The sequence below is a fragment of the Halomonas shengliensis genome, assembly GCF_900104135.1.
Taxonomy (GTDB): domain Bacteria; phylum Pseudomonadota; class Gammaproteobacteria; order Pseudomonadales; family Halomonadaceae; genus Halomonas; species Halomonas shengliensis.
This window is the reverse complement of the sequence record NZ_FNIV01000005.1, coordinates 99,286-154,629: the sequence shown is the minus strand read 5'-3', so window position 1 is coordinate 154,629 and position 55,344 is coordinate 99,286. Positions and strand designations below refer to the sequence as shown.

Below are 55,344 nucleotides of genomic sequence, written 5' to 3'. Positions count from 1 at the left end.
GGCAGCGCCGGGACCACCACGCGCAGCGCCGGCTCCCCCTCCTCACGCCCCTCGCGACCGATACTGTCCTCGGCGTCGAGCAGCAGGGCCTGGAGGTAGGGTAAGGTGCCCAGCACCGGCTTGCCGGTGTACGCCTCCAGCCAATCCAGTCCCGGCTGCAGCAGCGCCATATCGCCGCGGAAACGGTTGATGATAAAGCCCCGGGTCCGGGCCCGTTCGGAGGCGGTGAGCAGTTCCAGGGTGCCGACCAACTGGGCGAAGACCCCACCGCGGTCGATGTCACCCACCAGCAGCACCGGGCAGTCGATCATCTCGGCGAAGCCCATGTTGGCGATATCGTTAGCCCGCAGGTTGATCTCCGCCGGGCTGCCCGCCCCCTCGGCGATGATCACGTCGAAGCGCGCCGACAGTGCCTGCCAGGCGGCCAGCACGGAATCGCGCGCCTCGCGCTTGTAGGCGTGGTAGTCCAGCGCGTCCATATGGCCATGCACCTGCCCGCGCAGGATCACCTGGGCACCGCGGTCGCTCTCCGGTTTGAGCAGCACCGGGTTCATGTCGCTGTGAGGTTCGAGGCCACAGGCCAGCGCCTGCAGCGCCGTGGAGCGGCCGATCTCACCGCCGTCCACGGTCACCGCGCTGTTGAGCGCCATGTTCTGCGGCTTGAACGGGGCGACCGACACCCCACGACGATGGAGCGCGCGGCACAACGCCGCCACCACCGTGCTCTTGCCGGCATCCGAGGTGGTGCCCTGGATCATCAGCGTGGGCATGGGCCCTCCAGTGCCCTGCAGAGTTCACCGTCGGCGAGGCGCTCGTGGATGGCGCGATAGACACCGGCCCGCTGTGCCTCGGAGAAGGTGTGTTCGGCGCTCATAGTTCGACGCCCTTCTGGGCCCTCACGCCCTGATCCTTGAAGGCGTGCTTGACCACTTTCATCTCGGTGACGGTGTCGGCCAGTTCGATCAGCGCGTCGGGGGCGTGGCGCCCGGTCACGATGGCGTGCTGCAAGGCCGGCCGCGCCTGAAGGTCGTCCAGCACGCGATCCAGGTCGAGGTAGCCGTTCTTCAGGGCGATATTGAGCTCGTCGAGCAACACCATGTCGAAGCTCGGGTCGGCGAGCATGCGCCGAGCCACCTCCCAGGCCGCCTCGGCGGTCTGGATGTCGCGCTCGCGGTCCTGGGTGTCCCAGGTGTAGCCCTCGCCCATCACGTGGTACTCCACGCCCGGCAGCTGGCGGAAGAAGGCCTCCTCACCGGTGCTGAAGGCCCCCTTGATAAACTGCACCACGCCCACCTGCATGCCGTGGCCGAGGGCGCGTGCCAGCATGCCGAAGCCGGAGCTGCTCTTGCCCTTGCCGGGACCGGTGAGCACCAGCAGCACACCCTGCTCCTTGTCGGCCTTGGCGATGCGCTCGTGCATGATCTTCTGCTTGTGGGCCATGCGCTCGGCATGGCGCTGGGGATCGACTGTTTTCATTTGCTTACCTCACAGGGACAAAAACCGGGGCACCGTTGACCCGGGCGGTGGCCAGACGCTGGCCGTAGAGGCGCTCCAGGGCCTCGGGCACCAGCATCGCTTCCGCCGGGCCCCAGCACGCCTCGCCATCCGGGTAGAGCAGCAGCAGGTGGTCGCACCAGCGCGCGGCCAGGTTGAGGTCGTGCAGGCACATCACTACCGCCCGTTCTTCGGCGGTCTGCTCGGCGAGCAACGCCATCGTCGCCGTCTGGTGATGCAGGTCAAGGTGGTTGGTGGGCTCATCGGCCAGCCAGATCGCCGGTGCCTGGGTCAGCACGGTGGCGATGGCCAGACGCTGGCGCTCGCCCCCGGAGAGGGTGCTTACCAGGCGCTCGGCGAGATGGGCGATATCGAGGCGCTCCAGCGCGGCCTCGGCCAGGCGCAGCTCCTCGGCACCCTCCATCTGCCAGGGCGACAGATACGGGTGGCGGCCGATCAGCGCGGTCTCGCGCACCGTGGCGGGGAAGCCATCGTGGCGCTCCTGGAATATCAGCCCCAGTTGGCGCGCCACCTGACGCCGCTTGAGCGCAGCGAGCGGGTGGCCGTCGAGGTACACCTCGCCAAGGCGCGGTGCGCGTAGCCCTGCCAGGGTATGCAGCAGGGTGGTCTTGCCGGCGCCGTTGGGGCCCAGCACGCCCCACACCTGGCCCGGCTCCACGCAGATGTCCAGGGCCCGCCCGGCAGGGCGTCCCGGCACATCGATCACCAGCTCCCGGGCCTCGAGTCGACGCATCACTGACTCCGATAGAGCAGATAGAGGAAGGTAGGCACCCCAAGTAGCGCGGTGATCACCCCGACCGGCAACTGCTCCGGGGCGATCATGATCCGGGCCAGGGTATCCGCCAGCAGCAGCAGGGTGCCGCCGGCCAGGGCGCAGGCGGGCAGGATCAGACGCTGATCGTTGCCCAGCAGCAGGCGCAGCATATGCGGCACCACGAGCCCCACGAAGCCGATGCTGCCGGCGGTGGTCACCGCCATGGCGGTGAGGGCGCTGGCGGCCAGATAGAGGCCCCACTCCAGGCGCCGCACCGAGACCCCCAGGGCAGCGGCCTGCATAGCTCCCCGGGCCAGCACGTTGAGGCTGCGCCCCAGCGGCACCGCCAGCAGACAGACTATCGCTAGGAGTACCAGCGGCGGCCAGGGGCTGCCGGCGTAGGAGAGATCGCCCATCAGCCAGTAGAGCATGCCGGGCAGGCGGTCGGCGGGGCTCACCGCCAGCATCAGGGTGATCACCGCCCCCCAGCCGGCGGCCACCACCACCCCGGTGAGCAGCAAGCGCGCCGGGGTCCAACCGCCGCGTCCGTGGGCCAGGCCGAACACCAGCAGGGTCGAGACCAGCGCCCCGACGAAGGCCGAGCCCGAGACCAGCACACTGCCTAGCCCCGCCAGCATGGCCAGCAGGGCCCCCACCGAGGCACCACCGGAGAGCCCCAGCACATAGGGGTCGGCCAAGGGGTTGCGCAGCAGCACCTGCATCAGGGCGCCGGCCACGGCGAGCAGCCCGCCTACCGCGAAGGCGGCAAGCGAGCGCGGCAGGCGCAGCTCGAGGATCAGGGTGCGGGAGAGCGCCTCGCCCTGCCCTCCCAGGGCCGCCAGGATCTCCGCCGGCGCCAGGGTCACGCTACCCAGCGCCACCGACAGCACCAGGGCCGTCAGCGCGGCCAGGGCCAGGGCGCCGAGGGGGCGGATGAACGCCGTCACGAGCCCTGAGCTCCCCGCCGCTCGCGGGCCCGTTCCAGTTTCTCGCAGAACAGTCGGCTACCCTCAAGCAGCCGCGGCGTGGGCCGCTGTATCAGAGACGGCGGCACGAAGAAGAGGTTGTCCCGGGCCACCGCGGTGAGCTGCGGATAGCGTGCCCAGTGGTCCAACCAGTCGCGGTTCTCCTCGCCCATGCCGCCGGCCAGGATCGCCTCGGGATCGGCTGCCAGCACCGCCTCCTCGCCGGGACGCGGCACCAGCCGCGGAAGCGCCCCGAAGACGTTGACGCCACCGCACAGGCGCAGCACCTGTCCGATCAGGTGGTCGTCATTGATCGTCATCAAGGGCTCGTCCCACACCTGATAGAAGACCCGTACCGGCGCGACCTCGGCGTAGCGGGCGGCGAGTGCCGCCATGCCGTTGCGAAACCGCTCCGCCTCGACCCGCGCCGCCTCACGGGTGCCGGCCAGCTCGCCAAGCCGTTCGACGGCGCTGGCCACCTCCTCGAAGGTGCGCGGCTCAAGGTAGAACACCCGCACGCCCAGCGACTCGAGGGTCTCGAGCTGCTCCGGCGGGTTGCCGGTGACCCAGCCAATCACCAGATCCGGCCGCAGGGCGACGAGCCGCTCCAGGTCGAGGCGGGTATGGCTGCCCACCGAGGCGACCTCGCGTGCCTCGGGCGGATAGTCGCTGTAGGCCACCACGGCGACGACCTTCTCGCCGGCGCCGGCGGCGTAGACCAGTTCGGTGGCCCCCGGCGAGAGCGTGGCGATGCGCTGCGCCGGGGCCGCCAGGCACACTTCCCTGTCGGTATCGTCGACGGCGCAGACCTCGGCGCTGGCCGGTGCTGCCACACTCAGCAGCAGCGCCAGGCCGGTCAGGAGTAAACGAGAAATCCGTATCGTCATCACTGCCCGAAGTGCACACTAAGGAAGGCGCTACGACCGGCGTTGATGTAGTCATCGCCGTCGAAGAACCTGGCTGTGACGTACTCCTTATCCAGGGCGTTCTCGACCGTCAGACGAGCCGACCATAGCGGCGCGAACTGCCAACCAGCACGCAGATTAAGCAAGCCAAAGCCACCGAGACGCTCTTCATTGGCAGCATCCTCGTAGCGATGGTTCTGGGCAACCCAGGAGCCGCCCAGAGACCACTCGCCAAGCTCGCGGTCGACATCGAAACGTAGGCTCTGAGTGGCACGGCGCGGCAGTCGATTACCTGTTGAACGATCTTCGGGGTCGGTATAGGTCAGCGCCGTTGCCAGGGTCCAATCCTCGATCTCGGTCCCTATGGAGAGCTCGGCACCACGGATACGCGCTTCCTTGACATTAATCGGTCGACTATCGCCATTGATAGTCTCTGTAGTGATCATGTCCTCGATGTCGGTTTGATAGACGGATACATCCCAAAACCAATCTTGGTACTGGCCTCGAACGCCCAACTCTAAAGCCTGAGCAGTTTCCGCCTTGAGATCAGGGTTTCCTTGATAGGACCCAAAGTCACCATAATCTTCAAAAGGCCAGTAAAGATCATTAAAGGTCGGTGCTTTAAAGGCCGTGCCATAGCTGGTACGCAGGGTGTGGTGGGCATCCAGGTCATAGCCTAGTGCCAAGCTGCCTGTGACCTCTTCACCAAAAGCTTCGTTGTCGTCGTAGCGCAGACTGGCCTGCATCGTCAAGGGGGAAAAATCGAGCAACGCCTGGCTGAAAACGGCCTTGTTATCTCGATCCTCTATGTCATAAGGACCACCAAAAGGCTCACTCCCGGTGATACTACCGGCCACACTGTCATTCATATACTCCGCGCCGATGATAAATTCATGTGCTCCAGCGCTAAGCGTGTTTTCCCAGCGGGCCGTGCGCGTCTGCGTATCGAGGATGGAATCATAGGCATGGTTAGCACTTTCATCACGCGCTTCGCTAAGCGTCAAGCGGCTGCGCCAACTGTCGGTAATCGGCAACTCACCATAGATACCCGCCACCTGCTGCACATAGTCCGTCGTGGCCAGTGAGCCACTCTCGTCATACTCGGTGGTACCACGTGCCCTAAGCGCCAATACCCCCAGTTCTGCGCCGCTATCCAACGTATGCGACATGCGCGCCAGTGCCGAGGTGTTGTCGTAGCCCATATCGTCTCCGCCACGGCGAACCGGCTGTCCATCGGTATCGAAGCGGCTGGCGGCGAAATGGTATCGCGTGCTGCCCTCGGCACCGGAAAGGCTGGCGCTATAGCGCTGGGTATCGAAGGAGCCACCGCCAAGGGAAATGCGCGGTGCGGGCTCACCGTCGCCTTCCGGCGTAAACAGCTGCACCACCCCGCCCATCGCATCGGCTCCATACAGGCTGCCACGCGGACCGCGCACGATCTCGGCGCGCTGGAACATACGCGGATCGAGGAACTGCCACGCCGGGCCACCAAGAGTAGCGGAGCGTAGGCGAATGCCATCGATCATCAGCAGGCTCTGGTTATTCGAAGTACCGCGAATATAGACGCTGCTGCTCTTGCCGAAGCTGCCGCTGGAGGTGACGTCCACCCCCGGCTGGCCGCGAAAGAGATCGGTAAGGCTGGTGGGGTCCTGGCGACGCAGCATGGCTTCATCTAATACCGTCACCGACGACAAACTTTCATCGGCGGTGCGCGGCGCCAGCGCGGCGGTGACCACCATGGGGTTGAGCCTCTGAGGGGTGTCGTCGCCGGCGGTCAAGGCGTTCTGGGCCTGGGCGGCATGGGAGAGGACGGCCAGCGGCAACGCGGCCAGGGCGAAGGCAGCCAGGCCACGTGAGGGTTGAGCAGTGTTCATGATTGTCCCTTGCTTGTCGTACCAACCCGTACGATGCGGGTCTGTTCTGGGCCGATGCGAGGGAGTTCAGGCGAGAGTGCGGCCAGGCGAGTGGCAACTGCCCTGCCCGAGACCGCCCTCCGCGGTTCGGCATGCGCTCTCCGGCCGGTCTCCGGGCTGACGAGCGAAGGCCTCTCACTGGCCTTCAAGGCGACCGCCTTCCCGTGCCTTGGCACAGTGGCTGTGTGGCCGCTTCTATCTCGATCACCGTTGCGGGGGCAGCGTCGGAATGGCGGACTCTCGGCAAGAGCACCGCGCACCGACTTCCCGTTTCACCCCGGCGCTGTGATACGCCTGGGGCACCTGAGAGTGCGCGTAAGCTAGCAAGGCGCGGCAGCGCGGTCAACGCCGGAGGTCAGCAAGCACACTCAAAATTCTTTTATTTCAGCTGCTTGAAGAGGCCATGACGCAGATACCAGGCCACCCGGCTACGCTCGACCGCGGCCTGGACCAGCCAGCCGTTATGGTCCCGCAGGCGTCGTGCCGCCGAGTCCATGGGCACGATGCCACGCCCCATCTCGTCGAGGATCAGCACCGCTTCGCAGGGCGCCGCGACGAAACCATCCAGTAGCCTCAACCAGGTCTCACGCAGGGCATCGTCGTCCGGGATCTCGGCAAGGGCGGCCGAGAGCCAGGCGGCGATGCCATCGACCACCAGCACCTCCCGCCCCGCGTGTCCGGCCAGGCACTCCTCGGCGCCCTCCCCCTTCACCAGCCGGTGCCAACCGGCACAGGGGAAGCGCTGCGCCGCTAGCTGGCGTCGACCCGAACAGGCACCACCGATGACGCTTTGCATCGCCACTCCCCCTCCTGGTTATCGAACTCGAAACGGCGCCCCTGGGCCTGACCCACCACACCTTCCCAGAAGTCGCTGCCTTCCAGGCGCCTCCGAAGTTCACGAATCACCCCGCCGTGGGTCACCGCGAGCACCCGGCGGTGCCCCCGCTCGGCAGCCTGAAGAAGCACCTCCCCAAGCCAGGCTTCCAGGCGTGTCCAGAGCGCCTCGGCGGACTCGCCACCGGGGGGCGCCTGCTCACCGGCGCTGTCGATCCAGGCCCGATAGCGGGTGTCCTCCTTGAGCGCTTCCCAGGTACGCCCCTCGTACTCACCGAAGTCCAGCTCCCGCAGCCGCGCATCGAAGCAAGCCGCCGCCTCCCGCGCCGGCAGCACATGGGCCAGGGTCTGTCGGCAGCGAGTCAGATCGCTACAGTGCACGGCATCGAAGGCCTCGTTCGCCAGGTGGTCGCGAAGCCGATCCATCTCCGCCAGTGCATCGGGCAGCAGCAGCGGGATATCGCGCTGGCCCTGGTAGCGTCGCTCGAGATTCCAGGCGGTCACGCCATGCCGAACCACCACCAGCTCCAGGCGCTGAGCAGCACCCATAGTTCTCCTCCTTCGATGGCGGCACCCACGATATCGCCGTTGATGCCGGTAAAGGCCCGCACCATGGCCAGGCCATAAACAAACAGAAAGACGCAAAGGGCACCGAGCAGCCAGACGCCGCCGGGCACGAAGCCGAAGAAGGGCAGCAACGGCAGCAGCGCCAGCCCCAGATCCCGCCGCGCCAGGTGTTGTCGCCATGTCCAGGCAAGCCCCTCGCGCCGCGCCAAGGGGGCCAGGCGCAACAACAACAATGCCCCGAAGCGGGCCAGGGACGGGATAATCACCCACAGCCAGGGGCTCACCCCGGCCTCCAGTAGCGCCCAGAGCAGCATGCCCTTCCAGGCCAGCAGGAAGACCAGGGCAAGGATGGCGAAGCTGCCCACCTGGCTATCCTTCATGATCGCCCAGCGCCGCTCCAGGGGGGCATTGCTGCCCAGCGCATCGGCGATATCCATGACCCCGTCCAGGTGCAGCCCCCCGGAGAGCGCCACCCAGAGGCTGAGCAGCGAAATCACCAGCAGCGGGATGGGCACTCCCTGGCCCAGACTGGCCAGGGCCGCCAGCGCCGCCCCGATCACCAGTCCCACCAGCGGATAGCAGCGCAGCGCCCAGCGACAAGTGGCGGCATTCCAGGGGCAGGCGATGGGCAGCGGAATTCGGGTCAGGAACTGCAGGGCCAGCACCAGTCCAAAGAGGGCCTCTCTCATCCGGTCGTCTCCGCGTCGTTCTCTACGATGGGCTTCCATTCAATGGGCAGGCCCGCCACCACCTCCACCACCCGGTCGGCCTCGTGGGCCAGGCGGCGGTGCAGCCGCTGCAGGAAGGCGATATAGCGCCGGGTCTCGGCGTCGCCCGGGGGGAGGTCCTCGTTGAGGTCGTTGGAGACCACCACCAGGGCGATCCCGCGCACCCGGGCCGCGGCCAGGCACTCGGCCAGCAGCGCCTCGCCCTCATCATCGCTACCGCCACCGCCGTAGCGCCACTGGCTGGCCCAGAGGGTCAGGCAGTCGAGCAGCACGCTATCGCCATCGCCTACCCGAGCCAGGGCCACATCTAAGGCCAGCGGTGCCTCCAGGGTATGCCACCCCGGCCCACGCTCACGGCGATGGCGGGCAATGCGCGCGGCCATCTCGGTGTCGGCAGCCCGGGCCGTGGCCAGGTACCAACGCCGGCCACCGCGTTGGACGTGCCAGCGACAAAGCAGCGCCTCGGCGAAGCGGCTCTTGCCGCAGCGGGCGCCACCACTGACGAAGGCGATCAACGCGGCACCTCCGGCCGGCCCACCTCGACCAAGGCCTCGTCCAGGGCCGCCAGCAGGGACTCATTGTCCTCGGCATCGCGCAGCGCCAGGCGCAGCCAGCCGCCGTCGAGGCCCGCAAAGGATTCAGTGTGACGCGCCAGCACGCCGCGGCGAAGCAGCGCCGGCAACAGGCAGCGGGTGGCTTCGCGACCCGCCGGATGGCGCACCAGGAAGAAGTTGGCCCGGCTCGGCACCACCTCGAGACCCAGGGCCTCGAGCCCCGCCTGCAGCCGCGGCCGCTCGGCGGCAAGCCAGCCCTCGGTGCGCCGGGCGAAGTCGAGGTCGGCCAGCAGGGGCGCCACCAGGGCCGCGGCCAGGGCGTTGACGCTCCAGGCAGGCTGGCAGGCACGGGCCGTCGCCACCGCCTCGGGTGCGCCCAGCAGGTAGCCCAGGCGCAGCCCCGGTAGGGTGAAGCACTTGGTCATCGAACGCAGCAGCAAGAGGTGCGGATGGTCGGCGAGCAGCGACGTCAGCGACTCCCCGGGGGGCCCGATGAAGTCCACGAAGGCCTCGTCCACCACCAACCGACAGCCTCGCGCCGCGGTCAGTGTCAGCAGGCGCTCCAGGTCGGCCCGGGGCACCAGGGTGGCGGTGGGATTGTTGGGACGGCAGAGCCACAGCAGCCGCGCCTCGCCAAGCCCCGCGACGATGGCCTCGACGTCGAGGCGAAAGTCCGGGGGTGCCAGAGGAAGCCTCTGCACCGGCAGCCCGTGGGCCGCGCAGGCCCGCGCGTACTCGGCGAAGGTGGGCTCGATGATGGCCGCCGCCGCCCCGGGCCACTCGCGAGCCTGCAGGGCGGCGGCCAGGAAGATCGCCTCGGCGCCGCCGTTGGTCAGCAGCACCTGCTCCGTGGCCACCCCTTCGTGGGCGGCGATGGCCGCGTGTGCCTCGGCATATCCGGGGTCGGGGTAGCGAGCAAGGGCCTCGGGCTCGCCGAGCCGGGCCATCAACCACCCGTGAAGCCAGGCCGGCGGCCCCAATGGATTGAGGTTGGCGCTGACATCCAGCACCGGGGTCTCCTCGGCCAGGCCAAAGCGCGCCAACAGGGGGCCGGGCTGGCCGCCGTGCAGGGGCCAGCCAGGGGAGGTGGATCTCGAATCTCGTGCCCTCACGACATTGTCTCTCCAAACAGCACCGTCGCCGACAGCAAGATGAGGAAGACCAGCCAGCCACCATGCATCAGGCGAATCGCCGCACCGATATGAGCCTGGCGCAGCGGCTCCCGAGGCGTCCCCAGGCGGGCGCGCTCGGAGACCTCGCCGCGGTAGCGGTTGGTGCCGCCGAGCTGGACCCCCAGCAGGTTGGCCACCATGGCCTCGGGCCAGCCGCTGTTAGGGCTCGGGTGTCGGGGCGCCTCACGGCGAGTGGCGGCCAGCGCACCCTGGGTACGCAGGCCGCGCTCCCAGCGCGCCAGACAGAGCGCGCCCAGCCAGAGGGTCAGCGCGGTGAGCCGTGCCGGCAGCCAATTGGCGGCATCGTCCAGCCGCGCCGAGGCCCGGCCGAAGTCGCGGTATCGCTCGCTGCGATAGCCCACCATGGAATCCAGGGTGTTGACCGCCTTGTAGGCCACCGCCAGCGGGGCACCCCCCAGCAGGGCGAAGAGGAGCGGCGCGGTGATGCCATCCACCGTGTTCTCGGCCACGGTCTCCACCGCCCCGCGGGTCACCTCCCCCTCGTCCAGCCCCTCGGTGTCGCGGCCGACGATCAGGGAGAGCGCTTGCCGCGCCGCGGGCAGGTCGCCCCGGGCCAGGGGAGCCGCCACCGAGAGGGCGGCGTCGCGCAGGCCGCGAATGGCCAGGCAGCTGGCCAGCAGCCACCCCTCCGCCAGCCAGCCCAGCCAGGGGTGCAGGTTCGCCAGCAGGACGATGGTGCCCCAGGCCAGCAGGGCGCTGCCCGCCACCACCAGGGCGGTCATCAGTGCTCCTCGCCGGCGGCGCGCCAGGGGGGAGCCGTGGTTCCAGGCGCGCTCCATCCGAACGATCACCGCTCCCATACCCACCACCGGATGGGGCAGCCGGCGCGGGTCGCCGATGGTCAGGTCGAGGACCACGGCGGCCAGCACCAGGGCCAGCAGTGCAGGCGACAGCGGCTCAGCCATGGGCCCCCTCCTCCTGCTGGAGTTGCCGCCACTCCCGGGAGGCCAGCAGCGAGGCGCGGGTGGCCCGATAGACCGCCTGTCCCAACGCGCGACCGAGCCGTGTTCCCGAGCCGGCATAGGGGGTCAGCTCGCCCACTTGCGTCGCGGCCACCGCCAGGCAATCGGTGGAGGTGCCGCTGGCCGGCGTGCCGCTATGGGGGTCCAGCACCCCGAGGGAGTGCAGGGCGCGCACCTTGGCCTCGCTTGCCGACAGGCAGGCGTTGACCAGGGCGCCGTCGGTGAGGTGACCATCGATCAGGAGCAGGGTATTGATGGTGCCCACCGGCCGGGGGTCCCCGGCCAGAGGGGCGGCGATATCCACGGCATTGCCAGCCCCGGCGGTCACCGCGGCCAGCACCCCCGGCCCCGCCTCCACGCGCAGATGCTCAAGGCGCACCGCGGTCATCATCGCCAGGCTCTCGCCCTCCGGCAGCCGCCGCGCCGCCAGCCAGTCGGCGAGATCCGCCGCCGGTGCGCCCCCGGCGTACCCCTTGTCCACGTGGAAATTGCAGAAGTGCCGCCGCCAGCCGAAGCCACCGCCCACCAGGGCGCTGCTCAGGGTCCACAGCGGGCGCGAGGCGGCCAGGTGCACGCAGTCGGCGGTGACCTCGAGGGCAAGCCCCGGGCCGAAGGCGAGACGCTTGTCCGACATCATGGGGCGACGTGGATGCCGATAGCGTCGAAGGTGGCCATCTCGGCCGGCACACGACAGGCTGCCTCCAATAACGGATAGGCCAGGGCCGCACCGGTGCCCTCCCCCAGGCACAGCTCCAGGTCGAGCAGCGGCTGCGCGTCGAGGGCCGCCAGGGCATGGGCGTGGCCCGGCTCGCGGGAGCGGTGTCCGAAGATTAGGTAGTCGCGGGTGTCGGCTCCCAGTCGACAGGCCACCAGCGCGGCCACCGTGGCGATGAAGCCGTCCACCAGCAGCGGCACCCGACGTGCCGCTCCGCCCAGGTAGGCGCCGGTCATGGCGGCGATCTCCAGTCCGCCGAGCTTGGCGAGCACGTCCAAGGGGTCAGCACGATCCGGCGCACGAGCGGCCAGGGCGCGCTCGATGATCGCCTGCTTGTGGGCAAGACGCTCGGCCGGCAGCCCGGTACCGCTGCCGATCAGGCCTGCCACCGGCGCCTCGCTGAGCGCGGCGAGCAGGGCGCTGCTCGCCGTGGTATTGGCGATACCCATCTCGCCGACGATCAGGCAGCGGCAGCCGGCATCGATGGCCCGCTCGGCGGCACGAATGCCCGCCTCGATGGCCGACACCGCCTCGTCACGGCGCATGGCGTCCCCTTCGACCATGTTGGCGGTGCCGTGGCGCACCTTCTCGTCCACCACGCCCCGACCGGGCAGCGTGGCGGCCACGCCGACGTCGATTACCTCTAGGCGTGCCCCGACCTGGCGGGCGAAGACGTTGATCGCCGCCCCTCCGCTCACGAAGTTGGCCACCATCTGGGCGGTGACCTCCTGGGGAAAGGCCGAGACCCCCTCGGCGGCCACCCCATGGTCGGCGGCGAAGACCAGCATCCCCGGAGGCGAGACCCGGGGAGAGGCCTCGCCGGAGATCGCCGCCAGCGTCACGGCCAGCGTTTCCAGGCGTCCCAGGCTGCCGGGGGGCTTGGTGAGGTTATCCAGGTGCAACGCCATACGGCGGCCGGCGGCGTGATCGGCGGGGGTCAGGGCGGCAAGGGTGTCGGCGAGCATAGCGGGAGATCCAGCGGGATGGTGGCGAACGAAGTGGCGCCATCATAGCAGCTAACGGACGGGACATTATGCCGGTCATGCTGAGCAAGGCCCTGATATCTTTGGCAGATAAACCATTCGGATCATTCAGCGCGAGAGCGAGGTCGGCTGCCCTGCTCTCTCCCAGGTGCGCCGCCTAGGAAACCGCGGCGCGACTCGACAAGGCGGCTCCCTAAACGCCGCTGAAGCGGTAGCCCAGCAGCCGCATGGCGTTCAGGGTCACCAGCACGGTGGCGCCGGTATCCGCCATCACCGCGATCCACATGCCGGTGATACCCAGCGCCGTGGTCACCAGGAAGACGCCCTTCAGGCCCAGCGCCAGGGCGACGTTGGTCTTGACGTTGCGCAGCGTGGCCCGGGACAGGTCGATCAGCTCGGCGATGCCGCCGACGCGGTTCCTGAGCAGCGCCGCATCCGCGGTTTCCAGCGCCACGTCGGTGCCGCCGCCCATGGCGATGCCCACATCGGCCGCCGCCAGTGCCGGGGCATCGTTGATGCCGTCGCCCACCTTGCCGATGGGGCCTCGGCCATCGGCCTGCCAGTCACGCACCCGCCGGGCCTTGTCCTCGGGCATCAGCTCGCCGTGCGCCTCGATGCCCAGGCTCTCGCCGATGGCGGCGGCGGTACGTGCGTTGTCTCCGCTGAGCATCACCGCCTGCACACCCAGGCGCGACAAGGCCGCCAGCCCCTCACGGGCATCGTCACGCGGCTCATCGCGCACGGCGATCAGGCCCAGCGGCCGTTCACCCTCGAGCAACACGGCGAGACTCTTGCCGGCGTGCTCCAGCTCGGCGATGCGCGCGCCCTGGCCGTCATCGAGCGCGACCTGCCCCGCCAGCTGCCTGGGAGAGACCAGGCTCAGCGCACGCCCTTCCACCTGCCCGGCGACGCCACGACCCGACAGGGCATGCCCGGCGCTCGCCTGGGGGATGGCAAGGCCCTGCTGCCGGGCCTGGGCGAGGATGGCCGTGGCGATGGGGTGGCTGGCGTCGCGCTCCAGCGCCGCCGCCAGGCGCAGCACCTCGCTGGCGTCCTGGTCGCGGGTCCAGCCCTCCACGTCGGTGACCCTGGGGGCGCCGGCGGTCAGGGTACCGGTCTTGTCCAGCGCCACTGTGCGCAGCTTGCCCAGCTGCTCGAGCACCGCGCCGCCCTTGATCAGCAGCCCCCGGCGGGCCCCCGCCGAGAGGCCGGCGGCGATCGCCGCGGGGGTCGAGATCACCAGGGCACAGGGGCAGGCGATCAGCAGCAGGGCCAGGGCCCGATAGACCGCTTCCGACCAGGCCATGGCGGAAACCAGCGGCGGCACCAACGCCATCAGCAGGGCGAGCCCCACCACGACCGGCATGTAGTAGCGAGCGAAGCGGTCGATGAAGCGGGCCACCGGCGCCTTGGCGGCCTGGGCCTCCTCCACCAGGCGGATGACCCGGGCGATGGTGTTGTCCTCGGCGCCACGGGTGACCTCCACCTCGAGCACGGCATCGAGGTTGACCGAGCCGGCGAAGATGTCGTCTCCGGGGGCGCGCGAGCGGGGGATCGACTCGCCGTTGATGGGTGACTCATCCAGGTCGGACGCGCCGGCCAGGATGCGTCCATCGCAGGGCACCCGGTCGCCCGGCCGCACCTGCACCCGCTGACCGGGCCTGAGCGTGGCGGCAGGGACCTCCCGGGTCTCGCCCTCCTCCACCAGCCTCGCGGTGGAGGGGGTCAGGTCGGCCAGCGCCGAGATGCTGCGTCGCGCCCGCGAGGCGGCCACGCCTTCCAGCAGCTCGCCCACCGCGAACAGGAAGACCACCACCGCCGCCTCGGCCGCGGCATCGATGGCCAGCGCCCCCAGGGCGGCGACGGTCATCAGCATCTCGATGGTGAAGGGGTTGCGCATCTTCAGCGCGCCCCAGGCGCCCTGCACGATGGGCACCAGGCCCACCAGGGTGGCGGCGGCGAAGGGCCACTGGCCCAGCGCCGGCCAGGCCAGGCGAAGGAGGAAGGCCAGCACCAGCAGCCCGCCGGTGACGAGCACCAGGCGCCCCTTGGCGGTCTGCCACCAGGCCGCCGGGGAAGTCTCGGCGCCCTCCTTCCCGGTATCGGCGGCAAGCCGGTAGCCCAGCTCCTCAAGGATCCGCGCGATCGTCTCATGCGATGGCGCCTGGCGCGGGTGGGGGTGGATCTTCACCGACCCGGTCATCGAGCTGGCCGAGACCGCCTCGATGCCCTCGAGGCGACCCAGCGCCGCCTCGACCTTGCGCTCGCAGCCGCCGCAGTCCATGCCCTCGACGCGCAGCGTGAAGGCCGTGGCTGTGGAAGGTTCCATGGTGGCACTCCCGGTGATGCGTTACTTTCCAAGCATAATCCCTGTAGCCACTACAGGTTCAAGCCATTGAGGAGGAGCATCAGGATGCCGGAGACACGTCCTGACATGGGCATCGGGGAGCTGGCCCGGCAGGCCGGCTGCAAGCCCGAGACGGTTCGCTACTACGAGCGCATCGGGCTGCTGCAAGCGGCGTCGCGCACCGAGGGTGGTCAACGCCGCTACGGCGAGGAGGCCGTCAGGCGGCTGACCTTCATTCGCCATGCACGGGACTTCGGCTTCTCGGTGCCCGCGGTGCGTGAACTGCTGGCGATGTCGGACCGGCCAGACATGCCCTGCCAGGAGGTCGACGCCATCGCCAGGCATCACCTGGAGAAGGTGGAGTCCCGGCTCCAGCGGCTCTCGGCGCTGCGTGACGAGCTCAGGCGGATGGTGGACCAGTGTGCCGGCGGGAAGGTCGAGAACTGTCGCATCATCGAGGCGCTGAGTGCCCCAGGTCGCCTCGACTGATGTGACGTCATGAGCGGGTATCGGGGCTCGCCTCGGCGCCGGGCACCGCAACGGATGGCTCCCGCCTGCCGGCCCTGACGGGCGCGCTGATGCACACCAGGCACGCCAGGATCAGCAGGATCCCGGCCCAGCCCATTGCCGGCAGGCGTTCACCGACGATGACCACGGCCAGCCCCGCCGCCACCACGGGCTCGAACAGGGTGATCGTCGTGGCGGTGCTTGCGGGGATGCGCGCCAGGCCATGCCCGAAGCAGAGATACCCCAGGAACATCGGCACCAGGGCCATGTAGAGCCCTACCGAGGCATTGCCCCATGAGGCCAGCAGCGGCGCCCCGGTGACCAGCAGCACCGGCAGCAGCAGCAGGCCGCCGATTCCGAAGGTGGCTCCCATGGCGGCACGGGACGCGATGCCGCGCTGCATCAGGCGGCTTGCCGTCCACGAGTACAGGGCATAGGCCAGGCCAGCCACTAGCCCCAGCAGCACCCCGGGGATCACCCCCGATGCGGTGCCGGTCGGCACATGGCCGCTGCCTTCGGCCAGACCCAGCAACAGCATGCCGGCAAGCCCCAGCCCGGCGCCGATCATCCAGCGGCGCGTGAGCCGCAGCCCATCCAGGCGCGTCTGGATCAACGCCGAGAGCAGCGGCGCCGAGCCGATGGAGACCACCGTGCCGATGGTGACCCCGGCCAGGCGCATCGAGGCATAGAACGCCAGGGGATATATCGCCACGGCGACGGCACCCAGCAGCAGGTAGTGCCACTGGGCGCGCAATGCGGCGGCATGGCGACGGATCCGCCCGGCCGAGAGGGCCGCCTGCATCAGGCCACCGCCCCCCATGGCCGCGGCACCGATGGCCACGGCGCTGACCTCCGGGGCGAAGGTTGCCGCGGTGCCGGTGGTTCCCCACAGGATGGCGGCCACCAGCACGGCGGCAATGCCCAGCAAACGCTCATGCGTCGTCCGGTTCATGACGCCTCCAGCATGGCAAACGCCATGTCGCGCGCCTGGAGGAGGCAATCGCTGCGCCCCTCCAGGCCGGCCCGGGCCATGGCACCCTCCAGCAGAAAGTTCAGGGATACAGGGGTAAATGAAAAAAGGTCGATGTTCAAAAGCTGAAAATGCCAGCTTCCTTGTCACTCGACAACGCGTAAAGCTGCCCGGGCGAGGCATCACCCGGGCAGTCATCATCACCTTGCGACGCTACAGCGTCATGTATGGCTGGGCTTCTCCGGCGCGAAACTGGTAGACATTCCAGTCATCCTGCTTCGGTCCCGGCATACCCGGGGTGCCGATGGGCATGCCCGCCAGGCCGATGCCATCGGTATCGGGCTGCTCCTCGAAGAGCCTTTCCACCGCCGCGAAGGGCACGTGTCCCTCGATGACATACCCGCCCATCTCGATGGTATGGCAGGAGCCCAGTCCGTAGGGCAGTCCGACTCGCTCCTTGACCTGACCGATCGGGACATCGTCGACGATGGCAACCTCGACGCCAAGCGCCTCAAGCTGTCGGGCATACTCGTCGCAGCAGCCACACTGGGGGTTCTTGTAGAGCGTCGCCGCATCGGGCAACGCCGCCTGGGCGGTGCCGGCACCGATCAGCAGCGCACCGGAGACAAGTAGGGTGGGCATAAGGCGTTTCATGAGCGATCCTCCCGGGAACGACGAGATGTGAAGAGATACTTGACGAGAGCGGCGATGCCGAGGCCGAGCAGAAGCATAACGCTCAGAGGCATCAGCCAGCCCATCCAGCCCATTGAACCCATCAGGGCAAAGCAGTCGTTGGCGTACATGGTGTGACTCCTGACGAAACAGTGGAAGCGCCGATAACGAGCCAATATGTCGTTACCGGGAAGCCGAGCGACGTCAGGATCTGGGAGGTTCTCGGGGTGGTGCAGCGATGAACTCGACCACGGCCGGGTCGACCAGATCGGCAAGAGCATCCGGAGGGACGCGGGGGACAGTCGGCGTGGCGGTCAATGCCGCACAGGCGCCGCAATCGGCGTTGGCGTGATCGAGCATCTCGACCTGGGAGGTACCGCAGTCGACGGCGCAGTCATCCATAGACGCATGACCGGGCAGGCTGGCGACCAGCAGCAGAGCCGCGAGCAGCAGCGCCAACAGGCGTACTCCTCGGAGGTGCAGCAGGCAGCGAACATTGCAGGTCATTCGGTCATCCTCATGGTCGAGTCCCCATTCTGCCTCGGTGGCCGTGTCGTCCAACATGATCCAGGACAAGGGATTCGGCATGGTCTTTGTCAGAACCCTGGATGCTACAACCTGCGTGTAACACAAGGGTCAAGGGGTTTCGAGTTCAGTCTCATTTCAGGTTGCTGCGGTATAACCAAGGCTCCCCTGATACGATCAAAGAGGTTCGATGATGCGTAAGTCACTGCTGGCCATCACCCTTGGCCTGGCCGCCACTTCCGCCCTTGCTGCCGGTGAACATGGCGGCTCCCATTCCTCCACGCCTGATGCCGAGGTCGACCGCACCATCCAGGTCGAGGCCGGTGACATGTGGTTCGATCCCGAGACACTCGGCATCACCGCTGGAGAGACGGTACGCTTCCAGGTGGTCAACACCGGCAACCTGCAGCATGAATTCGTGATCGGCGATGCCGAGGCCCAGGAGGCGCACCGCGAGATGATGCAGACCATGGGAGACAGTGGTCATGGCGATGGCCACGACGGTCATGGCGGCCATGACATGGCGGAAGGCGCCCATGGCGGCGAGATGCCGGCGGTGACCATCGCGCCCGGCGAGACCGCGGAGCTGGTGTGGACCGCACCCGTCGACGTGGAATCGCTCGTCTACGCCTGCAACATCCCGGGCCACTACGAGTCCGGCATGTATGGGGAGATCCAGCTAGGCAAGTGAGCCTGACGCATGAAACTCTTGCTGCTCGAAGATGACGATCTGCTGGCCGAAAGCCTCGCCGAATCCCTCAAGGACAACGGTTACCGGGTCGATTTGGCCGCGTCCCTGAGAGACGCCGAGGCGCTCTCGACCACCGAGACCTACGCGCTGGCGATCATGGACCTGGGCCTTCCCGATGGCTCGGGTCTCGACCTGCTCAGGCGGTGGCGACAGTCGGGCCGGGACCTGCCGGTGCTGATCCTGACGGCTCGGGACACCTGGGAAGACAAGGTCGTCGGGCTCGAAGGCGGCGCGGATGATTACTTGACCAAACCCTTCCACGAAGCCGAGCTTGTCGCCCGGGTCAAGGCGCTGTTGCGCCGCCAGTCGGGGCGACTCTCCCATCAGTTGTCGCTGGGTGGCGTTGCCCTGGACGAGGCCAACCAGTGCGTCCGAGTGGCCGATGGTACCTGGCACCCCCTGACGGGCACCGAGTTCGTGCTGCTGCGCTACTTCATGCACCATCCGGGGCGGGTGCTCTCCAAGGAGCACCTGCTCAACCAGCTCTACGCCCTGGAGCAGGACGCCGCGGCCCCCAATCTCATCGAGGTCTATATCGCGCGGCTACGCCGCTACCTGGGCAAATCGTGCATCCAGACCCGTCGCGGCCAGGGCTATGTCTTCGTTGCGGATTGACCGACGCAGCCTGCGTATCCGCTTGCTGGCCTGGCTGTCGGGTATCGCCCTGCTGGTCACCGGGCTGACCTGGCTGCTGCACGGGATCCTGCTCAACGACCTGGCGCGGGACTTCCTGGGGGAACGGCTCGAACGCGAGGCCGATCACGCCATCGAGCAGCTGCGCCGCGATCACCTGGCCACCGCGCGAGTGCTGGACTCCGCCAGTCGCGGCTTCGCGATTTTCCACCACCTCTATGTGTTGCGCCTGGGCGATGAGGTCTCGGCCTCCCATCCGCGTTGGCAGGAGGCACTGCGACCATTACTGGACAGTGGCGAGTCGCTGGCCGAGGTGCGTGAGGCGGGTCAGCACCTGCTGGTCTTTCGCCAGCCCTTCACCCTCGACAATCAAGCCGGGGTGCTGCTGATCGGGGAGGATTTCTCCCGAGTGGAGGCGGGATTGCACCGCCTGCACTGGTGGGTCGGCGGCATCGCCGCCAGCCTGCTGCTCCTGCTGGGGGTGCTCAACCTACTCGCCGTCAGCCGAGGAATGGTGCCGCTGTCGCGGCTGCGCGACCAGCTCGGCGAGCTGCAGGCCGGCAGGCGCGATCGTCTCTCTCTGGACGTCCCCTCCGAACTCGACAGTCTGGTCGGGCAGCTCAACCGTTTCATGGACGAGATCGATGCTCGCCTGCAGCGCTCCCGTGAGTCGGTCGCCAACCTCTCCCACGCGCTGAAGACACCCCTGGCCGCGGTCATTCAGGTGCTGCGCGGCTCGCGCCCCATCGATGCCACGCGTCGCCAACGCCTGGTGGAACGCCTGGAGGAGATTCACGCCCAGCTCGATGTCGAGCTTCGACGCTCGCGCATCGCGGGGCCAAATGTCGGGCGCCTTGCCGATCCATACCGCGACGCCAGCAGACTGATCGAGATGTTCCGGGCCCTTTACCCGGCCAAGCGCTTTACCCTGGAGATAGCCGAAGGCACCGGACAGCGCATTCCCATCGAATCTCAGGACCTGTCGGAGATGATCGGTATCGTGCTGGACAACGCCGGCAAATGGGCCGACCGGGAGGTTCACTGCGAGATAGTGATGGAAGGTGGTCTCGTCCTGCGTGTCGTGGATGATGGGCCCGGCGTGGCAGACGACGACTTGGCCTGCCTGGGGGAACGCGGGTGGCGCCTGGACGAGTCACACCCCGGCTATGGGCTGGGTCTGTCGATCCTGAATCAGCTCTTGAAACGCTATGGGGGGAAGGTCCAGTTCGGGCACAGCCCCCTGGGCGGTCTGAGCGTGGAAATTCACGTGCCCTTTGCAAAGGATGCGCCGTAACCTGGCATTTTCAGGCGTGATTCAGCTTGCCCCGTCATGATATCGCCTTCTGACATCGACGGGAGTCACAGATGGCACGTTCCAGCGTAATCACGCACCCGCTGTCGCGCCGACGGCTGCTCAAGAGGGGTGCCGCCCTGGGCATCGGCTCGGCAGCCGCCCTTGGCCTACGCCCTGCCTGGGCCGATCCATGGGGGCAGACCAATACCTACGCCAAGGGGATCGAGGAAGGCCCGGAGGTGGCGCTGGCCATCCGTCGCGAGTCGCTTGAGATCGATGGTCAGGCGGCGCGGCCCTACACCATCAACGGCGAGAGCCCCGGGCCGATGATCCGCCTCAAGGAGGGCCAAGATGCCGTACTCAGGGTGACCAACCTGCTCGATGAGCCGACGTCCATCCACTGGCATGGCCTGATCCTGCCGCCCGACCAGGATGGCGTTCCCGGCGTCAGCTTCGCCGGCATCGCCCCCGGTGAGACCTTCACCTACCGCTTCCCGGTACGCCAGAACGGTACCTACTGGTACCACAGTCACTCCGGCCTTCAGGAGCAGCTCGGCCATGCCGGGCCACTGATCATCGACGCCGCCGAGCGCGAACCCTTCCGCTATGATCGCGAGCACGTGCTGCTGCTCACCGACTGGACCTTCGAGGATCCCATGGCGGTGTTCCGCAACCTCAAGACCGCCGAGGGGTACTACAACTTCCAGGAACGCACTATCGGCGACTTCTTCGCCGACGTGCGCGAGAAGGGCTTTGCGGCGACGGCGGAGATGCGCGGCATGTGGGCCAAGATGCGCATGAGCTCACGCGACATCGCCGACGTCACCGGCAGCACCTACACCTACCTGCTCAATGGCCACTCTCCCGAGGAGAACTGGACGGCGCTGTTCAAGGCCGGCGAACGGATCCGCCTTCGGGTCATCAATGGCTCGGCAATGTCCTACTTCGACGTACGCATCCCAGGGCTCAAGATGACCGTGGTGGCCGCCGACGGTCAGCCGGTGCAGCCGGTCCCGGTGGACGAGTTCCGCATCGGGGTGGCCGAGACCTACGACGTGCTGGTCGCCCCCGAGGACGACACCGCCTATACGATCTTCGCCGAATCGATGGATCGCAGCGGCTATGCCCGCGCGACCCTGGCACCGCGGGAGGGCATGGCCGCGGAGATCCCCGAGCGTCGCAGGATCGCCGACCGCGGCATGGAGGCCATGGGTGCCCATGGCATGGACCATGGCGACATGACCGCCATGGATCAGGGCGATATGGCGAGCATGGAGCATGCGGAGATGAACGGCATGGACCATGCCAGCATGCCGGGCATGGCTCGTGAGCGCAGTCAAATGAGGGCCAATGACATGCTAGCGGCCGGTATGGCCCAGCCGGGCTCCCGCTATGACCAGGCCGGCATAGGCATCGATCCCAACGCACGCCGCACCCTGGTCTACCGCGACCTCAAGGCCTTCACCCCTTGGCCCGACCGCCGTGAACCCGGCCGCGAGCTGGAGCTGCACCTCACCGGCAACATGGAACGTTACATGTGGTCCTTCGACGGCAAGACGTTCAGCGAGGTAACGGGCCCCATTCACTTCGAGAAGGACGAGCGGCTGCGCCTGATCCTGGTCAACGACACCATGATGGAACACCCCGTCCACCTTCACGGCATGTGGATGGAGCTGGAGAACGGCCAGGGCGAGCTGATCCCGCGCAAGCACACACTGAACATCAAGCCCGGCGAGCGCGTCTCGGCGCTGATCACCGCCGACGCCGAGGGCAGCTGGGCCTTCCACTGCCACCTGCTCTATCACATGGACGCCGGCATGTTCCGGGTCGTCAAGGTCGCGTAAGGAGACGCCATGAATACCAGAATCCCGATGATCGCGGCCGGTGCCCTGCTGGCCACGCTCCCGCTCACCATCGCCCTGGCCGAGGACGGCTATGATGCGCCGGCGGACTGGCCCGCCCCCATGGCCAAGCACAACATGGCCATGGCGCTGTTCGACCGACTTGAATATGCCGTGCCCGACAAGGGTCATGAGGAGCTGGTCTGGGACTTCCAGGCCTGGTACGGCGGGGACATCAACCGGGTCTATGTGAAGTCCGAGGGCGAAAATGTCCAGGGCGATGGCGAGGATGCCGAGTTCGAATCCCTGGAGCTGCTCTACAGCCGGCTGATCGCCGATTTCTGGGAGCTGCAGGGCGGTATCGGTTACCAGGGTGGGGTCTTCTCCGATGATCACGCCGAACGTGGCTATGGGGTGATCGGCCTGCAGGGCGTGATGCCCTACGGCATCGAGACCGACGTGGCGTTTCAGGTCAGCGACGAAGGTGACGTCTCGGCCAGTTTCGAGGGCGAGTACGACCTGCGCCTGACCCAGCGGCTTTACCTGCAGCCGCGTACCGAGATCGCCGTGGCCGCCAGTGAGGCCGAAGCGTTTGGCGTCGGCGAGGGACTCAACTCGCTGCGCGTCGGCATGCGCCTGGGCTACGAGGTGACGCGCCGCCTTGCGCCCTATGTCGGTGCCTACTGGCAGAAGCAGTACGGCGATACCGCCGACATCGCCCGCCACCATGGAGATCCCACCGAAGATACCGGCATCGTCGCCGGGGCCAGGCTGATGTTCTGAGCCATGAATCGGTCTCGCGATCGACGCCACCGCCAGGTGGCGTCGTCGCCTTTGGCGATCCGAGCCCGGGTTGATCCGTGTCAATCGTCTCGGCCATGGCGTTCAGCCTGGATTCAGACAGCGTCGCCACACTGGCGGTAACAGGAACCGTTGCCGGGCAACCGGCGATGGTCAGACACATCACAGGAGCGACGCATGATCCCCTACCCCCAGATCGATCCGGTGGCACTGTCGGTGGGCCCACTGAGCATCCACTGGTATGGGCTGATGTACGTGGTGGGGCTGGCCGCAGCCTGGTGGCTGGGCAGACGACGTGCCCACCGGCTCGGCCTCACCCATGACGATATCGGCGACCTGATCTTCTATGGCGCGGTGGGGATCATCCTCGGCGGTCGACTGGGGTATGTGCTCTTCTACGGCCTCGATCAGTTGGCGGACGATCCGCTCTGGTTGTTCAGGCTCTGGGAAGGCGGGATGAGCTTTCACGGTGGTCTTGCCGGCGTGCTGGTCGCCGCCTGGTGGTTTGCCCGCCGCCATCGCCTGGCCTTCCTCCAGCTGACCGACTTCATCGCACCGCTGGTGCCGATTGGCCTAGGCGCCGGGCGGCTGGGCAACTTCATCAACCATGAGTTGCCGGGACGCGTGAGCGATGTTCCCTGGGCGATGGTCTTCCCCTCCATGATGGGGCTTGGTTCGCAGCCACGCCACCCATCGGCTCTCTACGAGTTTGCCCTGGAGGGCGTGGTGCTGTTCGTCGTGCTGTGGTGGGTCTCCGCCCGACCACGCCGTCGCGGCATCGTCTCGGGGCTCTTCCTGGTGCTCTACGGCGTCTTTCGATTCGCCGTCGAGTTCGTGCGCCTGCCCGACCCCCAACTGGGCTTCATCGCCTTCGACTGGCTCACCATGGGGCAGCTGCTCTCCCTGCCCATGATGGCGGCGGGACTGCTCCTGCTGATCGCGTCCCAGCGTCGAGACACGATCGATGCCGTCGCCAGCACCGGCCGACCATCGACGTAGCGTCGCTTCGATTCCTTTCACACCCAAACCACCGGAAGAACGCCATGGGGAAGAGAGCACAACGCCGCCTGATGATGGTCTGGCTGCCGCTGGGGGGCATCCTCGCCGTGGGCGGCTACCTGCTGGTGACCGGCCAGCGATTACATCTTTACCAGGCGTTGCCGCTGCTGCTGCTCGCCTGCCCGCTGATGCATCTCTTCCTCCATCGCCACCACGGTGGCCAGCAGGATCATGGCGACGATGACTGACTATTCGCTAGCAGAGAAGGGAGGTTGACCATGTCACATCACGACCATCGCCCTGGCGTGTCACAAGCGTCCCTGGTCACTCGCTCGCTGAAGGTAACGTCCGAGGCGTCAAGGTATATCGCGGCGGCAGTGACCGAGATCGACGCGCTGTCCGGCCTCGACGGCGTGACCTACGATCCGCAGCACCACAAGCTCCACCTGGCCTACGATGCCAAGCGGCTGTGTATCGACGATATCGAGGCGGTATTGGCACGGCATGGCGTGGACATCGGCGCCGGACGTTGGAACCGGATCAAGGAAGACTACTACCGCTTCATCGACCAGAACGTGAAGGACAATGCCAGACAGAAACCCTGGAGCTGCCACTGACAGGCGAGATGACGAGACAGGAGCCGCACCGGCAGGCCATTGACCCTTGGGTAACACAAGGGTTCTAGGATGGAAGACAGAGCCTGCTGCCCCTGGCACAGCACGCCTGGCAGTTCGCTGCCTCACTCGCCCCTATCGACACGCAAGGAGATGCATGGACAGGTCGCCTCAGTACCAGAAGAACAGCCTCTCCCTCGTCGGGGCCATCGCCCTGGGAACCGGCGTGATGATCGGTGCCGGGATCTTCGCGCTGACCGGACAGATGGCCGAGATGACCGGCGAGCTGTTTCCCCTGGCCTTCCTCTCGGCGGCCATGATCGTCAGTTTCAGCGCCTACTCCTACGTCAAGATGTCCAATGCCTACCCGTCGGCCGGCGGCATCGGCATGTACCTTCACAAGGCCTATGGGCCCACCCTGCCCACGGCCTTCCATGCGCTGCTGATGTACTTCTCCATGGTGATCGCCCAGAGCTTCCTGGCGAGGACCTTCGGCTCCTATAGCCTGGAGCTGTTCGATGGGGGTAACCGCTCGCTGCTGGTGCCGGCGCTGGGTGTCGGCCTGCTGATCGCCGCCTTCCTCATCAACCTCTCCGCCAACAAGCTGATCCAGGGCGTGGCGTCGGTGCTGGGGGTCATCAAGATCGGTGGCATCATCCTGTTCGGCGTGGTGGGCGTGCTGGTGGCCGACTCCATCGGTATCCGGGCCACGGCCGAGGCGCCGGCGCCCGGCGTCTCCGGGTTCCTGGGGGCCACCGCGCTCGGCATCCTGGCCTTCAAGGGGTTCACCACCATCACCAACAGCGGGGCCGAGATCCGCGATCCCCACCGTAACGTCGGCCGGGCCATCATCGTCTCGATCGCCCTGTGCGTGGTGATCTATGCGCTGGTGGGCCTCGCCGTCGCCAGCAACCTGTCACTGACGGAGATCATCGCGACCAAGGACTACTCGCTGGCCGCCGCCGCACGTCCCGCGCTGGGGGAGGCCGCCGTCTGGTTCACCGTGCTGCTTGCCATGCTGGCCACGGCAGGTGGCATCATCGCCAGCGTCTTCGCGGTGTCGCGGATGCTGGCGATGCTGACCGAGATGAAGCTGGTGCCGCATCGCCATTTCCATATGCCGGGCAGCATCCAGAAGCACACCCTGGTCTATACCATCGTGCTCGGCCTGCTGCTGACGGCGTTCTTCGACCTGAGCCGCATCGCGGCACTCGGCATCATCTTCTACCTGGTGATGGATATCGCCATCCACTGGGGGGTATTGCGCCACCTGCGGGATGACGTGGCGGCACGCCCGGCCATCCTGCTGGCCGCGATCGCCCTCGACCTAGTGGTGCTGGCAGGCTTCCTCTGGGTCAAGGCCACCACCGACCCGCTGGTGCTCTACGTTGCCGCCGCCGCGATGGCCATCATCCTGGTGGCGGAATACGCCTTTCTTTCCCGGCGGCCCGCCCAGGACGCCGGCCACCATGCTCATTCGCACGAGGCGAGTGACAGCCACAGCAGGGAGGATGGCGCATGACCCAGTCGCACACCCACGAGGTGACGGATACCGTCTGCGGGATGACGGTCGATCCCCACCAGACCGAACACCGGGCCAGTCACGCGGGAAAGACCTGGTACTTCTGCTCGGCGAGGTGTCGGCAGAAGTTCGAAGGAGACCCTGACACCTACCTGCAGGGCGACGACAGCCCCGCCGAGCCGGCGCCACCCGGCACGATCTACACCTGCCCGATGCACCCCGAGATCCGCCAGGAGGGGCCGGGGGACTGCCCGATCTGCGGCATGGCCCTGGAGCCCGAGACGGTCACCGCCGATAGCGGGCCTTCCGAGGAACTCAAGGACATGACCCGGCGCTTCTGGATCGGGCTGGTCCTGGCGCTGCCGGTGCTGGTACTGGAAATGGGCGGCCATGTGTTCGGCCTCGACCACCTGATCGCCCCCCAGGTCTCGAACTGGATCCAGCTGCTGCTGGCCACCCCCGTGGTGGTCTGGGCAGGCGCGCCCTTCTTCGTGCGCGGCTGGCGTTCCATCGTGCGGCGCAGCCTCAACATGTTCACCCTGATCGCCATCGGCACCGGGGCGGCGCTGATCTACAGCCTGCTGGCGACGATCGTGCCGGGCATCTTCCCCGAGACCTTCCGCCAGGCCGATGGCTCGGTGGCGGTCTACTTCGAGGCCGCCGCGGTGATCGTGGTGCTGGTGCTGCTCGGCCAGGTGCTGGAGCTGCGTGCCCGGGAGAAGACCTCCGGGGCGATCCGCGCCCTGCTCGACCTGGCGCCGGCCACCGCTCGCCGCCTGGACGACGACGGCCAGGAGGAGGAGGTCTCCCTGGACAAGGTCCAGGTGGGTGATCGCCTGCGCGTGCGCCCCGGCGATAAGGTGCCGCTGGATGGCGAGGTCTTGGAGGGGCGCTCTAACATCGACGAGTCGATGGTCACCGGCGAGCCGCTGGCGGTGCGCAAGGAGGCCGGCGACGGCGTGATCGGCGGCAGCATCAACGGCCAGGGCTCGTTCATCATGCGCGCCGACAAGGTGGGCCGCGACACCATGCTGTCGCAGATCGTGCAGATGGTGGCCAGCGCCCAGCGCAGCCGGGCGCCGATCCAGGGGCTGGCCGACAGGGTCGCCGGCGTCTTCGTGCCGGCAGTGATCCTGGTGGCCGTGGTGGCCTTCATCGCCTGGTCGCTGTGGGGACCGGCACCACCCATGGCCTTCGGGCTGATCGCCGCGGTCAGCGTGCTGATCATCGCCTGCCCCTGTGCCCTGGGGCTGGCCACCCCCATGTCGATCATGGTCGGCGTGGGTCGAGGGGCCCAGGCGGGGGTGCTGATCCGCGACGCCGAGGCGCTGGAGCGCCTGGAGAAGGTCGACACCGTGGTGGTCGACAAGACCGGCACCCTCACCGAAGGCAAGCCGCGGGTCACCGAAGTGCGCCCGGCCGAGGGCTTCGATAAGCAGGAGCTGCTGCGTCTGGCCGCGGGGGTGGAGCGCGGCAGCGAACACCCCCTGGCCCAGGCGATCGTCGAGCGGGCCAAGGAGGATGGCGTCGAGCCGACGGAGGCCACGGACTTCGATTCACCCAACGGCAAGGGCGTGGTGGGCAACGTCGACGGCCGTCGGATCGCCCTGGGCAACCGCCTGCTGATGGAGAGCGAGAGCGTGGCCCTGGCCGAGCATGAAGACGAGGCCGAACGGCTGCGCGGCGACGGCGCCACCGTGATCTTCGCCGCGGTGGACGGTCGCCTGGCGGGCCTGCTAGCCATCGCCGACCCGGTCAAGGAGACCACCGAGGCGGCCATCCAAGCCCTGCAGGCCGACGGCATTCGGGTGGTCATGCTCACCGGCGACAACCGCACCTCCGCCGAGGCGGTGGCACGACGCCTGGGCATCGACGAGGTGGAGGCCGAGGTGCTCCCCGAGGACAAGGGGCGCGTGGTGGAGCGCCTGCGTGACGAGGGTCGCGTGGTGGTGATGGCCGGCGACGGCGTCAACGACGCCCCTGCCCTGGCCACCGCCGACGTGGGCATCGCCATGGGCACCGGCACCGACGTGGCCATCGAGAGCGCTGGCGTGACCCTGCTGCGCGGGGATTTGACCGGCATCGTCGAGGCACACCGGCTGTCGCGAGCCACCATGCGCAACATCCGCCAGAACCTCTTCTTCGCCTTCATCTACAACGCCGCGGGGGTGCCCATCGCCGCCGGTATCCTCTACCCCTTCACCGGCATGCTGCTGTCGCCGATCATCGCCGCCGCGGCGATGTCCCTCTCCTCGGTCAGCGTGATCGCCAACGCGCTGCGTCTGAGGCTTGTGAAGCTGAAGTCCGCTGACTGACTAAGCGAGAGAGGTGCAGAGTCATCTACTGGCAACGCCCAAGAGGATATAGCGTGCCCGTTTGCGACATCGCCACCGGGCATGCCATATCCGATGTCGGCCAGATGCGTACACGCAGCCTGGTGAGCCCTTCATAAAACGAACCTTCATTTTCCTGAAGGGCAGATGCTTGCCAGTGGCCGTCAGATTTCCGCCCACATCCTTATCAGATTCGCCAGGCTCTTCGAGAGCATGTCGAAGGTACGAGTCTTACCGTTGGACTCGAACTCCTGTCGACGGGTGGTATCCAGGTCGAAGAGGATCTCACGCTGCTGTGGGTCACGGACCTGGCTTTGGACCCAGCCCACCACGGCTAGACGCTCACCTCGAGTGACCGGCTCGACCCGATGCAGCGTCGAGGAGGGATATAGGATCAGTGCGCCTGCCGGTAGCTTGTAGGTCTGCTCACCGGCGGTCGAGTCGACGAGCAATTCGCCGCCGTCGTAGCTGTCTGGGTCGTTGATGAAGAGGGTGAACGACAGGTCGGTACGCATGGCGCCCTGGGGGGTGGCCATGATCGCATCGTCGACATGGTTCCCGTAGGTCATGCCCTCTTGGTAGCGGCTGAACATCAAAGGTTTCATGCGCCGTGGACGAGCCGCCATCTGAAAGAGAGGGTTGGCCTGGAGCTCCTTGACGACTTCCTGGCGGAGCTCGGCGATCTCTGGCTGTCGCCCATCGGCCTGTTCGTTTTGTTTCACCGTGCGAGCATGCCAGCCGGCCGTCTCCCGACCGTCGCGGAAGTCGGTTTCCGCCAGGGTAGCCCTGACGCGGGACAGCAGCTCGGGGGAGATGGCCTGATCGATGCAGAGGATCACGTGTGAGCTCCAGTCGTTAGGGTTCAGAGTCGATTATAAACAAGTGTGAATCATTTGCATTACTCTTTCTCACTTGGCACCCTATTGGCGTTGTGACCATGGCCTGCATGGCCGTATCCCCTGGCAATCGCAATCGATAAGGAACCCCAAATGTCCAACAATATCCGCGCCAAGCTGTGGGTCGGCGTCGGTACCAGCGTTCTTCTGGGCACCAGCGCAGCTAGCTGGGCCGAAACCGGCGTCCCAGATGAGTTCACCCAAGGCCCCGACAACCTGCTGTTGGTTCACGCAGATCAAGGCGGCGAGGGAGGCGAAGCCGGCTATGCCCAAGAGGAAGGTGGGGAAGGCGGTGAGGCCGGCCACCACACTGAAGGCGGTGAAGGTGGTGAAGGCGGTGAAGGCGGTGAAGGCGGTGAAGGCGGTGAAGGCGGTGAAGGCGGTGAAGGCGGTGAAGGCGGTGAAGGCGGCACTGCAGCCGATCCCTATGCGGTCTTCACCTACCTGAACGCCTCGACTGGTGGTGAAGGTGGCGAAGGGGGTGAAGCCGGCCACGCCATCGACGCCAGCAACCCCGGTGTCTACTACACCAACCTGGCCATGATGAAGGGGCACCTGGCCGTCGCGCGTGAGCTCTATCAGGCCGGTGAGCAGACCGCCGCTCAGCCGCATTTCGGTCACCCCCTCCACGAGCACTACGAGCCTTTGGAGTCAGCCTTCGAGAACCGCGACGTTACGAATTTCGAGGGCACACTGGAGGCCCTGGTCGAACAGGCTCGTGAAGGAGGCGATTGGGGTGGCCATGCCGACGCCTACTCGGCGGCCATCGATGCCATCGATTCCGCCATGCAGGACGTCGAAGGCGAGCTACGCGAGGATGTGGCCTTCCAGAGCCGCGTCCAGCTGGCACTGCTTCGCCAGGCGCTGCACGAGTACGAGGAAGCCGTGGATGATGGTCAGTTCGTCAATGTACTCGAGTACCAGGACAGCCGCGGTTTCGTGCTCACCGCCAAGTCGCTGCTCGAAATGCAGTCTGACCTGTATGACGACGAGAGTTACAGCGAGCTGCTGGCGGCCTACGAAGACGCGCTGAAGGCCTGGCCATCCGCCGTGGCTCCCGAGGAGCCCGTAATGACCCTGGGTGAGCTCTCGGCCGCGATGTTCAAGCTGGAAGCGGAGCTCGGCGAGTACTGAGCCGAGGCCAATCGAAATAGGGGCCGACGCCCCAGAGGGAGGCCCGCCCCGACACTGTCGGGGCGGGCCTTTTCCTTTATTTACTCACGGCAGTCGTCGACCTAGCGCGACAGTCCGATATATGACGAGCTTCCCAATCGTTCCTAATCTGTACCCAGATAGGGCGGTCTCAATGACCAAGTGCAACACGTGACACATCAGCTGTCGGCCAGAAGCAGAAATTTAGGAAATACTGGTGTAATGCCTCAGCGAAGATGCGTTTGAGGCAGCCCAGGCATTTGCGGCAGCAAAAGTGGGCGACGGGTCGAAAATGTCCCCCTGGCTCAAATCCGGACATAAGAGAGCCAAAACAAGACCGGCGTTTTTTCGGAGTGGGGCCTGGTCCCTGGTCCGAGAAAACGCCGGTAAGCGTAGCGTCTGCTGAGTCACATCATCATCCTGCATCCCTGCCCCTGCGCCGGCCTTTGTGGGCCTTGCTCTCCTGCCTTGCCATTGCAGCCTAGCTCGGGGGGCTTCGGGATGCCATGCCTGCCCTGCCCACGCTCCAAGGGCCTCGATCAGTAGCGGCACTGAGGTTACGCGCTGGCTATAGTGATAGGGATGGACCGCCCTTCGCGCTCGGCTTGCCGCACCGGCAGGCAGCGCATTCGTGCCGGTCGCCAGCAGTGAGCTGGGCAGACCGGCGCACCTGGAGGATCACGAGATGAGTGGCATCCTGCGGGGCGGCGTCCTCGCCATCGGGCTTGCGGCGGCGGCCTTGCCGACCGCGCCCCTGGTGGCCGACGACACCGAGGCAATGATCGAGACGCTGCGCACCGCCATGCAGCGCTTCGAGGACATCAGCGTGGCCCTGGCGGAAGGCTATGTGCCGGATCCCTCCGGCGAATGCGTCAAGGCCGGTGCGCATGGCCTGCCACCGGAACTCGGGCACATGGGCATCCACTACCTGCGCCCCGACTTGCTGGGCCTCACCACCACCGAGCCCCGCGTGAACGGCAACGGTACCCATACCGACTTCATGACCCCCGCCATCCTGCTCTACGAACCCCAGGCGGACGGCGCCATGATGCTGGTGGGCATCGAGAACCTGGTGTTCGTGCGGGCCTGGCAGGAGGCCGGCCACAGTGAGCCGCCGAGCTTCCTGGGCCGCCGCTGGGACTACATGGCGGATGACCCGGCCATCCCCGGCGACCAGGCCCATGGCTTCGAGCCCCACTACGACCAGCATGTCTGGTTTCGCACCAATCCGAGCGGCAACCTGGCACCCTTCAACCCGGCGGTGAGCTGCGACCTGCGCACCCTATGAGCCGACAGGGGAGGCATGGCCGCCTCCCCTGCCCTTTCGCCCACGATGCCCCGCCGCTAGGGCCCGACGTCGACCCGATAGCCCAGCGCCGCGAGCCAGCGTTGCTGAGACGTGGTCAGCGCCAGGCCCGCCTCGTCGCCCTCCTCCGCTGAGTCCGCCAGCACCGCCACGCCGGCCTCGTCATCGGCGTACAGCAGGCGCTCGCCGCAGCGCCGGCACTGCCAGGCAGCCAGGCACCGGGCATCCGGCACCACCGCGAGCTCATCGGCGCCCTGGCCGAGCTGGATGGCCTCCTCGGGCCAGAGGCTCACGGGCTCATCCTCGGCATCCCGGGCGTGGCCGAGGGGGGCACCGCACACCAGCAGCGTGACGGCGCCGCAGCCGCAGGCGAGTTGCCCATAGGGTCCATTGCTCATGATTGGCTCCTCGGGAAGGGGGTGGCCACAGTGTGGCATCCGCAGGCGACCGTGCCGAACCGGGACCCGGCTTGGCCGGCGCCGCGCATGGCGTATGCTGGTGGCTCACACGGAGACCCAAGGAGCCCTGAGCATGATCGACGACACGGACATGACCCACCTGGAGCGCTGCGTGGCGCTGGCGGAGAAGGGCCTGGAGGCGGGCGACGAGCCGTTCGGTTCGGTGCTGGTGAGCGGCGACGGCGAGGTGCTGGCGGAGGACCACAACCATGTGGCCGGCGGGGATGCCACCCAGCATCCGGAGTTCTTCCTGGCACGCTGGGCGGCGGAGCACCTGACGCCCGAGCAGCGCGCCCGGGCCACGGTCTACACCTCGGGCGAGCACTGCCCCATGTGCGCAGCCGCCCACGGCTGGGTGGGCCTGGGGCGGATCGTCTACGCCAGCTCCACCCAGCAGCTCATCGGCTGGCTCGAGGAGATGGGCGTCGCCCCGGCGCCGGTGGCCCCGCTGCCGATTCGGCAGGTGGTGCCGGACGCGGTGGTCGAGGGGCCGGTGCCGGCCTTCGCCGAGCGGATCCGCGAGCTGCACCGCCGCCTGCACGGCGCCTGAGGCGCGCCGGCCTCAGCCGGTGATGCGCGCCTGCTCGATGAATGCCGCACAGCGCCGCTGGGCTGGCCGCTCGGCCAGGCCCGCCCAGTAGGCCTCGAACTCGGGGCGACGTGGCAGGGTGCCGAACTGCATGCCCCAGCCGATGTGCGAGCCCACGTAGACATCCGCCGCGCTGAAGGCGTCGCCGGCGATGAAGGGCCGGCCCGCCACGGCGCCGGCCAGGGTCTCCACCAGCGTCCAGTAGTCGCCGCAGCCCAGGCGCTGCGCCTGCTCCGGCGTGGGCACCACGCCCAGGTCATTGAGGGCGGTGGCGCTCTCCAGCGGCCCGGCGGCGAGGAACAGCCAGCGGTAGTAGTCGCCCCGGGCGGCGGTCGGCGGCGCCAGCTCCGCCTCGGGAAAGGCATCGGCCAGGTAGGCGCAGATCGCCGCGGACTCGGTCACCACGGTGTCGCCGTGGCGAATGGCAGGCACCTTGCCCAGCGGGTTGATGGCGAGGTACTCCGGCGACTTCATGGCGGCGCCGTACGCGATCGGCACCGTGCGGTAGTTGACGCCGAGCTCCTCGAGCATCCAGTGCACGATGCCACCCCGCGACAGCGGGTTGGTGTAGAACACCAGCTCCGCGGGCGCCGTCTCGTCCGAGGCACCCTCGGCCTTCCCTGGCGCACCCGGCTCGGCCAGCGCCGGCGGCGGCAGCGTCACCTCGGGCGGCAACACATAGCCCTCGCCGGGCGTGTTGACCACCTCGATGCCCACCGCGCGCAGCACGGCGACCTCCTGGTAGAGGGTGCGCAGCGAGACGCCCAGCGCCTCGGCAAGTTCCGGGCCGGGCATGGGCTCGCGGCGATGGCGCAGGAGGCGGATCAGCTCCTGCAGGCGGGTGGTACGGGTCATGCGGGCCTCCCGGCGCCCTGGGCGCGCGTCGAAACAACGTGGATCTGGCGCATCATGCCTGTCCTGCCCCGCCGGCACCAGAGATTCCCCCACAAGAAAGGCGGCGAGGTTGCCCCCGCCGCCTGCTCATGCCGTGCCGACTCCGGCTATTTCCAGGAAGGACCGCTCATGGCATCCGGCAGCCACATGGCCAGGGCCGGGAAGGCCAGGACCAGCCCCAGCACCACCAGTTGGGCGATGATGAAGGGCACCACGCCGGCATACATGTGGCGCAGCGTCACCTCGGGGGGCGTGATGGCCCTCAGGTAGAAGATCGCCGGCGCCAGCGGGGGCGTCAGGTAGCTGGTCTGCAGCACCACCAGGAACGCCACGCAGAACCAGATCTCGTCGAAGCCGAGCGCCCGGACGACAGGCATCGCCACCGGGATGATGATCAGCACCACCGAGATGAGGTCGAGGACGAAGCCGGCGATGAAGGTGATCAGCAGGATCAGCGCCAGGATCATCCAGGGTTCGAGTCCGGTGCCCATCAGCAGCGACTGCACGGTGGCCATGCCGCCGGCGGCGAAGAACACCCCGGCGAACATGCTGCCGCCCATCACGATCAGCAGGATCATGGCGGAGATGTTCATGGTGCGTATCGCCGCGTGCCAGAGCACCGTCAGGGTGAGGTTGCGGTAGGCCAGCGCCAGCACCACCGCCCCCAGGGCACCGCAGGCCGCGGCCTCCGTCGGCGTGGCCACCCCCATCAGGATGGTGCCCAGCACTACGAAGATCAGCGCCATGGTGGGCAGCAGCGCCACCAGCGTGATGCGCAACTTCTCGAACAGCGCGACCTCTTCGCTCTCCTTGATCCGGGGCGCCATCTCCGGCTTCAGGTAGGCCACGCCGATGATGTAGAGCAGGAAGAACAGCGCCATCAGGAAGCCCGGTAGCAGCAGTCCGCTGAACAGCGACCCTACCGAAACCCCGGCCACCGGGCCCAGCACCACCACCGTGATGGAGGGCGGTATGGCGGTGCCCAGCGAACCGCTGGCGCAGATGGTGCCGGAGAGCAGCCGCTTGTCGTAGTGGTGCTTGAGCATGACCGGCACTGCCAGCATGCCGATCACCGCCTCGGTGGCACCCACCACGCCGCTGGAGGCGGCGAACAGCGTCCCCATGATGATGGCGCCGACGCCCAGCCCGCCGGGCAGGCGTGTGGTCCAGAGATGGATGGCACCGAACAGGCGCTCGGCGATGCCGGAGCGCTCCAGCACCGCGCCCATGAAGATGAACAGCGGCACCGCCGCCAGGATGGAGTTGGAGGCGGTATCCTCGATCTTGGTGAGCAGCTGGTAGGCCGCGGCGTCGCCGAACTGCATGATGCCGAAGATCGTAGCCACCACGATCATGGAGAAGGCGATGGGGAAGCCGGCGATGATGAAGGCCATCAGCGCCGGGAACATCAGCAGGGCCAGGTAATCGCTCATGCCTCACCCTCCCCGTCCACCGGCCGCCCCGTCAGGATGGCGAGGGACTTGAGCAGCTCGGCCAGCACCTGCAGCGCCAGCAGCAGGAAGCCGACGAACCACACGGTGAACACCGGCCAGATCACCGGATTCCAGGCCGAGCGCCCCGAGCGCTCGTTGGACTCGAAGGCGGCCAGGGCATACTTCGACAGCTCCCAGACCAGCCACACCAGGATCGGCAGGAACAGCACGTAGCCCACCAGCCGCACCAGTGCATTGCTGCGCTGCCCCAGCTGCAGGCTGAGGATGTCCACGCTGACGTGCTGGCCGACGCGAAGCGCGTTCGCCATGCCCAGCATGAAGATGGCCCCCATCACCATGTAGCTGATCTCGAAGGCCCACATGGTAGGCCGACCCATCACATAGCGGCTGAACACCTCGTAGACCAGGGCGCCGATCAGGGGAAAGATCAGCACCGCACCGACCCAGCCGGCTCGGCGAGTCAGGCTCTCGATTAGGTTGATGACTCTCATGTCATGGATTCCCGTTGACCTTGCCCAGACAGCAGAGGAGAGGCCAGACGGCCTCTCCTCCTTGTTGCCAGCCGGTCGTGGCTCAGTTGTTGGCGCCGCCGATGGGCAGGCGGTACTCGGGCCAGCGGCTCATGGCCTCCTTGAAGCTGCGCTGGGACTCCAGCACGCGGGCGAACCACTCGTTCTCCTCGGCGTACTCGTTCTCCCAGGCCTCAGTCTCGTCATAGATGGCCTGGATGAAGGAGTCGTCGAGCTGGACCATCTCGTTGGGCCCGTCGATCAGCGCCTGGTAGGCGTCCAGGTCGGCGAAGGAGCTGGCCAGCCAGGAGTCGTAGACACTCAGCTTGCCGGCCACGCGCAGCAGGTCCTGCTGCTCCTCGCTCAGCCCGTCCCAGGCTTCCTGATTGACCTGGCACTCCAGGAAGCCACCGGACTGATGGACCCCCGGCAGGATCACGTACTGGGCCACTTCCTGGAAACCGGTGGGCCGGTTCATCTCGGGGCTGCCCCACTCGGCGGCATCGATCACGCCACGCTCCAGGGCGCTGTAGATCTCGCCGCCGGCCATCACCACGGTGGAGGCCCCGAGGCGAGAGGCGATCTCGGCCCAGGCACCGGAGGTGCGCAGACGCAGGCCCTGGAAGTCCTCGAGGGTCTGCACCTTCTTGTTGGAGTGCAGGAAGATCTCGGTGCCCAGGATGGAGCAGGGGAAGGCCACCACGTCGAATACCTCACGGCGGAACTGCTCATAGAGCTCCACGCCGCCGCCCTCGTACATCCACAGCATGAACTCCTCGGGCGTCAGGCCGCTGGAGTGCCCCGCCAGCAGCGCTGCGGTGGGGTCGGTGCCGTAGTCGTAGTTGATGTAGTTGTGGCTTACCTCGGCGACGCCGGATGTCACCGTGTTGGTAACACGCAGGGCCCCCCCCAGGGTGCCGCCCGGGAAGACCTCGATCTCGATCTCGCCACCGGTCAGCTGATTGACGTAGTTGGCGAAGGTCTCCGCATCACGCTCGAGCCAGGGGCCGCCACTCCACGGCGTTGCCATCTTCCAGCTCTCGGCGGCCTCGGCCATCGCGGAACCGGTCGCCAGACCGGCGGCCAGACCCACGGAAAGGGCGATTCGCGTCATCTTGTACATTTTTTTGTCTCCCAATGATCCATGTCGGTGCAACGAGCATGCGTCGATACGCACAGGGTGCCGCCTATACCTTACTGCCTGCGTCCCCGGGAATTTTGCCCAGAGTGAGCGGTATTGTGCCGAGACTGGCAAGTTCAGGCGGCAGAATATCGACAAACCCGCCAACTATATGCAAATCAGGGGCCAACGGCCTCCCCACCATTGTCGAATGGGATTTCCCTGCGCCCTGCCGGCGCGAAACGCCGGAGCCGCACAAACAGGAAAGGCGGCGGGGTTGCCCCCGCCACCTGTCACGGCGACTCACCGAAAACGCTAGCTATCAGATCTCGAAGCCTAGCCCGAAGTCCTCGGCGCCGATCGCCATCAGCGGCTCGGCGCCGGCCTCGATGGCGGCCTTGTGGGCCCGGGTGCGCGGCACCAGGCGCTGGTAGAAGAAGCGTGCGGTGTCGAGCTTGGCGCGGTAGAAGGCGGCCTCCCCGCTGCCTTCGGCCAGCGCCGCCCAGGCCTGCTTGGCGGCGCGGGCGAACAGATAGGCGAGGGTCACGTAGCCCGAGTACATCAGGTAGTCGACGCTGGCCGCGCCCACCTCCTCGCGGTCGCTCATGGCCTTCATGCCGATGGCCATGGTCACCTCGCCCCACTCCTGGTTGAGCCTGGCCAGCGGGCGCACGAACTCGGCGAGCTCAGCGTTGCCCTCCTCGGCCTGGCAGAACTTGTGGATCTCCCTGGTGAACACCTTGAGGCTCTCGCCCTGGCTCATCAGCACCTTGCGGCCCAGCAGGTCGAGGGCCTGGATGCCGGTGGTGCCCTCGTAGAGACGGGTGATGCGCGCGTCGCGCACCAGCTGCTCCATGCCCCACTCGCGGATAAAGCCGTGCCCACCAAATACTTGTACCCCTTCATTCGTCGCCTCGAAGCCCGCCTCGGTGAGGAACGCCTTGACGATGGGGGTCAGCAGGCCGAGCAGGGTCTCGGCGCGCGCCTTCTCGGCGGCGTCCGTGCCGTGCTCGACGATGTCGATCATCTGGGCGGTGTAGAGCGTCAGCATCCGGCCGCCCTCGGCGAAGGCCTTCTGGGTCAGCAGCATGCGGCGCACGTCCGGGTGGACGATGATCGGGTCGGCGGCCTTCTCCGGCGCCTTGGGGCCGGAAAGGGCACGCATCTGCAGGCGGTCGCGGGCGTAGGCCAGGGCGTTCTGGAAGCTCGCCTCGGTGAGGCCCAGGCCCTGGATGCCGACGCCGATGCGCGCGGCGTTCATCATGGTGAACATGCAGGCCAGCCCCTTGTTGGGGGCGCCCACCAGGAAGCCCTTGGCCGCGTCGAAGTTCATCACGCAGGTGGCGTTGCCGTGGATGCCCATCTTGTGCTCCAGCGAACCGCACACCACGCCGTTGCGCTCGCCAGGATCACCCGCTTCAGTGGGAAGATACTTCGGCACCACGAACAGCGAGATGCCCTTGGAGCCCTCGGGGGCATCGGGCAGCTTGGCCAGCACGAGGTGCACGATGTTCTCGGCCAGGTCGTGCTCGCCCGCGGAGATAAAGATCTTGGTCCCGGTGATCTCATAGGCCCCGTCGGCGGTGGGTACCGCACGAGTCTTGATCAGGCCGAGGTCAGTGCCGCAGTGGGGCTCGGTGAGGCACATGGTGCCGGTCCAGGTGCCCTCCACCAGCTTGGTCAGGTAGGTGGCCTGCTGCGCCTCGGTACCGTGGTGACGCAGGGCATCGGCGGCGCCGTGGGAGAGCCCCGGGTACATGCCCCAGGCCAGGTTGGTGGCGCAGATCATCTCGTTGAGCACCATGGCAAGCGAATGCGGCAAGCCCTGGCCGCCATGCTCGGGCTCGGCGGCCAGGCTCGGCCAGCCGCCCTCCACGTACTGGGCATAGGCGGCCTTGAAGCCCTTCGGCGCCTTCACCTCGCCGCCTTCCAGCAGGCAGCCCTCCTCGTCACCGCTCTGGTTGAGCGGTAGCAGCACCTCGCGGGCGAACCGCGCACCCTCCTCCAGGATGGCGGCGACCACGTCGGGACTCGCCTCCTCGCCGCCGGGCAGGCGGGCGTAGTGGGCCGGGTAGTCCAGCAGCTCGTCCATGACGAAGCGGATATCGCGCAGGGGGGCCTGATAGTCGGGCATCTCGAACTCTCCACAATCGATGGCGCCGGTGACCGGGCGCAGCAAGGCGGCGGCGGCCGCTTTCAAACACGTGTTTGAAATTACGCCCGAGAGGTTTGGGAGTCAAGCGTTCGTTTTACCCGCAGCGCCGAGCTACAAGCTGCAAGTCACAAGGGGTGGCCCGCATCCGCAGAACAAAAAAGGAGCAAGCCAAGGGGGTTCCTTGCGGCTTGCTCCTGGTGGCTTGCGGCTGCCCGAAGGGCGTTACTGCATGCGAATCCCGCCGTCCAGGCGGATCACCTCGCCGTTGAGCATGGGGTTGGTGATGATCTGCTCCGCCAGGCGGGCATACTCGTCGGGCCTGCCGAGCCGCTTGGGGAAGGGCACGGCGGCGGCCAGCGCCTGGGCGGCCTCGTCGGGGATCTCGCTCATCATCGGGGTCTCGAAGACCCCGGGGGCGATGGCCATCACCCGCACGCCGTGGCGCGAGAGCTCTCGGGCCGCGGGCAGGCTCATGCCCACCACCCCGGCCTTGGAGGCGCTGTAGGCGCACTGCCCCACCTGCCCGTCCATGGCGGCGATGGAGGCGGTGTTGATGATCACCCCGCGCTCGCCGTCCTCGCCCGGGGCATTCTTCGCCATGGCGGCGGCGGCCAGGCGCATGACGTTGAAGGTGCCCACCAGGTTGATCTGGATGGTGCGGTTGTAGGCCTCGAGGTCGGCGGGGTTGCCCTCGCGGTCGACCAGCTTGGCCACGCTGACCACGCCGGCGCAATGCACCACACCGGCGAGGCCGCGCTCGCCACCGAGGGCGACGGCCGCATCGACGGCGGCCTGGATGTCGTCACCCGAGGTGACGTCACCGCGCACCGCCCGGGCGGCATCGCCCAGGCGCTCGGCGTGGGCCTCCACGGCCTCGGAGAGGTCGCAGAGCACCACCCGGCCGCCGGCGGCGACCAGCCGCTCGGCGGTGGCCGCGCCCAGCCCGGAGGCGGCGCCGGTGATCAGAAAGGTATGGTCCTTGACGTGCATATCGGGGTCCTTGGGTTACTTTGCGGGCGCCGCGTCGGCCTTGTCCACGGCGTCGGCGCGCAGCTTGAAGCGCTGGATCTTGCCGCTCGGGGTCTTGGGCAGCTCCTCGACGAACTCGATCACCCGCGGGAATGCGTGGGTGGAGAGGCGCTCGCGCACCTGCTGGCGGATCTCGTCGGCCAGCTCATCGCTTGCCTCATAGCCGGCGCGCAGCACCACGTAGGACTTGATGATCTCGCCGCGGATCTCGTCAGGCTGGCCCACGGCGGCGGATTCGGCCACCGCCGGGTGGGTCATCACGCTGTTCTCCACGTCGGTGGGCCCCACGCGGTAGCCGGCGGTGGTGATGATGTCGTCGTCACGGCCGGCGAACTGGAAGGTGCCGTCCTCGTTGCGGATCACCACGTCGCCGGTCAGGTAGTAGCCCTCGGCGAAGGGGTGCTTCTCCTGCCAGGTGTAGCCGGCGAAGAAGTGCGCCGGGGAGTTCTCGATGTCCACCGCCAGCACGCCCGGCTGGCCCGGGGGCAGCTCGTTGTACTCGGCGTCGAGGATCGCCAGGCGGTAGCCCGGCATCGGCACGCCCATGGCGCCGACGTGCTTGGGATGGTCCAGGGCGTGGTGGTTGTTGCAGGTCATGCCGGTCTCGGTCTGGCCATAGTGGTCCATGACCGGACAGCCCAGGGAGCGCTCCACCCAGGTGACCACCTCTGTGTTGAGCGGCTCGCCGGCGGAGCTCGCCGCGCGCAGCTCGAGGGTCTGGTGGGCGTCGTCGAACAGGCCGGAGGCCTTCATCAGGCGGTAGGCGGTGGGCGCGGCGGCGAAGTTGGTGATGCGGTGGCGTTTCATGAAGGCCAGCGCCCCTTCGGCGCTGAAGCCCGCCTCGCAGAAGTGGGTGGTCACGCCCAGCAGCAGCGGCCCGGCGATGGCGTAGTAGAGGCCGTAGGCCCAGCCCGGGTCGGCCATGTTCCAGAAACGGTCGGTGTCGCGCAGGTCGACGGCCAGCTCCATGTAGAGGGCGAAGGCCGGCATGGCGGCCAGCGGCACCGCCACGCCCTTGGGCTTGCCCACGGTGCCGGAGGTAAACATCTGCAGGAAGGGGGCGTCGCGGGAAAGGCGCGGCGGTGCGGCCTCGATGGGCGCATGGGCCAGGGCATCGGCCCAGTCCAGGTCGTCGCCATGGTCGGCGCTGGGGCCGCCCACCGCCAGCACCGGCGGGCACTGGGAGAGGCCGTCGAACTTGAAGCGGTTGGCGTGATCGGTGATCACCAGCTTGGTGTCGGCGCGCCCCAGGCGATAGTCCACGGCGTCGGGGCCGAAGGCGGTGAACAGGGGCTGGTAGACGGCGCCAATGCGCCAGGTGGCCAGGATCGCCACCAGCAGCTGCGGCGAGCGCGGCAGCATGCAGGCGATGCGGTCGCCAACGCCGAGGCCGCGTTCGGCGAACCAGCCGGCGAGCCGGGCGCTCTCGGCCTCGAGCTCGGCGTAGGTCATCCGGTTGACGTTGCCCTGGGAGTCCTCCTGGACCAGGGCCAGCACCTCGCCGCGGCCGGCGCGCAGGTGGCGACCGCAGCAGGACTCGAAGGCGTTGGCCTTGCCGTCCTGGTGGTCGTCCAGGCGAGCGATGACGTCATCGATGGAGAAACGCTCCAGATAGTCGCGGTAGGCGGGCAGGCTGGTTGGCGTGCTCATGGGCGGGTCCTCTCTGGCCAGTTGTGGTTGTTGTAGCGTGGGTGTCGTGGCGTCACTGCACCGGTGGCTGCGGTAGATTGCAGTTGACGTAAGCGTTAACCTAACAAGCGCTTGGTCCAAGCTAGCGAGTCACGTCGCACAGGGCAAGGCCGGAGGGAGGAGAAACGACTAGACGTTGGTCGAGAGGCGCCGGCTCAGGCGGCCGGCGCGGTGCGGGTGATCATGGCGACCAGCTCGTCGGCGAGCTCGTCGGGGCTGCGGGGGCCGTCGGGATCGTACCAGCGCACCGTCCAGTTGAGCGCCCCCATCACGAAGCGCGAGACCAGGAAGCGGTCCCCGTGGATCACCCCTTCGGCCAGGGCCGCGTCGATCACCTCCTCCCACAGCGCCTCGTAGGCGTCGCGCAGGTGGCTGAGGTGGGCGCGTGCCTCGGGGTCCAGGCGGCGCCACTCGTAGAGCGCCACCACGTGGGCGTTGCGGTCGGTCAGCAGGGTCTCCAGGTGGGCACGCGCCATGGCGTGCAACCGGGCCAGCGGGCTGCTGTCACAGCGAGCAAGCGCCTCGCGCGCGATCACCAGGGCGTTCTGGGTGCCCTCCTCGATCACCGCCGCGAGGATCTCCTGCTTGTCGCGGAAATGGTGGAAGAGGCTGCCGGACTTGATGCCCATCTCCTGGGCCAGCATGCGCACCGTGGTGCGATCGAAGCCCTCCTGGACGAACAGCTGGGCGGCCAGGCGGGTCAGTTCCTTGCGACGCGGGGAGGCATTCATTACATTCATCGGCAGTCACACTAGCGCTTGCTTGGTTGACCCCGAGAAAACCATAGCCCCGCGGACGGGTCAACGCGGTGCGGGGCCCGAGGGCCCAACGACGCTCGCCGCGACCACTGCCACGACCATTCCCAGGACCACTGGCATCACAATCACAACGGAGGCCTCGCCATGAGCCACGCCAACGATATCGTCTTCCTCTCTGCCGCGCGCACCCCCATGGGCGGCATGCTCGGCAGCCTTTCCAGCCTGACCGCCCCCGAGCTCGGCGCGGTGGCCATCCGCGCCGCCATCGAGCGCGCCGGCATCGGTGCCGACAGCATCGACGAGGGCATCATGGGCTGCGTGCTGCCCGCCGGGGTCAAGCAGGGCCCGGCCCGCCAGGCGATGCGCCAAGCCGGCATCCCCGATGCCATCGGCGCCACCACCATCAACAAGCTGTGCGGCTCGGGCATGAAGGCCACCATGCTGGCCCACGACCTGATCCGCGCCGGCAGCGGCGAGGTGATGCTGGCCGGCGGCATGGAGTCCATGTCCAACGCGCCCCATGTGCTGACCAAGGCGCGCGCCGGCTACCGCCTGGGCCATGGCGAGCTCAAGGACCACATGTTCCTGGACGGCCTGGAGGACGCCGAGACCGGCAAGCTGATGGGCGTCTTCGCCCAGGACATCGCCAGCGCCCGGGACTACAGCCGCGAACGCCTGGACGACTTCGCTATCGCCTCGCTCGAGCGCGCCATGGCGGCCACCGAGGCCGGCCAGCTGGACGCCGAGATGGCCCCGGTCACCATTAGCGACCGCAAGGGCGAGCACGTCGTCGACCACGACGAGCAGCCCTTCCAGGCCCGTCTCGACAAGATCCGCTCGCTGCGGCCCGCCTTCGCCAAGGAGGGCACCATCACCGCGGCCAACTCCAGTTCCATCTCCGACGGCGCCTCGGCGCTGATCCTGGCAAGCGCCTCCGCCGCCGAGCGCCTGGGTGCCAAGCCGCTGGCGCGCATGCTCGGCCACAGCACCCACTCCCAGCACCCCAGCGAGTTCACCATCGCCCCGGTGGGCGCCATCGAAAAGCTGCTCAAGCAGCTGGACTGGACGGTGGACGACGTCGACCTGTTCGAGATCAACGAGGCCTTCGCGGTGGTCACCCTGCTGGCCATGGACGGGCTCGACATCCCCCACGACAAGGTCAACGTGTTCGGCGGCGCCTGCGCCCAGGGCCATCCCATCGGCTCCACCGGTTCGCGGATCATCGCCACCCTGATCCACGCCCTGCGCACCAAGGGCGGCAAGCGCGGCATCGCCAGCCTGTGCATCGGCGGCGGCGAGGCCACCGCGGTGGCGGTCGAGCTCATCGACTGATGCAGGCCCTGACCCTCGAGACCCCGGCGGGCGGCCTCCATGTCGCCCGCTGGCGGCCCCAGGCGCCAGGGACTCGGTCGCCAAGGACTCAGTCGCCAAGGACTCGGTCGCCAAGGCCCCAGGCCAGCCCCATCGTGCTGCTGCATGACTCGCTGGGCTGCATCGCCCTGTGGCGCGACTTCCCGGCGTTGCTGGCCGAGGCCAGCGGCCGCGAGGTGATCGCCTACGACCGGCTCGGCTACGGCGAGTCGGCGCCCTACCCCGGCCCCCAGCCGGCCACCTTCGTCGCCGACGAGGCCAGCGGCGGCTTCGCCACGCTGCGCGAGGGGCTCGCGCTCGAACGTTTCGTGCTGCTGGGGCACAGCGTGGGCGGCGGCATGGCGGTCGAGATCGCCGGCCGACATGCCGAGGCCTGCGAGGCGCTGGTGACGGTGGCGGCCCAGGCCACCATCGAGCCGCTAACCCTGGCCGGCATCCGCGAGGCGGAGGCGGCCTTCGCCGAGCCCGGCGCGATGAGGCGGCTCGCGCGCTACCACGGCGACAAGGCCGAGTGGGTGCTGAGAAGCTGGGTCGACAACTGGCACTCCGAGGCCTTCGACGGCTGGACCCTCGACGACGCCCTGACCCGGGTGCGCTGTCCGACCCTGGCGATCCACGGCGAGCATGACGAGTACGGCTCACTAGCCCAGCCGCGGCGCATCGCGTCCAGGACCCCGGGGCCAGCCGAGCCGCGGCTGCTGCCCTGTGGCCATGTGCCCCACCGCGAGTGCCCGGAGGTGCTCGCCGACATCGTGGCGGAGTTCCTGGCCGTCAGGGACTGACGACGATCCCCTCTCCCGGGGCCTTCCCGTTTCTCTCACCCTGCTATCCTGCCGATGGCCAGGCACTGCGGATGGCCAAGCCTTGCGGATGGCCGTAAAATATACGGAATTACATATATTTCTGGACAGAGGTTCTGGTCATGGCCACACATCGACACACCCCTTCACCCAGCCCCACGGAGGGCATGGGGCTCTTCGAGCGCTTCCTCTCGGTGTGGGTGGCACTGGCCATCGTCGCCGGGGTGCTGCTCGGCCAGTTCGCCCCGGCGATCCCCGAGACGCTCTCGCGCTTCGAAGTCGCCCAGGTGTCGATCCCGGTGGCGGTGCTGATCTGGGCGATGATCTTCCCGATGATGGCGCAGATCGACTTCACCGCCGTGCTGGGCGTGCGCCGCCAGCCCAGGGGGCTTCTCATCACCACCACCGTGAACTGGTTGGTCAAGCCCTTCACCATGTTCGCCATCGCCTGGTTCTTCCTGACGGTGGTATTCGCCCCCTTGATTCCCGCCGAGCGCGCCAGCCAGTACCTGGCCGGAGCTATCCTGCTGGGCGCGGCCCCCTGCACCGCCATGGTCTTCGTGTGGAGCTACCTGACCCGCGGCGATGCCGCCTACACCCTGGTGCAGGTCGCTCTCAACGACCTGATCATGCTGTTCGCCTTCGCGCCCATCGTGGTGTTCCTGCTCGGCGTCTCCAACATCCCGGTGCCCTGGGACACCGTGGCGCTGTCGGTCTTGCTATATATCGTCATCCCGCTCACCGCGGGATATCTGACCCGGCGCATCCTGATCGCCCGCCACGGCAGCGAGTGGTACGACAACGTCTTCATGAAGAGGGTGGGGCCGGTCACGCCCACCGGGCTGATCATCACCCTGGTGCTGCTGTTCGCCTTCCAGGGCGAGGTGATCCTCGAGGCGCCGCTGCATATCGTGCTGATCGCCATCCCGCTGATCATTCAGACCTTCCTGATCTTCTTCATCGCCTACGGCTGGGCCAAGGCGTGGAAGGTGCCCCACAACGTGGCCGCCCCCGGGGCGATGATCGGCGCCAGCAACTTCTTCGAACTGGCCGTGGCCGCGGCCATCGCCCTGTTCGGCCTGCAATCCGGTGCGGCCCTGGCCACGGTGGTAGGCGTGCTGGTGGAGGTCCCGCTGATGCTGGCGCTGGTGCGCATCGCCAACCGGACCCGGCACCACTTCCCCGAGGCCAGGGGCTGAGCCATGGCCATCGAGGTCAGCGAGCGCGCCCGGGAGTGGCTGCGAAAGAAGGGTGGCGTGGCCACGGTGCGACTCTCTCCCCGCCATGGCTGCTGCGGCGGCGGGGCCGATATCGCGGTGGCCGAGGCCAGGGCGCCGGGCGAGCCGGCATGCTATACACGCGTCGAGTTCGAGGGACTGGTGCTCTATATCGACCCGACGCTGGTGGATCAGGGGCTGAGGCTGGATGTGGAAGGCTTCCTTGGCCTCCGGCATCTCTTCGTGGACGGCGTCGCGTTGTCGAGATAGCCCTCCCCCGCCGCTTGCGCCGCGGCACCTTCCCGGTGAGGATCAAGGCATGACTGCGACCCTGCTGCGGCGCTTCCCGCTGCTGACCATCGTGTTGGCCCAGCTGTTCGGTACCTCGCTGTGGTTCTCCGTCAACGGCGTGGGGCTCTCGCTCTCCCGTGACCTGGGCTTCTCCGAGGCGGACCTCGGCCGGCTGACCCTCACCGTGCAGGCGGGCTTCATCGCCGGCACCCTGTTCATCGCCACCACGGGGCTTGCCGACCGTTTCCGCGCCAGCCGCATCTTCGCCGCCGCCTGCCTGGCCGGCGCCCTGGCCAACTCTGGCTTCGTGCTGGTGGCCGACCACTGGCCCCTGGCGATCACCCTGCGCCTGCTGACCGGGCTCTGCCTGGCCGGCATCTACCCGCTGGGCATGAAGCTCGTCATCGGCTGGACGCCCAAGCACACCGGGGCGGCACTGGCCTGGCTGGTCGGCATGCTGACCCTGGGTACCGCCCTGCCCCACCTGCTGCGCGGCGCCAGCCTGGGCCTGCCCTGGGAGTGGCCGCTGCTGGGCGCCTCCTGCCTGGCGCTGGCCGGTGGCGCCCTGATCCTGGCCCTGGGCGATGGCCCGCACCTGCCGCCCTCGAGCGGGAAGGCGCGCCTGCTCGACGGGCTGGCGGCGCTGCGCGAGGCACGTTTCCGTGCCGTGGCCGGGGGCTACTTCGGCCACTGCTGGGAACTCTATGCGCTGTGGACGCTGACGCCCTTCCTGGTGGCCCGCGAGGTGACACGCCTCGGCGCCTCACCGGACTGGATCCCGTGGCTGGCGTTCGGCGTCATCGCCCTGGGCTTCCTGGGCTGCGTGGGCGGCGGTGCGCTGAGCCGTCGGCGCGGCAGCCTGTGGGTGGCGCGCCGGGCGCTGGCCGCCTCGGGGCTGATCTGCCTGGCCTACCCGCTGGTAACCTGGCTGCCGCCGACGCTGCTGCTCGCCCTGCTGGCGCTGTGGGGGCTTTCCGTGATCGCCGACTCGCCGCAGTTCTCGGCCCTGGCCGCGGCCAGCGCCCCGCGCGAGCGGATCGGGGCGACCCTGGCGGTGATGAATGCCGTGGGCTTCGCCCTGACCATCCCCGCTATCTCGCTTACCACCACCCTGTGGGAGCTGGAGGGGGCCTGGGTGCTGTGGTGGCTGCTGCCGGGGCCGGTGCTGGGCCTGTGGGCGATGCACCGCCTGCCCGCCGAACACCTCGCAACGACCGCGACCGGCACCGCCAAGGATTGATGCCGGTCAAGGCGAAGACGTGTCACGCTGGGAAACATACGAACAGCCATATATCCTGACAATGCCCCTGTCGACGCGCCACCGCGAGGCTTCCGATGCCGAGTTCGCCCTCCCCGCACGACGCCGCTCCTGCCCGCCTGCTGACCCTGGCCCGGGAGAATCCCGACCAGCTGCGCTGGATCGCCGCCGTGGTGGGCATCTTCCTGCTGATCTACTTCCTGCCCGCCGGCACGTCGCGCTTCGACAACGCCGTGCTGGAGGGCATCCGGCTGACCCACTGGTACGCCCAGGAGCATGTGATCCTGTGCCTGCTGCCGGCCTTCCTGATTGCCGGCGCCATGGCCGCCTACCTGAGCCAGGGGGCGGTGATGCGCTACCTGGGCCCGGCGGCCCCCAAGCCGGTGGCCTTCGGCATGGCATCAATTTCGGGAATGCTACTGGCGGTCTGCTCCTGCACCGTGCTGCCGCTGTTCGGTGGCATCTACAGGCGCGGCGCCGGCCTGGGACCGGCGGTGGCCTTCCTCTACTCGGGCCCGGCGATTAACGTCATGGCGGTGGTGGTCACCGCCAAGGTGCTGGGCCTGGAACTGGGCCTGGCACGGGCCATCGGCGCCATCCTCTTCGGGGTGGTGATCGGGGTGATCATGCACCTGCTCTATCGCCGCGAGGAGCTGGTCCGCAGCCAGCAGACGGCTCGCGGCTTCGCCGCCGACGACGACGGACGCCCGCTGGGCCAGGTGGTGGCCTTCTTCGGCCTGATGGTGGGCATCCTGGTGTTCGCCAACTGGGCCGCCGCCGACAGCCCCACCTGGATGGCGATCCACGCCTGGAAGTGGCAGATCACCGCGGTGCTCGGCGGGCTCTTCGCCCTGCTGCTGATGCGCCGCTGGGGCTGGCCGCTGCGCCAGGTGGCGCTGCTGACCGGCGCCGTGGTGCTGGCCGCCCTGCTGGTACCCGGGGTGCCGGAGCTGGCCTTCGCGGTGGGCATCGTCGGCATCATGCTGATCGCCACCCTGCGCGAGGACGACCGCGAGTGGGCCGAACAGAGCTGGGACTTCACCAAGCAGATCATGCCGCTGCTGCTGGCCGGGGTGTTCATCGCCGGACTGCTGCTGGGGCGTCCCGACGAGGAGGGCCTGATCCCCTCCGAGTGGGTGGTGCTGGCGGTGGGCGACAACGGCTTCCAGTCCACCTTCCTGGCCTCGCTGCTGGGCGGCTTCATGTACTTCTCGACCCTCACCGAGGTGCCCATCGTTCAGGGCCTGATCGGCAATGGCATGGGCAAGGGGCCGGCCCTGGCGCTGCTGCTGGCCGGCCCCGCGCTCTCGCTGCCCAACATGCTGGTGATCCGCACCATCATGGGCACCCAGAAGACCCTGGTCTATTGCGCGCTGGTGGTGGTCATGGCGACCTTCACCGGCTACCTCTATGGCCAGCTATGGCCCTGACTCGGGTCATTCCCTGACACGACCCTCCCACAGGAGCGCACCATGAAACTGAGTATCTACGGCAAGGGCTGCAGGAAGTGCGAGCAGCTCACCGCCAACGCCCGCGAGGCCGCCGAGGCACTGGGCCTCACGGTGGAGATCGAGAAGGTCACCGACATGAACGCCATCATCGACAAGGGCGTGATGCGCACCCCGGCGCTGGGCGTCGACGGCGAGGTGGTGATCGAGGGCAAGATGGCCAGCGCCGCGGAGATCCAGGCGCTGCTCGAGCCCTGATCAGCCTCGAGCCCTGATCAACAGAGCGCTGCGCGACGCTCCGGGCGGTTGCCCATGCCCGCCAGGCGGGCCTGGAGTGTGGCGAGGCCGGACGACTGCCCCTCGGCCGCGGCTTCCAGGGCCGCCATGGCCCACTCGGGCAGCGCCGGCGCCAGGCCGTAGTAGACCCACTGGCCCTCGCGGCGGTCGTTGAGCAGCCCGCAGTTGCGCAGCTGGGCGAGATGGCGCGAGACCTTGGGCTGGGAGGCCTCCAGGGCGTGGGTCATCTCGCAGACACACAGCTCGCCCTCGCGAAGGATCAGCAGGGTCAGCATCAGGCGCGTCTCGTCACTCAGGCACTTGAACAGGCGCAACGGGTCCAGCGACATCGAGGGTTCCTTATCGAGGTTCTCGGTCATTCTACGCCACGGACCGTGACAAGTTCAGGCCCGGGCGGCCAAGGGAACTGCGAATCACAACACCGCTCAAGGCTTTCCCGGCGACAGGCCTCCGAGGGGGCGCTGTGAACCCTTCCCTGGGCGCTACCGATGCCATCCCTGGCATAGGACCCCCTCTACGGCCTATCCCCGGCGCCTTTCGCTATCGCAACTTGTCTAGTTGCTATCGTACTACCGGGCTTCTCGCGGCAGCGCCAGTGCCATCAGGGCGCTGGCCGCCACCAGCGCCGCCGAGATCCACAGGCAGGCGGAAAGCCCGTACACCTGGTAGACCCAGCCCGAGAGCAGCGTCCCGGCGAGGCGCCCCATGGCGTTGGCCATGTAGTAGAAGCCCACGTCCATGGAGACGCCGTCGGCCCGGGCGTAGTGGACGATCAGGTAGCTGTGCCAGCTGGAGTTGATGGCGAACAGCACGCCGAAGGCCAGCAGGCCCACCACCAGCCAGCCCACCTCGGCCAGGGGCAACAGGGCCAGGAGTGCCGGCAGGCCGGCCAGTGCCAGCGCCCAGAAGGCCGTGACACCTCGCGCCCCGCCCTTGACCAGGCCGGTGAGGCGCGGCACCTGGGTCTGCACCCCGCCGTAGCCGATCACCCAGAGCGCCAGCAGGCCGCCCACCGTCCAGTGGCTCCAGCCATGCTGGTCATACAGGAACACCGGCAGGGCCACCACGAACCAGACGTCCCGGGAGGCGAACAGGCAGAGCCGGGCGGCCGAGAGCACGTTGATCGCCCTTGAGGCGGAGAACACCTCGGAAAACTTCGGCTTGCGCTTCTGGCGACCTAGGTCGGCCTTGAGGCGCACCAGCGACATCGTAAGCACCGCGGCGAGCATCAACGCCATCAGACCTACCGCGCCCTGGAAGCCGACCAGCGTCAGCAGCAGGCCGCCGAGGAAGAAGCCGGCGCCCTTGAGCGCATTCTTGGAGCCGGTAAGGATCGCCACCCAGCGGTAGAGTGAGCTCTGGGCACTGGCGCTCTCCTTCGGCACTAGCACCTTCACCGCGCTCTTGGCGCTCATCTTGTTGAGGTCCTTGGCGATCCCCGAGAGCGCCTGGGCGGCCATCACCCAGGGCACGGACAGCGCCGCGGCCGGCACCAGCAGCATGGAAAGCGCCAGGATCTGCAGCGCCAGGCCGGCGTTCATGGTGCGATTCAGACCCAGCCGGGCGCCCAGCCAGCCCCCCACCAGGTTGGTGACCACACCGAAGGCCTCGTAGAAGAGGAACAGCATGGCCACTTCCAAGGGCGAGTAGCCCAGCTGGTGGAAGTGCAGCACCACCAACATGCGCAGGGCGCCATCGGTAAGGGTGAAGGCCCAGTAGTTGCCGGTGATCAGCAGGTACTGACGCACCTCGAAGGGCAGCGCCTTGAGTCGGGTTGCCAAGCGCTCAGCCATTCCCCACCTGCTCGTTCCCCACCTTGAGCGCCAGCTCGGCGGTGCGGTTGGCGTAGCCCCACTCGTTGTCATACCAGGCGTAGAGCTTGAGCTGGGTGCCATTCACCACCATCGTCGAGAGCGCATCGATGATCGAGCTGCGCGGGTCTGTGCGGTAGTCGATGGAGACCAGGGGGCGCTCTTCATAGCCGAGGATGCCGGCGAGCTCGCCCTCGGCGGCGGCCTTGAGCGCCGCGTTGACCTCCTCCACCGTGACCTCGCGCGCAAGCTCGAAGACCATGTCGGTGAGCGAGGCGTTGGCCAGCGGCACGCGGATGGCATGACCGTTCAGCTTGCCCGTAAGCTCCGGGAAGATGGCGGTGATCGCCTTCGCGGAGCCGGTGGTGGTGGGGATCAGGCTCATGCCGCAGGCGCGTGAACGGCGGAGATCCGGCTTCTGTGGAGAGCTGGGGGCGTCGAGGATGACCTGGGTGTTGGTGATGTCGTGCACGGTGGTCATGGCGCCGTGGCGGATGCCGAAGGTCTCATGGATCACCTTGACCACCGGCGCCAGGCAGTTGGTAGTGCAGCTCGCCGCGGTGACGATCCGATGAAAGTCGGCGTCGTAGCGATCGTCGTTGACGCCTACCACCACGTTAAGCACGCCCTCCTCCTTCACCGGCGCGCTGACCACCACCCGCTCGACGCCCTGGTCGAGGTAGGCCTGAAGCTTTTCCTTGGTCTTCATCTTGCCGGAGCACTCGATGGCGACCCGGCAGCCGGACCAGTCGCCCTCCTCCAGGCTCTTGCAGACGCTGAAGGCGATACGACGACCGTCGATGACGATGGCGTCAGCCTCGGCGGCGATGCCCTGCCCCGGGCTCCAGTGGCCGTGCACCGAGTCGAACTCCAGCAGGTGGGCGAAGGTGGCGGCATCGCCACCCGGGTCGTTGATGCGTACCAGTTCCACTTCGCCGGCCTCGACGCGAGGCCAGAGGCTGCGCACTACCAGGCGGCCGATGCGTCCGAAGCCGTTGATACCGATGGACAGGGCCATGGTCGTCTCCCATCACGTTTTAATATCTGGAATTCCATATATAAACGGACCCGATGTCAATCCGATGACAGCCGGCCACTGCTCGACCGACCCAGACGACGACGGGGAGGCCGAAGCCTCCCCGTCGTCTTGCCCACTGGCGACAGCGGATCAGCCGTAACGGCCGGTGATGTAGTCCTCGGCCTTCTTGGTGGCCGGGTTGGAAAACATCGTCTTGGTATCGTTGTACTCGACGATCTCGCCCAGGTGGAAGAAGGCGGTGTAGTCCGCCACCCGTGCCGCCTGCTGCATGTTGTGGGTCACCGTGATGATGGTGAACTGCTCCTTCAAGCGGTCCATCAGGTCCTCGATGGTGGCGGTGGAGATCGGGTCCAGCGCCGAGGTGGGCTCGTCCATCAGGATCACGTCGGGCTGCACGGCGATGGCCCGGGCGATGCACAGGCGCTGCTGCTGGCCGCCGGAGAGCGAGGTGCCGGGCTGGTGCAGCTTGTCCTTGACCTCCTCCCACAGGCCGGCATCGCGCAGGGCCTTCTCCACCAGCTCGTCCTGCTCCGGCTTGCGGCTCACCAGGTCGTGCATGCGCGGCGCATAGGCGATGTTCTCGTAGATCGACTTGGGGAAGGGATTGGGCTTCTGGAACACCATCCCCACGCGGCGGCGCAGCGCCACCTCGTCCATCTTCACCTGGTTGACGTCATGGCCGTCCATCTCCACCAGCCCCTCGATGCGCACGCTCGGGATCAGGTCGTTCATGCGGTTGAGGCAGCGCAGGAAGGTCGACTTGCCACAGCCGGAGGGGCCGATCAGTGCAGTGACGTTCTTCTGGAAGAGGTCGATGTTGAGCCCCTTGAGCGCCTGGCTCTCGCCGTACCAGAGGTTGAGGTCGCGCACGCGGATGCTCAGCTCGTGGCAGGCGTCGGCGTTGCGGGTGTGGGGCTGGCCCACCGCCGGCGTCGGCTGTGAGGTATGACGGGGAGCGGCTTGGATATTCATGTCGGTGTTCTCCATGGCGCGCCGGCTTACCAGCGACGCTCGAATTTCTTGCGCAGGATGACGGCGGTGGCGTTGAGGAAGATCAGGATCGCCAGCAGCACCAGGATGCCGCCCGCGGTCTTCTCGACGAACGCCTTCTCGGGCTCTCCTGCCCAGGTGAAGACCTGCGCCGGCAGCACGGTGGCGGCCTCGGTAAAGGAGGCCGAGACGTCGGGGATGAAGGCCACCATGCCGACGATGATCAGCGGTGCGGTCTCGCCCATGGCCTGGGCCAGGCCGATGATGGAGCCGGTCATGATGCCGGGCATGGCCAGCGGCAGCACGTGATCGCGCACCACTTGCCAGCGCGAGCAGCCCACCCCGAAGGCGGCGTGGCGGATGGAGTCCGGCACGCTGCGCAGCGCCGTGCGGGTGGCGATGATGATCACCGGCAGGGTCATCAGCGCCAGGGTCATGCCGCCCACCAGCGGCGAGGAGCGCGGCACCCCGAAGAAGTTGATGAAGATCGCCAGGCCCAGCAGGCCGAACAGGATCGAGGGGATCGCCGCCAGGTTGTTGATGTTGATCTCGATCAGCTGGGTGAAGCGGTTGTCCGGCGCGAACTCCTCCAGGTAGACCGCCGTCATCACCCCGATGGGGAAGGCGATGGCCAGCGTCACCAGCATGGTCATCACCGTGCCCACCGCCGCGGAGAGGATCCCCGAGGCCTCGGGCATCTTGGAGTCACCGGTGGTGAAGAAGGTGGTGTTGAACTTCAGCGCCACGCGCCCCTCGGCGGCCAGCTCGTCGACCAGCGCCTGCTGGGCCTCGTTCAGCTTGTGGCGATGCCCCTTGAGGTACTGGTCGACCTCGCCGTCGGCCAGCACCCAGCGGGTCTCGGTGGTGCCCAGCAGCTCGGGATTCTCGCGCATCTGCACGGGGATCATGCGCTCGAAGGTACGGCTGACCAGGCGCGACACATCGCGGTCCAGGGCGGCGCGCCCCATGCGTTGGGCGTCCTCGTTGTAGTCGATCTCCACCTGGATCTGCGCCTGCTGGAAGGCCGGCAGGCCCTTGCCCAGCATGTCGGAGAAGAACCACAGGAGGAACAGGCCGGCCAGACCCAGGGCGCCCATGGAGATCCACTTCAGCCGCGCCGAGCGGCGGTGGCGCTTCTTCAGCTGGGCGCTGATCTCGTCGAAGGTTTGACTCATCTCGGCGATTCCTCGGCGTTACAGGTTGTTGACGCGATACTTCTCGCGGAAGCGACGGATCATCAGCACCGAGACCAGGTTCAGGCTCAGGGTGACGGCGAAGAGCACCAGCCCCAGGGCGAAGGCGGAGAGGGTCTCGGCGCTCTCGAACTCCAGGTCGCCGGTGAGCGCGGCGACGATACGCACCGTCACCGTGGTCATGTCCTCGAGCGGGTTGGCGGTGAGGTTGGGGCGCATGCCCGCCGCCATCACCACGATCATGGTCTCGCCCAGGGCGCGGGAGACCGCCAGCAGCGAGGCGGAGATGATGCCCGGCAGTGCCGCGGGCAGGACCACGTCGCGGATGGTCTCGCCCTTGGTCATGCCCAGCGCCAGGGAGCCCTGGCGCATGCTGTCCGGCACCGAGTTGATGACGTCGTCGGAGAGCGAGGAGATGAAGGGGATGATCATGATGCCCATCACGATCCCCGGCGCCACGGCGTTGTTGAAGGCGGCGTCCAGCCCGAAGAAGTTGGCGATGGCGACGATGATCGGCGCCACGGTGATGGCGGCGAAGAAGCCATAGACCACGGTGGGGATGCCGGCCAGCACCTCGAGGGTCGGCTTGGCCAGGGTGCGCACTCTGGCGGGCGCGAACTCGGCCATGTAGATGGCCGCCAGCAGGCCGATGGGGATGGCCACCAGCATGGCGATGGCGGTGATCATGAAGGTGCCGGCGAACAGCGGCACCGAGCCGAACTGGGCGGCGCTGGCGCCCTCCTCGGCGCGGCCGGCGGCGGCCAGGAAGCTGGCGCCGGGATTCCACACCGTGCCGGTGATGAACTCCCAGAAGCTGTGCATCTGGAAGAAGCGCAGCGCCTCGAAGACGATGGAGATCAGGATGCCGAAGGTGGTGAGGATGGAGATCAGGGCCGCGGCCTTGAGTATCCAGCGGATCACCCGTTCGATCGCCTTGCGGGCGTGGAAGTCGGGCCTCACCTGGCGCATGCCCACCAGCAGGCCGATGGCGGCCACCACCAGGCTGCCGGCCAGCAGGTAGAGGGTGGGAATCTCCGCCCCCAGCAGCAGCATCAGGAAGGCGCCTACCGCGCCCACGGTGATCGCCGGCCCGGCGGTGGCCAGGACCGCGAACCAGGCGTACTGGTCCGGCTGTGCGTGCATGGCCGTGCCGCCGGCGCGCACCCGCGCGGCCTTGGCACGGCCCAGGAAGAAGGCTATCAGACCCAGCAGCAGCAACACGC

Annotated in this window: 56 protein-coding genes and 1 riboswitch (2 of these 57 cut by a window edge); of the genes, 21 read left to right on the top strand and 35 right to left on the bottom strand. The window is 67.7% G+C overall.

Annotated features, from left to right (window positions below; all coding sequences use genetic code 11):
• From BLP95_RS09375 to BLP95_RS09305, 15 genes are all read right to left on the bottom strand, one after another.
• Window positions 1–770 carry the 5' portion of a cobyric acid synthase gene (locus BLP95_RS09375; protein WP_089678537.1) on the bottom strand. It extends 694 nt beyond the left edge of the window, so 770 of the gene's 1,464 nt are visible here — the first part of the coding sequence; it begins with the start codon at window positions 768–770; the stop codon falls past the left edge of the window.
• 100 nt (window positions 771–870) lie between these two features.
• Window positions 871–1,476, bottom strand: a complete 606-nt coding sequence (gene cobO / locus BLP95_RS09370; RefSeq protein ID WP_089678535.1) for a cob(I)yrinic acid a,c-diamide adenosyltransferase — start codon at window positions 1,474–1,476, stop codon at window positions 871–873.
• A 4-nt stretch (window positions 1,477–1,480) separates the two neighbouring features.
• Entirely contained in the window at window positions 1,481–2,248 is a 768-nt protein-coding gene (locus tag BLP95_RS09365; protein WP_089678533.1) for an ABC transporter ATP-binding protein, read from the bottom strand.
• Window positions 2,248–3,216 (bottom strand): FecCD family ABC transporter permease, encoded by a 969-nt coding sequence (locus tag BLP95_RS09360; RefSeq protein ID WP_089678531.1) that lies wholly within the window; start codon window positions 3,214–3,216, stop codon window positions 2,248–2,250. Before BLP95_RS09360 ends, BLP95_RS09365 begins: the two co-directional genes overlap by 1 nt.
• A complete protein-coding gene (locus BLP95_RS09355) occupies window positions 3,213–4,121 on the bottom strand; it encodes a cobalamin-binding protein (RefSeq protein WP_089678529.1) in 909 nt (302 codons plus the stop codon). The genes BLP95_RS09360 and BLP95_RS09355 overlap by 4 nt, the downstream gene beginning before the upstream one ends.
• Window positions 4,121–6,013 carry a TonB-dependent receptor domain-containing protein gene (locus BLP95_RS09350; RefSeq protein WP_089678527.1) on the bottom strand — a complete coding sequence of 631 codons (1,893 nt, stop codon included), beginning with the start codon at window positions 6,011–6,013 and terminating at the stop codon, window positions 4,121–4,123. The genes BLP95_RS09355 and BLP95_RS09350 overlap by 1 nt, the downstream gene beginning before the upstream one ends.
• A gap of 125 nt (window positions 6,014–6,138) precedes the next feature.
• A riboswitch (cobalamin riboswitch) is annotated at window positions 6,139–6,374 on the bottom strand.
• Window positions 6,375–6,431: 57 nt separating this feature from the next.
• Window positions 6,432–6,848, bottom strand: a complete 417-nt coding sequence (locus tag BLP95_RS09345; RefSeq protein WP_089678525.1) for a bifunctional adenosylcobinamide kinase/adenosylcobinamide-phosphate guanylyltransferase — start codon at window positions 6,846–6,848, stop codon at window positions 6,432–6,434.
• Window positions 6,803–7,435, bottom strand: a complete 633-nt coding sequence (locus tag BLP95_RS09340) for a histidine phosphatase family protein (protein ID WP_089678523.1) — start codon at window positions 7,433–7,435, stop codon at window positions 6,803–6,805. Before BLP95_RS09340 ends, BLP95_RS09345 begins: the two co-directional genes overlap by 46 nt.
• The gene (locus tag BLP95_RS09335; protein ID WP_089678521.1) at window positions 7,387–8,142 is read right to left on the bottom strand and encodes an adenosylcobinamide-GDP ribazoletransferase; all 756 of its coding nucleotides are present in this window, start codon (window positions 8,140–8,142) and stop codon (window positions 7,387–7,389) included. Before BLP95_RS09335 ends, BLP95_RS09340 begins: the two co-directional genes overlap by 49 nt.
• On the bottom strand, window positions 8,139–8,696 hold the full coding sequence (locus BLP95_RS09330) for a bifunctional adenosylcobinamide kinase/adenosylcobinamide-phosphate guanylyltransferase (protein ID WP_089678519.1): 558 nt from the start codon (window positions 8,694–8,696) through the stop codon (window positions 8,139–8,141). The genes BLP95_RS09335 and BLP95_RS09330 overlap by 4 nt, the downstream gene beginning before the upstream one ends.
• Window positions 8,693–9,847, bottom strand: a complete 1,155-nt coding sequence (gene cobD, locus BLP95_RS09325; protein WP_089678518.1) for a threonine-phosphate decarboxylase CobD — start codon at window positions 9,845–9,847, stop codon at window positions 8,693–8,695. Before cobD ends, BLP95_RS09330 begins: the two co-directional genes overlap by 4 nt.
• A complete protein-coding gene (gene cbiB, locus BLP95_RS09320) occupies window positions 9,844–10,833 on the bottom strand; it encodes an adenosylcobinamide-phosphate synthase CbiB (RefSeq protein ID WP_089678516.1) in 990 nt (329 codons plus the stop codon). Before cbiB ends, cobD begins: the two co-directional genes overlap by 4 nt.
• Window positions 10,826–11,527 (bottom strand): adenosylcobinamide amidohydrolase, encoded by a 702-nt coding sequence (locus BLP95_RS09315; protein ID WP_089678514.1) that lies wholly within the window; start codon window positions 11,525–11,527, stop codon window positions 10,826–10,828. The genes cbiB and BLP95_RS09315 overlap by 8 nt, the downstream gene beginning before the upstream one ends.
• Window positions 11,524–12,570 carry a nicotinate-nucleotide--dimethylbenzimidazole phosphoribosyltransferase gene (gene cobT / locus BLP95_RS09310; RefSeq protein ID WP_089678512.1) on the bottom strand — a complete coding sequence of 349 codons (1,047 nt, stop codon included), beginning with the start codon at window positions 12,568–12,570 and terminating at the stop codon, window positions 11,524–11,526. Before cobT ends, BLP95_RS09315 begins: the two co-directional genes overlap by 4 nt.
• A 211-nt stretch (window positions 12,571–12,781) precedes the next feature.
• The gene (locus BLP95_RS09305) at window positions 12,782–14,917 is read right to left on the bottom strand and encodes a heavy metal translocating P-type ATPase (RefSeq protein ID WP_089678511.1); all 2,136 of its coding nucleotides are present in this window, start codon (window positions 14,915–14,917) and stop codon (window positions 12,782–12,784) included.
• A gap of 84 nt (window positions 14,918–15,001) precedes the next feature.
• Between BLP95_RS09305 and BLP95_RS09300 the strand changes: the two genes are divergently transcribed.
• Window positions 15,002–15,424: a MerR family transcriptional regulator gene (locus BLP95_RS09300; protein ID WP_089678509.1), complete on the top strand. Its 423-nt coding sequence runs from the start codon at window positions 15,002–15,004 to the stop codon at window positions 15,422–15,424.
• Window positions 15,425–15,431: 7 nt separating this feature from the next.
• On the opposite strand, the gene BLP95_RS09295 is transcribed toward BLP95_RS09300, so the two are convergent.
• From BLP95_RS09295 to BLP95_RS09280, 4 genes are all read right to left on the bottom strand, one after another.
• Window positions 15,432–16,394 carry a DMT family transporter gene (locus tag BLP95_RS09295; RefSeq protein ID WP_089678507.1) on the bottom strand — a complete coding sequence of 321 codons (963 nt, stop codon included), beginning with the start codon at window positions 16,392–16,394 and terminating at the stop codon, window positions 15,432–15,434.
• A 231-nt stretch (window positions 16,395–16,625) separates the two neighbouring features.
• Complete coding sequence (locus BLP95_RS09285; RefSeq protein WP_089678505.1) at window positions 16,626–17,066, bottom strand: DUF411 domain-containing protein; 441 nt, start codon at window positions 17,064–17,066, stop codon at window positions 16,626–16,628.
• The gene (locus BLP95_RS16880) at window positions 17,063–17,215 is read right to left on the bottom strand and encodes a hypothetical protein (RefSeq protein WP_176760266.1); all 153 of its coding nucleotides are present in this window, start codon (window positions 17,213–17,215) and stop codon (window positions 17,063–17,065) included. Before BLP95_RS16880 ends, BLP95_RS09285 begins: the two co-directional genes overlap by 4 nt.
• A 73-nt stretch (window positions 17,216–17,288) precedes the next feature.
• Complete coding sequence (locus BLP95_RS09280) at window positions 17,289–17,543, bottom strand: hypothetical protein (RefSeq protein WP_143004416.1); 255 nt, start codon at window positions 17,541–17,543, stop codon at window positions 17,289–17,291.
• A 256-nt stretch (window positions 17,544–17,799) separates the two neighbouring features.
• Here BLP95_RS09280 and BLP95_RS09275 point away from each other — a divergent pair, with 256 nt between their 5' ends.
• From BLP95_RS09275 to BLP95_RS09230, 10 genes are all read left to right on the top strand, one after another.
• Complete coding sequence (locus tag BLP95_RS09275) at window positions 17,800–18,300, top strand: cupredoxin domain-containing protein (RefSeq protein ID WP_089678501.1); 501 nt, start codon at window positions 17,800–17,802, stop codon at window positions 18,298–18,300.
• A 9-nt stretch (window positions 18,301–18,309) separates the two neighbouring features.
• Window positions 18,310–18,975 (top strand): response regulator transcription factor, encoded by a 666-nt coding sequence (locus tag BLP95_RS09270; protein ID WP_089678498.1) that lies wholly within the window; start codon window positions 18,310–18,312, stop codon window positions 18,973–18,975.
• Between the two features lie 22 nt (window positions 18,976–18,997).
• Entirely contained in the window at window positions 18,998–20,287 is a 1,290-nt protein-coding gene (locus BLP95_RS09265; RefSeq protein WP_245678724.1) for a sensor histidine kinase, read from the top strand.
• A gap of 71 nt (window positions 20,288–20,358) precedes the next feature.
• The gene (locus BLP95_RS09260; protein ID WP_089678495.1) at window positions 20,359–22,131 is read left to right on the top strand and encodes a copper resistance system multicopper oxidase; all 1,773 of its coding nucleotides are present in this window, start codon (window positions 20,359–20,361) and stop codon (window positions 22,129–22,131) included.
• Window positions 22,132–22,140: 9 nt separating this feature from the next.
• The gene (locus BLP95_RS09255) at window positions 22,141–22,911 is read left to right on the top strand and encodes a copper resistance protein B (protein ID WP_176760265.1); all 771 of its coding nucleotides are present in this window, start codon (window positions 22,141–22,143) and stop codon (window positions 22,909–22,911) included.
• 195 nt (window positions 22,912–23,106) lie between these two features.
• Window positions 23,107–23,928: a prolipoprotein diacylglyceryl transferase gene (gene lgt, locus BLP95_RS09250; RefSeq protein WP_089678491.1), complete on the top strand. Its 822-nt coding sequence runs from the start codon at window positions 23,107–23,109 to the stop codon at window positions 23,926–23,928.
• Window positions 23,929–23,972: 44 nt separating this feature from the next.
• Window positions 23,973–24,176, top strand: coding sequence for a DUF2933 domain-containing protein (locus BLP95_RS09245; protein WP_089678490.1), 204 nt, complete (start codon window positions 23,973–23,975; stop codon window positions 24,174–24,176).
• Between the two features lie 30 nt (window positions 24,177–24,206).
• Window positions 24,207–24,545, top strand: a complete 339-nt coding sequence (locus BLP95_RS09240; protein WP_089678489.1) for a hypothetical protein — start codon at window positions 24,207–24,209, stop codon at window positions 24,543–24,545.
• Between the two features lie 154 nt (window positions 24,546–24,699).
• On the top strand, window positions 24,700–26,064 hold the full coding sequence (locus tag BLP95_RS09235) for an APC family permease (RefSeq protein ID WP_089678488.1): 1,365 nt from the start codon (window positions 24,700–24,702) through the stop codon (window positions 26,062–26,064).
• A complete protein-coding gene (locus BLP95_RS09230) occupies window positions 26,061–28,379 on the top strand; it encodes a heavy metal translocating P-type ATPase (RefSeq protein WP_089678486.1) in 2,319 nt (772 codons plus the stop codon). Before BLP95_RS09235 ends, BLP95_RS09230 begins: the two co-directional genes overlap by 4 nt.
• A 182-nt stretch (window positions 28,380–28,561) precedes the next feature.
• On the opposite strand, the gene BLP95_RS09225 is transcribed toward BLP95_RS09230, so the two are convergent.
• Window positions 28,562–29,236 carry a Fe2+-dependent dioxygenase gene (locus BLP95_RS09225; protein WP_089678483.1) on the bottom strand — a complete coding sequence of 225 codons (675 nt, stop codon included), beginning with the start codon at window positions 29,234–29,236 and terminating at the stop codon, window positions 28,562–28,564.
• Window positions 29,237–29,386: 150 nt separating this feature from the next.
• On the opposite strand from BLP95_RS09225, the gene BLP95_RS16875 reads away from it, so the two are divergent.
• Complete coding sequence (locus BLP95_RS16875) at window positions 29,387–30,427, top strand: hypothetical protein (protein ID WP_176760264.1); 1,041 nt, start codon at window positions 29,387–29,389, stop codon at window positions 30,425–30,427.
• Between the two features lie 703 nt (window positions 30,428–31,130).
• Window positions 31,131–31,733, top strand: a complete 603-nt coding sequence (locus BLP95_RS09215; RefSeq protein ID WP_218118531.1) for a hypothetical protein — start codon at window positions 31,131–31,133, stop codon at window positions 31,731–31,733.
• Window positions 31,734–31,789: 56 nt separating this feature from the next.
• On the opposite strand, the gene BLP95_RS09210 is transcribed toward BLP95_RS09215, so the two are convergent.
• Window positions 31,790–32,149 carry a hypothetical protein gene (locus BLP95_RS09210; protein ID WP_089678479.1) on the bottom strand — a complete coding sequence of 120 codons (360 nt, stop codon included), beginning with the start codon at window positions 32,147–32,149 and terminating at the stop codon, window positions 31,790–31,792.
• A gap of 133 nt (window positions 32,150–32,282) precedes the next feature.
• Between BLP95_RS09210 and BLP95_RS09205 the strand changes: the two genes are divergently transcribed.
• Window positions 32,283–32,759, top strand: coding sequence for a nucleoside deaminase (locus tag BLP95_RS09205; RefSeq protein ID WP_089678478.1), 477 nt, complete (start codon window positions 32,283–32,285; stop codon window positions 32,757–32,759).
• A gap of 12 nt (window positions 32,760–32,771) precedes the next feature.
• On the opposite strand, the gene BLP95_RS09200 is transcribed toward BLP95_RS09205, so the two are convergent.
• The 8 genes from BLP95_RS09200 to BLP95_RS09165 form a co-directional block, all read right to left on the bottom strand.
• Window positions 32,772–33,653 carry a glutathione S-transferase N-terminal domain-containing protein gene (locus BLP95_RS09200; protein WP_089678476.1) on the bottom strand — a complete coding sequence of 294 codons (882 nt, stop codon included), beginning with the start codon at window positions 33,651–33,653 and terminating at the stop codon, window positions 32,772–32,774.
• Window positions 33,654–33,799: 146 nt separating this feature from the next.
• Window positions 33,800–35,125: a TRAP transporter large permease gene (locus BLP95_RS09195; RefSeq protein WP_089678475.1), complete on the bottom strand. Its 1,326-nt coding sequence runs from the start codon at window positions 35,123–35,125 to the stop codon at window positions 33,800–33,802.
• The gene (locus tag BLP95_RS09190) at window positions 35,122–35,637 is read right to left on the bottom strand and encodes a TRAP transporter small permease subunit (RefSeq protein WP_089678473.1); all 516 of its coding nucleotides are present in this window, start codon (window positions 35,635–35,637) and stop codon (window positions 35,122–35,124) included. Before BLP95_RS09190 ends, BLP95_RS09195 begins: the two co-directional genes overlap by 4 nt.
• 82 nt (window positions 35,638–35,719) lie before the next feature.
• Entirely contained in the window at window positions 35,720–36,778 is a 1,059-nt protein-coding gene (locus BLP95_RS09185) for a type 2 periplasmic-binding domain-containing protein (RefSeq protein ID WP_089678470.1), read from the bottom strand.
• A 319-nt stretch (window positions 36,779–37,097) separates the two neighbouring features.
• Window positions 37,098–38,909: an acyl-CoA dehydrogenase C-terminal domain-containing protein gene (locus BLP95_RS09180; protein WP_089678468.1), complete on the bottom strand. Its 1,812-nt coding sequence runs from the start codon at window positions 38,907–38,909 to the stop codon at window positions 37,098–37,100.
• Window positions 38,910–39,152: 243 nt separating this feature from the next.
• Complete coding sequence (locus BLP95_RS09175) at window positions 39,153–39,920, bottom strand: SDR family NAD(P)-dependent oxidoreductase (RefSeq protein ID WP_089678466.1); 768 nt, start codon at window positions 39,918–39,920, stop codon at window positions 39,153–39,155.
• Window positions 39,921–39,935: 15 nt separating this feature from the next.
• Window positions 39,936–41,609 (bottom strand): AMP-binding protein, encoded by a 1,674-nt coding sequence (locus tag BLP95_RS09170; RefSeq protein ID WP_089678464.1) that lies wholly within the window; start codon window positions 41,607–41,609, stop codon window positions 39,936–39,938.
• Between the two features lie 194 nt (window positions 41,610–41,803).
• On the bottom strand, window positions 41,804–42,379 hold the full coding sequence (locus tag BLP95_RS09165) for a TetR/AcrR family transcriptional regulator (RefSeq protein ID WP_089678463.1): 576 nt from the start codon (window positions 42,377–42,379) through the stop codon (window positions 41,804–41,806).
• Between the two features lie 171 nt (window positions 42,380–42,550).
• Between BLP95_RS09165 and BLP95_RS09160 the strand changes: the two genes are divergently transcribed.
• The 7 genes from BLP95_RS09160 to BLP95_RS09130 all read left to right on the top strand — a co-directional run bounded on the left by BLP95_RS09160 (window position 42,551) and on the right by BLP95_RS09130 (window position 49,049).
• Complete coding sequence (locus tag BLP95_RS09160) at window positions 42,551–43,738, top strand: acetyl-CoA C-acyltransferase (RefSeq protein ID WP_089678461.1); 1,188 nt, start codon at window positions 42,551–42,553, stop codon at window positions 43,736–43,738.
• 134 nt (window positions 43,739–43,872) lie between these two features.
• Window positions 43,873–44,559: an alpha/beta fold hydrolase gene (locus tag BLP95_RS09155; RefSeq protein WP_245678723.1), complete on the top strand. Its 687-nt coding sequence runs from the start codon at window positions 43,873–43,875 to the stop codon at window positions 44,557–44,559.
• Window positions 44,560–44,699: 140 nt separating this feature from the next.
• Window positions 44,700–45,776: an ACR3 family arsenite efflux transporter gene (arsB, locus tag BLP95_RS09150; RefSeq protein WP_245678722.1), complete on the top strand. Its 1,077-nt coding sequence runs from the start codon at window positions 44,700–44,702 to the stop codon at window positions 45,774–45,776.
• Between the two features lie 3 nt (window positions 45,777–45,779).
• A complete protein-coding gene (locus tag BLP95_RS09145; protein WP_089678456.1) occupies window positions 45,780–46,064 on the top strand; it encodes a CC/Se motif family (seleno)protein in 285 nt (94 codons plus the stop codon).
• A gap of 49 nt (window positions 46,065–46,113) precedes the next feature.
• Window positions 46,114–47,325, top strand: coding sequence for an MFS transporter (locus BLP95_RS09140; protein WP_089678454.1), 1,212 nt, complete (start codon window positions 46,114–46,116; stop codon window positions 47,323–47,325).
• Window positions 47,326–47,420: 95 nt separating this feature from the next.
• Window positions 47,421–48,773 carry a permease gene (locus BLP95_RS09135; RefSeq protein WP_089678452.1) on the top strand — a complete coding sequence of 451 codons (1,353 nt, stop codon included), beginning with the start codon at window positions 47,421–47,423 and terminating at the stop codon, window positions 48,771–48,773.
• Window positions 48,774–48,815: 42 nt separating this feature from the next.
• The gene (locus tag BLP95_RS09130) at window positions 48,816–49,049 is read left to right on the top strand and encodes a thioredoxin family protein (RefSeq protein ID WP_089678450.1); all 234 of its coding nucleotides are present in this window, start codon (window positions 48,816–48,818) and stop codon (window positions 49,047–49,049) included.
• A gap of 17 nt (window positions 49,050–49,066) precedes the next feature.
• Here BLP95_RS09130 and BLP95_RS09125 read toward each other — a convergent pair whose 3' ends face one another.
• The 6 genes from BLP95_RS09125 to pstC form a co-directional block, all read right to left on the bottom strand.
• Window positions 49,067–49,417 (bottom strand): metalloregulator ArsR/SmtB family transcription factor, encoded by a 351-nt coding sequence (locus BLP95_RS09125; RefSeq protein ID WP_023005982.1) that lies wholly within the window; start codon window positions 49,415–49,417, stop codon window positions 49,067–49,069.
• 240 nt (window positions 49,418–49,657) lie between these two features.
• A complete protein-coding gene (gene arsJ / locus BLP95_RS09120; RefSeq protein WP_089678448.1) occupies window positions 49,658–50,881 on the bottom strand; it encodes an organoarsenical effux MFS transporter ArsJ in 1,224 nt (407 codons plus the stop codon).
• Window positions 50,874–51,917 (bottom strand): ArsJ-associated glyceraldehyde-3-phosphate dehydrogenase, encoded by a 1,044-nt coding sequence (locus BLP95_RS09115; RefSeq protein ID WP_023005984.1) that lies wholly within the window; start codon window positions 51,915–51,917, stop codon window positions 50,874–50,876. Before BLP95_RS09115 ends, arsJ begins: the two co-directional genes overlap by 8 nt.
• A 150-nt stretch (window positions 51,918–52,067) precedes the next feature.
• A complete protein-coding gene (gene pstB, locus BLP95_RS09110) occupies window positions 52,068–52,910 on the bottom strand; it encodes a phosphate ABC transporter ATP-binding protein PstB (RefSeq protein WP_031218130.1) in 843 nt (280 codons plus the stop codon).
• A 26-nt stretch (window positions 52,911–52,936) separates the two neighbouring features.
• Window positions 52,937–54,103 carry a phosphate ABC transporter permease PstA gene (pstA, locus tag BLP95_RS09105; protein ID WP_089678446.1) on the bottom strand — a complete coding sequence of 389 codons (1,167 nt, stop codon included), beginning with the start codon at window positions 54,101–54,103 and terminating at the stop codon, window positions 52,937–52,939.
• Between the two features lie 18 nt (window positions 54,104–54,121).
• Window positions 54,122–55,344: the 3' portion of a phosphate ABC transporter permease subunit PstC gene (gene pstC / locus BLP95_RS09100; protein WP_089678443.1), read on the bottom strand. It continues 34 nt past the right edge of the window; only the last 1,223 of its 1,257 coding nucleotides appear in the window; the start codon falls outside the window, past its right edge; its stop codon occupies window positions 54,122–54,124.

Excerpts from the sequence above, each read along its gene's own strand:
- cbiB (WP_089678516.1), bottom strand. The coding sequence starts at position 10,833 with ATGGCTGAGCCGCTGTCGCCTGCACTGCTGGCCCTGGTGCTGGCCGCC.
- BLP95_RS09215 (WP_218118531.1), top strand. The coding sequence starts at position 31,131 with ATGAGTGGCATCCTGCGGGGCGGCGTCCTCGCCATCGGGCTTGCGGCG.
- cobT (WP_089678512.1), bottom strand. The coding sequence starts at position 12,570 with ATGCTCGCCGACACCCTTGCCGCCCTGACCCCCGCCGATCACGCCGCC.
- pstB (WP_031218130.1), bottom strand. The coding sequence starts at position 52,910 with ATGAATATCCAAGCCGCTCCCCGTCATACCTCACAGCCGACGCCGGCG.
- BLP95_RS16880 (WP_176760266.1), bottom strand. The coding sequence starts at position 17,215 with ATGTACGCCAACGACTGCTTTGCCCTGATGGGTTCAATGGGCTGGATG.
- BLP95_RS09340 (WP_089678523.1), bottom strand. The coding sequence starts at position 7,435 with ATGGGTGCTGCTCAGCGCCTGGAGCTGGTGGTGGTTCGGCATGGCGTG.
- BLP95_RS09205 (WP_089678478.1), top strand. The coding sequence starts at position 32,283 with ATGATCGACGACACGGACATGACCCACCTGGAGCGCTGCGTGGCGCTG.
- BLP95_RS09350 (WP_089678527.1), bottom strand. The coding sequence starts at position 6,013 with ATGAACACTGCTCAACCCTCACGTGGCCTGGCTGCCTTCGCCCTGGCC.
- BLP95_RS09345 (WP_089678525.1), bottom strand. The coding sequence starts at position 6,848 with ATGCAAAGCGTCATCGGTGGTGCCTGTTCGGGTCGACGCCAGCTAGCG.
- BLP95_RS09365 (WP_089678533.1), bottom strand. The coding sequence starts at position 2,248 with ATGCGTCGACTCGAGGCCCGGGAGCTGGTGATCGATGTGCCGGGACGC.
- pstA (WP_089678446.1), bottom strand. The coding sequence starts at position 54,103 with ATGAGTCAAACCTTCGACGAGATCAGCGCCCAGCTGAAGAAGCGCCAC.
- BLP95_RS09270 (WP_089678498.1), top strand. The coding sequence starts at position 18,310 with ATGAAACTCTTGCTGCTCGAAGATGACGATCTGCTGGCCGAAAGCCTC.
- BLP95_RS16875 (WP_176760264.1), top strand. The coding sequence starts at position 29,387 with ATGTCCAACAATATCCGCGCCAAGCTGTGGGTCGGCGTCGGTACCAGC.
- BLP95_RS09245 (WP_089678490.1), top strand. The coding sequence starts at position 23,973 with ATGGGGAAGAGAGCACAACGCCGCCTGATGATGGTCTGGCTGCCGCTG.
- BLP95_RS09230 (WP_089678486.1), top strand. The coding sequence starts at position 26,061 with ATGACCCAGTCGCACACCCACGAGGTGACGGATACCGTCTGCGGGATG.
- cobO (WP_089678535.1), bottom strand. The coding sequence starts at position 1,476 with ATGAAAACAGTCGATCCCCAGCGCCATGCCGAGCGCATGGCCCACAAG.
- BLP95_RS09335 (WP_089678521.1), bottom strand. The coding sequence starts at position 8,142 with ATGAGAGAGGCCCTCTTTGGACTGGTGCTGGCCCTGCAGTTCCTGACC.
- BLP95_RS09130 (WP_089678450.1), top strand. The coding sequence starts at position 48,816 with ATGAAACTGAGTATCTACGGCAAGGGCTGCAGGAAGTGCGAGCAGCTC.
- BLP95_RS09295 (WP_089678507.1), bottom strand. The coding sequence starts at position 16,394 with ATGAACCGGACGACGCATGAGCGTTTGCTGGGCATTGCCGCCGTGCTG.
- BLP95_RS09115 (WP_023005984.1), bottom strand. The coding sequence starts at position 51,917 with ATGGCCCTGTCCATCGGTATCAACGGCTTCGGACGCATCGGCCGCCTG.
- BLP95_RS09275 (WP_089678501.1), top strand. The coding sequence starts at position 17,800 with ATGATGCGTAAGTCACTGCTGGCCATCACCCTTGGCCTGGCCGCCACT.
- BLP95_RS09175 (WP_089678466.1), bottom strand. The coding sequence starts at position 39,920 with ATGCACGTCAAGGACCATACCTTTCTGATCACCGGCGCCGCCTCCGGG.
- BLP95_RS09260 (WP_089678495.1), top strand. The coding sequence starts at position 20,359 with ATGGCACGTTCCAGCGTAATCACGCACCCGCTGTCGCGCCGACGGCTG.
- BLP95_RS09300 (WP_089678509.1), top strand. The coding sequence starts at position 15,002 with ATGCCGGAGACACGTCCTGACATGGGCATCGGGGAGCTGGCCCGGCAG.
- BLP95_RS09125 (WP_023005982.1), bottom strand. The coding sequence starts at position 49,417 with ATGTCGCTGGACCCGTTGCGCCTGTTCAAGTGCCTGAGTGACGAGACG.
- BLP95_RS09285 (WP_089678505.1), bottom strand. The coding sequence starts at position 17,066 with ATGAAACGCCTTATGCCCACCCTACTTGTCTCCGGTGCGCTGCTGATC.
- BLP95_RS09235 (WP_089678488.1), top strand. The coding sequence starts at position 24,700 with ATGGACAGGTCGCCTCAGTACCAGAAGAACAGCCTCTCCCTCGTCGGG.
- BLP95_RS09195 (WP_089678475.1), bottom strand. The coding sequence starts at position 35,125 with ATGAGCGATTACCTGGCCCTGCTGATGTTCCCGGCGCTGATGGCCTTC.
- arsB (WP_245678722.1), top strand. The coding sequence starts at position 44,700 with ATGGCCACACATCGACACACCCCTTCACCCAGCCCCACGGAGGGCATG.
- BLP95_RS09305 (WP_089678511.1), bottom strand. The coding sequence starts at position 14,917 with ATGGAACCTTCCACAGCCACGGCCTTCACGCTGCGCGTCGAGGGCATG.
- BLP95_RS09200 (WP_089678476.1), bottom strand. The coding sequence starts at position 33,653 with ATGACCCGTACCACCCGCCTGCAGGAGCTGATCCGCCTCCTGCGCCAT.
- BLP95_RS09355 (WP_089678529.1), bottom strand. The coding sequence starts at position 4,121 with ATGACGATACGGATTTCTCGTTTACTCCTGACCGGCCTGGCGCTGCTG.
- BLP95_RS09210 (WP_089678479.1), bottom strand. The coding sequence starts at position 32,149 with ATGAGCAATGGACCCTATGGGCAACTCGCCTGCGGCTGCGGCGCCGTC.
- BLP95_RS09170 (WP_089678464.1), bottom strand. The coding sequence starts at position 41,609 with ATGAGCACGCCAACCAGCCTGCCCGCCTACCGCGACTATCTGGAGCGT.
- lgt (WP_089678491.1), top strand. The coding sequence starts at position 23,107 with ATGATCCCCTACCCCCAGATCGATCCGGTGGCACTGTCGGTGGGCCCA.
- arsJ (WP_089678448.1), bottom strand. The coding sequence starts at position 50,881 with ATGGCTGAGCGCTTGGCAACCCGACTCAAGGCGCTGCCCTTCGAGGTG.
- BLP95_RS09315 (WP_089678514.1), bottom strand. The coding sequence starts at position 11,527 with ATGATGTCGGACAAGCGTCTCGCCTTCGGCCCGGGGCTTGCCCTCGAG.
- BLP95_RS09185 (WP_089678470.1), bottom strand. The coding sequence starts at position 36,778 with ATGTACAAGATGACGCGAATCGCCCTTTCCGTGGGTCTGGCCGCCGGT.
- BLP95_RS09240 (WP_089678489.1), top strand. The coding sequence starts at position 24,207 with ATGTCACATCACGACCATCGCCCTGGCGTGTCACAAGCGTCCCTGGTC.
- BLP95_RS09165 (WP_089678463.1), bottom strand. The coding sequence starts at position 42,379 with ATGAATGCCTCCCCGCGTCGCAAGGAACTGACCCGCCTGGCCGCCCAG.
- BLP95_RS09255 (WP_176760265.1), top strand. The coding sequence starts at position 22,141 with ATGAATACCAGAATCCCGATGATCGCGGCCGGTGCCCTGCTGGCCACG.
- BLP95_RS09140 (WP_089678454.1), top strand. The coding sequence starts at position 46,114 with ATGACTGCGACCCTGCTGCGGCGCTTCCCGCTGCTGACCATCGTGTTG.
- BLP95_RS09190 (WP_089678473.1), bottom strand. The coding sequence starts at position 35,637 with ATGAGAGTCATCAACCTAATCGAGAGCCTGACTCGCCGAGCCGGCTGG.
- BLP95_RS09145 (WP_089678456.1), top strand. The coding sequence starts at position 45,780 with ATGGCCATCGAGGTCAGCGAGCGCGCCCGGGAGTGGCTGCGAAAGAAG.
- BLP95_RS09180 (WP_089678468.1), bottom strand. The coding sequence starts at position 38,909 with ATGCCCGACTATCAGGCCCCCCTGCGCGATATCCGCTTCGTCATGGAC.
- BLP95_RS09135 (WP_089678452.1), top strand. The coding sequence starts at position 47,421 with ATGCCGAGTTCGCCCTCCCCGCACGACGCCGCTCCTGCCCGCCTGCTG.
- BLP95_RS09160 (WP_089678461.1), top strand. The coding sequence starts at position 42,551 with ATGAGCCACGCCAACGATATCGTCTTCCTCTCTGCCGCGCGCACCCCC.